Source organism: Dactylosporangium sp. NPDC006015 (genome assembly GCF_040614215.1).
Classification (GTDB): Bacteria; Actinomycetota; Actinomycetes; order Mycobacteriales; family Micromonosporaceae; genus Dactylosporangium; species Dactylosporangium maewongense.
On the sequence record NZ_JBEXUD010000054.1, the window covers coordinates 1 to 57,671 of the forward strand.

Annotated in this window: 53 protein-coding genes and 1 pseudogene (1 of these 54 running past the window's edge); 21 read left to right on the forward strand and 33 right to left on the reverse strand. The window is 72.9% G+C overall.

Translation table 11 applies throughout. The features are described from left to right. Positions 1-218, reverse strand: a 218-nt coding sequence (locus ABZ321_RS49820; RefSeq protein ID WP_354903453.1) for a hypothetical protein, incomplete at its 3' end; no start/stop codon positions are given. Between the two features lie 172 nt (positions 219-390). Here ABZ321_RS49820 and ABZ321_RS49825 point away from each other — a divergent pair. Together ABZ321_RS49825 and ABZ321_RS49830 are read left to right on the forward strand one after the other, a co-directional pair. After that, entirely contained in the window at positions 391-756 is a 366-nt protein-coding gene (locus tag ABZ321_RS49825) for a hypothetical protein (RefSeq protein WP_344506333.1), read from the forward strand. Further along, entirely contained in the window at positions 749-1,147 is a 399-nt protein-coding gene (locus ABZ321_RS49830; protein ID WP_344506332.1) for a hypothetical protein, read from the forward strand. Before ABZ321_RS49825 ends, ABZ321_RS49830 begins: the two co-directional genes overlap by 8 nt. A 4-nt stretch (positions 1,148-1,151) precedes the next feature. On the opposite strand, the gene ABZ321_RS49835 is transcribed toward ABZ321_RS49830, so the two are convergent. The 4 genes and pseudogenes from ABZ321_RS49835 to ABZ321_RS49850 form a co-directional block, all read right to left on the reverse strand. Next, the gene (locus tag ABZ321_RS49835) at positions 1,152-4,475 is read right to left on the reverse strand and encodes an error-prone DNA polymerase (protein ID WP_354903455.1); all 3,324 of its coding nucleotides are present in this window, start codon (positions 4,473-4,475) and stop codon (positions 1,152-1,154) included. Next, the gene (locus tag ABZ321_RS49840; RefSeq protein WP_344506330.1) at positions 4,475-6,013 is read right to left on the reverse strand and encodes a DNA polymerase Y family protein; all 1,539 of its coding nucleotides are present in this window, start codon (positions 6,011-6,013) and stop codon (positions 4,475-4,477) included. The genes ABZ321_RS49835 and ABZ321_RS49840 overlap by 1 nt, the downstream gene beginning before the upstream one ends. 85 nt (positions 6,014-6,098) lie before the next feature. Beyond that, a pseudogene (locus tag ABZ321_RS49845) lies at positions 6,099-6,677 on the reverse strand (hypothetical protein); the annotation flags it as partial. Between the two features lie 1,846 nt (positions 6,678-8,523). Next, positions 8,524-9,057 (reverse strand): SAV_6107 family HEPN domain-containing protein, encoded by a 534-nt coding sequence (locus tag ABZ321_RS49850; RefSeq protein ID WP_344506329.1) that lies wholly within the window; start codon positions 9,055-9,057, stop codon positions 8,524-8,526. Between the two features lie 102 nt (positions 9,058-9,159). Here ABZ321_RS49850 and ABZ321_RS49855 point away from each other — a divergent pair, with 102 nt between their 5' ends. Continuing rightward, positions 9,160-9,288 (forward strand): hypothetical protein, encoded by a 129-nt coding sequence (locus ABZ321_RS49855; protein ID WP_344506328.1) that lies wholly within the window; start codon positions 9,160-9,162, stop codon positions 9,286-9,288. A gap of 175 nt (positions 9,289-9,463) precedes the next feature. Here ABZ321_RS49855 and ABZ321_RS49860 read toward each other — a convergent pair whose 3' ends face one another. Next, positions 9,464-10,024: an XRE family transcriptional regulator gene (locus ABZ321_RS49860; protein WP_344506327.1), complete on the reverse strand. Its 561-nt coding sequence runs from the start codon at positions 10,022-10,024 to the stop codon at positions 9,464-9,466. Positions 10,025-10,071: 47 nt separating this feature from the next. Here ABZ321_RS49860 and ABZ321_RS49865 point away from each other — a divergent pair, with 47 nt between their 5' ends. The 8 genes from ABZ321_RS49865 (at position 10,072) to crtI (ending at position 17,073) form a co-directional block, all read left to right on the forward strand. Beyond that, a complete protein-coding gene (locus tag ABZ321_RS49865) occupies positions 10,072-10,968 on the forward strand; it encodes a class I SAM-dependent methyltransferase (RefSeq protein WP_354903457.1) in 897 nt (298 codons plus the stop codon). A gap of 42 nt (positions 10,969-11,010) precedes the next feature. Next, a complete protein-coding gene (locus tag ABZ321_RS49870) occupies positions 11,011-11,955 on the forward strand; it encodes an EamA family transporter (RefSeq protein WP_344506325.1) in 945 nt (314 codons plus the stop codon). A gap of 10 nt (positions 11,956-11,965) precedes the next feature. Then, positions 11,966-12,454, forward strand: coding sequence for a YbaK/EbsC family protein (locus tag ABZ321_RS49875; protein WP_344506324.1), 489 nt, complete (start codon positions 11,966-11,968; stop codon positions 12,452-12,454). After that, entirely contained in the window at positions 12,451-13,119 is a 669-nt protein-coding gene (locus ABZ321_RS49880; RefSeq protein ID WP_354903460.1) for a monooxygenase, read from the forward strand. Before ABZ321_RS49875 ends, ABZ321_RS49880 begins: the two co-directional genes overlap by 4 nt. Next, positions 13,116-13,652, forward strand: coding sequence for a GNAT family N-acetyltransferase (locus ABZ321_RS49885; protein WP_354903461.1), 537 nt, complete (start codon positions 13,116-13,118; stop codon positions 13,650-13,652). Before ABZ321_RS49880 ends, ABZ321_RS49885 begins: the two co-directional genes overlap by 4 nt. Beyond that, positions 13,649-14,389 (forward strand): carotenoid biosynthesis protein, encoded by a 741-nt coding sequence (locus ABZ321_RS49890; protein WP_344506321.1) that lies wholly within the window; start codon positions 13,649-13,651, stop codon positions 14,387-14,389. The genes ABZ321_RS49885 and ABZ321_RS49890 overlap by 4 nt, the downstream gene beginning before the upstream one ends. Then, positions 14,371-15,519, forward strand: coding sequence for a glycosyltransferase (locus ABZ321_RS49895; protein WP_344506320.1), 1,149 nt, complete (start codon positions 14,371-14,373; stop codon positions 15,517-15,519). Before ABZ321_RS49890 ends, ABZ321_RS49895 begins: the two co-directional genes overlap by 19 nt. Positions 15,520-15,612: 93 nt before the next feature. Then, positions 15,613-17,073, forward strand: coding sequence for a phytoene desaturase family protein (gene crtI, locus ABZ321_RS49900; RefSeq protein WP_354903462.1), 1,461 nt, complete (start codon positions 15,613-15,615; stop codon positions 17,071-17,073). Between the two features lie 217 nt (positions 17,074-17,290). On the opposite strand, the gene ABZ321_RS49905 is transcribed toward crtI, so the two are convergent. Then, positions 17,291-17,980, reverse strand: a complete 690-nt coding sequence (locus tag ABZ321_RS49905) for a CDP-alcohol phosphatidyltransferase family protein (RefSeq protein WP_354903463.1) — start codon at positions 17,978-17,980, stop codon at positions 17,291-17,293. Beyond that, complete coding sequence (metF, locus tag ABZ321_RS49910; RefSeq protein ID WP_344506317.1) at positions 17,961-18,878, reverse strand: methylenetetrahydrofolate reductase [NAD(P)H]; 918 nt, start codon at positions 18,876-18,878, stop codon at positions 17,961-17,963. The genes ABZ321_RS49905 and metF overlap by 20 nt, the downstream gene beginning before the upstream one ends. Positions 18,879-19,063: 185 nt before the next feature. Here metF and ABZ321_RS49915 point away from each other — a divergent pair, with 185 nt between their 5' ends. Continuing rightward, positions 19,064-20,515 (forward strand): helix-turn-helix transcriptional regulator, encoded by a 1,452-nt coding sequence (locus tag ABZ321_RS49915; RefSeq protein WP_354903464.1) that lies wholly within the window; start codon positions 19,064-19,066, stop codon positions 20,513-20,515. 861 nt (positions 20,516-21,376) lie between these two features. Beyond that, entirely contained in the window at positions 21,377-22,441 is a 1,065-nt protein-coding gene (locus ABZ321_RS49920; RefSeq protein ID WP_354903466.1) for a polyprenyl synthetase family protein, read from the forward strand. Here the strand turns inward: ABZ321_RS49920 and ABZ321_RS49925 are convergent. The 4 genes from ABZ321_RS49925 to ABZ321_RS49940 form a co-directional block, all read right to left on the reverse strand. Continuing rightward, on the reverse strand, positions 22,377-22,712 hold the full coding sequence (locus ABZ321_RS49925; protein WP_344506314.1) for a lycopene cyclase domain-containing protein: 336 nt from the start codon (positions 22,710-22,712) through the stop codon (positions 22,377-22,379). The two genes, ABZ321_RS49920 and ABZ321_RS49925, sit on opposite strands and share 65 nt — an antisense overlap. Continuing rightward, entirely contained in the window at positions 22,709-23,041 is a 333-nt protein-coding gene (locus ABZ321_RS49930) for a lycopene cyclase domain-containing protein (protein WP_344506313.1), read from the reverse strand. The genes ABZ321_RS49925 and ABZ321_RS49930 overlap by 4 nt, the downstream gene beginning before the upstream one ends. A 2-nt stretch (positions 23,042-23,043) precedes the next feature. After that, the gene (locus ABZ321_RS49935) at positions 23,044-23,391 is read right to left on the reverse strand and encodes an Rv2175c family DNA-binding protein (RefSeq protein WP_354903467.1); all 348 of its coding nucleotides are present in this window, start codon (positions 23,389-23,391) and stop codon (positions 23,044-23,046) included. Between the two features lie 117 nt (positions 23,392-23,508). Beyond that, complete coding sequence (locus tag ABZ321_RS49940; protein WP_344506311.1) at positions 23,509-23,991, reverse strand: hypothetical protein; 483 nt, start codon at positions 23,989-23,991, stop codon at positions 23,509-23,511. Between the two features lie 89 nt (positions 23,992-24,080). Between ABZ321_RS49940 and ABZ321_RS49945 the strand changes: the two genes are divergently transcribed. After that, positions 24,081-26,066, forward strand: coding sequence for a PASTA domain-containing protein (locus tag ABZ321_RS49945; RefSeq protein WP_354903468.1), 1,986 nt, complete (start codon positions 24,081-24,083; stop codon positions 26,064-26,066). Further along, on the forward strand, positions 26,067-26,945 hold the full coding sequence (locus ABZ321_RS49950) for a deoxyribonuclease IV (protein WP_354903470.1): 879 nt from the start codon (positions 26,067-26,069) through the stop codon (positions 26,943-26,945). Between the two features lie 332 nt (positions 26,946-27,277). Here the strand turns inward: ABZ321_RS49950 and ABZ321_RS49955 are convergent, their stop codons facing one another. From ABZ321_RS49955 to ABZ321_RS49970, 4 genes are all read right to left on the reverse strand, one after another. Further along, positions 27,278-28,309, reverse strand: a complete 1,032-nt coding sequence (locus ABZ321_RS49955) for a GntG family PLP-dependent aldolase (RefSeq protein WP_354903471.1) — start codon at positions 28,307-28,309, stop codon at positions 27,278-27,280. Beyond that, positions 28,302-29,696: a class II 3-deoxy-7-phosphoheptulonate synthase gene (locus tag ABZ321_RS49960; protein WP_344506307.1), complete on the reverse strand. Its 1,395-nt coding sequence runs from the start codon at positions 29,694-29,696 to the stop codon at positions 28,302-28,304. Before ABZ321_RS49960 ends, ABZ321_RS49955 begins: the two co-directional genes overlap by 8 nt. A 213-nt stretch (positions 29,697-29,909) precedes the next feature. After that, a complete protein-coding gene (gene lpdA, locus ABZ321_RS49965; protein ID WP_344506306.1) occupies positions 29,910-31,292 on the reverse strand; it encodes a dihydrolipoyl dehydrogenase in 1,383 nt (460 codons plus the stop codon). After that, positions 31,289-32,254 carry a magnesium transporter CorA family protein gene (locus ABZ321_RS49970; protein ID WP_354903472.1) on the reverse strand — a complete coding sequence of 322 codons (966 nt, stop codon included), beginning with the start codon at positions 32,252-32,254 and terminating at the stop codon, positions 31,289-31,291. Before ABZ321_RS49970 ends, lpdA begins: the two co-directional genes overlap by 4 nt. 28 nt (positions 32,255-32,282) lie before the next feature. On the opposite strand from ABZ321_RS49970, the gene ABZ321_RS49975 reads away from it, so the two are divergent. Further along, the gene (locus ABZ321_RS49975) at positions 32,283-33,071 is read left to right on the forward strand and encodes a thioesterase family protein (RefSeq protein ID WP_354903473.1); all 789 of its coding nucleotides are present in this window, start codon (positions 32,283-32,285) and stop codon (positions 33,069-33,071) included. 89 nt (positions 33,072-33,160) lie between these two features. On the opposite strand, the gene ABZ321_RS49980 is transcribed toward ABZ321_RS49975, so the two are convergent. The 4 genes from ABZ321_RS49980 to ABZ321_RS49995 all read right to left on the reverse strand — a co-directional run bounded on the left by ABZ321_RS49980 (position 33,161) and on the right by ABZ321_RS49995 (position 36,852). Continuing rightward, positions 33,161-33,484 carry a hypothetical protein gene (locus ABZ321_RS49980; RefSeq protein ID WP_344506303.1) on the reverse strand — a complete coding sequence of 108 codons (324 nt, stop codon included), beginning with the start codon at positions 33,482-33,484 and terminating at the stop codon, positions 33,161-33,163. A gap of 53 nt (positions 33,485-33,537) precedes the next feature. Then, complete coding sequence (locus tag ABZ321_RS49985) at positions 33,538-35,451, reverse strand: endonuclease/exonuclease/phosphatase family protein (protein WP_354903474.1); 1,914 nt, start codon at positions 35,449-35,451, stop codon at positions 33,538-33,540. After that, complete coding sequence (locus tag ABZ321_RS49990) at positions 35,414-36,061, reverse strand: winged helix-turn-helix domain-containing protein (RefSeq protein ID WP_344506301.1); 648 nt, start codon at positions 36,059-36,061, stop codon at positions 35,414-35,416. Before ABZ321_RS49990 ends, ABZ321_RS49985 begins: the two co-directional genes overlap by 38 nt. A 374-nt stretch (positions 36,062-36,435) precedes the next feature. Next, positions 36,436-36,852, reverse strand: a complete 417-nt coding sequence (locus ABZ321_RS49995) for a hypothetical protein (protein ID WP_354903496.1) — start codon at positions 36,850-36,852, stop codon at positions 36,436-36,438. A 200-nt stretch (positions 36,853-37,052) separates the two neighbouring features. Here ABZ321_RS49995 and ABZ321_RS50000 point away from each other — a divergent pair, with 200 nt between their 5' ends. After that, the gene (locus ABZ321_RS50000) at positions 37,053-39,053 is read left to right on the forward strand and encodes a GGDEF domain-containing protein (protein ID WP_354903475.1); all 2,001 of its coding nucleotides are present in this window, start codon (positions 37,053-37,055) and stop codon (positions 39,051-39,053) included. Positions 39,054-39,686: 633 nt separating this feature from the next. Here ABZ321_RS50000 and ABZ321_RS50005 read toward each other — a convergent pair. From ABZ321_RS50005 to ABZ321_RS50055, 11 genes are all read right to left on the reverse strand, one after another. Next, the gene (locus ABZ321_RS50005) at positions 39,687-40,976 is read right to left on the reverse strand and encodes an AAA domain-containing protein (RefSeq protein WP_344506299.1); all 1,290 of its coding nucleotides are present in this window, start codon (positions 40,974-40,976) and stop codon (positions 39,687-39,689) included. 31 nt (positions 40,977-41,007) lie between these two features. Continuing rightward, positions 41,008-42,495 carry a hypothetical protein gene (locus tag ABZ321_RS50010; RefSeq protein WP_344506298.1) on the reverse strand — a complete coding sequence of 496 codons (1,488 nt, stop codon included), beginning with the start codon at positions 42,493-42,495 and terminating at the stop codon, positions 41,008-41,010. Between the two features lie 49 nt (positions 42,496-42,544). Then, positions 42,545-43,672 (reverse strand): hypothetical protein, encoded by a 1,128-nt coding sequence (locus ABZ321_RS50015; protein WP_344506297.1) that lies wholly within the window; start codon positions 43,670-43,672, stop codon positions 42,545-42,547. 34 nt (positions 43,673-43,706) lie between these two features. Continuing rightward, a complete protein-coding gene (locus tag ABZ321_RS50020) occupies positions 43,707-44,501 on the reverse strand; it encodes a hypothetical protein (protein WP_354903477.1) in 795 nt (264 codons plus the stop codon). A gap of 101 nt (positions 44,502-44,602) precedes the next feature. Then, entirely contained in the window at positions 44,603-45,649 is a 1,047-nt protein-coding gene (locus ABZ321_RS50025) for an acyltransferase (protein WP_344506295.1), read from the reverse strand. Positions 45,650-45,787: 138 nt separating this feature from the next. Further along, positions 45,788-46,303, reverse strand: coding sequence for a thioredoxin domain-containing protein (locus ABZ321_RS50030; RefSeq protein ID WP_344506294.1), 516 nt, complete (start codon positions 46,301-46,303; stop codon positions 45,788-45,790). A 427-nt stretch (positions 46,304-46,730) separates the two neighbouring features. Then, on the reverse strand, positions 46,731-47,813 hold the full coding sequence (locus ABZ321_RS50035; protein ID WP_344506293.1) for an FHA domain-containing protein: 1,083 nt from the start codon (positions 47,811-47,813) through the stop codon (positions 46,731-46,733). A 210-nt stretch (positions 47,814-48,023) separates the two neighbouring features. Then, positions 48,024-48,539 carry a DUF2199 domain-containing protein gene (locus ABZ321_RS50040; protein WP_354903478.1) on the reverse strand — a complete coding sequence of 172 codons (516 nt, stop codon included), beginning with the start codon at positions 48,537-48,539 and terminating at the stop codon, positions 48,024-48,026. A 127-nt stretch (positions 48,540-48,666) separates the two neighbouring features. Next, positions 48,667-49,473, reverse strand: a complete 807-nt coding sequence (proC, locus tag ABZ321_RS50045) for a pyrroline-5-carboxylate reductase (protein ID WP_344506291.1) — start codon at positions 49,471-49,473, stop codon at positions 48,667-48,669. Positions 49,474-49,600: 127 nt separating this feature from the next. Continuing rightward, a complete protein-coding gene (locus ABZ321_RS50050; protein WP_344506290.1) occupies positions 49,601-50,629 on the reverse strand; it encodes a 6-phosphofructokinase in 1,029 nt (342 codons plus the stop codon). A 156-nt stretch (positions 50,630-50,785) separates the two neighbouring features. Then, positions 50,786-51,436 (reverse strand): MerR family transcriptional regulator, encoded by a 651-nt coding sequence (locus ABZ321_RS50055; protein WP_344506289.1) that lies wholly within the window; start codon positions 51,434-51,436, stop codon positions 50,786-50,788. 96 nt (positions 51,437-51,532) lie between these two features. Here ABZ321_RS50055 and ABZ321_RS50060 point away from each other — a divergent pair, with 96 nt between their 5' ends. Beyond that, positions 51,533-52,498: a hypothetical protein gene (locus ABZ321_RS50060; RefSeq protein ID WP_344506288.1), complete on the forward strand. Its 966-nt coding sequence runs from the start codon at positions 51,533-51,535 to the stop codon at positions 52,496-52,498. Next, positions 52,498-52,977 (forward strand): ABA4-like family protein, encoded by a 480-nt coding sequence (locus ABZ321_RS50065; protein WP_354903480.1) that lies wholly within the window; start codon positions 52,498-52,500, stop codon positions 52,975-52,977. Before ABZ321_RS50060 ends, ABZ321_RS50065 begins: the two co-directional genes overlap by 1 nt. Here ABZ321_RS50065 and ABZ321_RS50070 read toward each other — a convergent pair. Both ABZ321_RS50070 and ABZ321_RS50075 read right to left on the reverse strand, forming a co-directional pair. After that, positions 52,961-53,458, reverse strand: a complete 498-nt coding sequence (locus ABZ321_RS50070) for a polyadenylate-specific 3'-exoribonuclease AS (protein ID WP_344506286.1) — start codon at positions 53,456-53,458, stop codon at positions 52,961-52,963. The genes ABZ321_RS50065 and ABZ321_RS50070 overlap by 17 nt on opposite strands. Before the next feature lie 63 nt (positions 53,459-53,521). Then, a complete protein-coding gene (locus ABZ321_RS50075) occupies positions 53,522-54,256 on the reverse strand; it encodes a serine kinase (RefSeq protein WP_354903482.1) in 735 nt (244 codons plus the stop codon). Between the two features lie 463 nt (positions 54,257-54,719). On the opposite strand from ABZ321_RS50075, the gene ABZ321_RS50080 reads away from it, so the two are divergent. After that, positions 54,720-55,412, forward strand: coding sequence for a Crp/Fnr family transcriptional regulator (locus tag ABZ321_RS50080; RefSeq protein ID WP_344506284.1), 693 nt, complete (start codon positions 54,720-54,722; stop codon positions 55,410-55,412). 67 nt (positions 55,413-55,479) lie between these two features. After that, positions 55,480-57,671, forward strand: partial view of an adenylate/guanylate cyclase domain-containing protein gene (locus ABZ321_RS50085; RefSeq protein WP_354903484.1) — the 5' portion only. Its footprint extends 1,465 nt past the window's final position; 2,192 of the gene's 3,657 nt are visible here — the first part of the coding sequence; it begins with the start codon at positions 55,480-55,482; its stop codon lies beyond the right edge, outside the window.

A 57,671-nucleotide genomic window follows, 5' to 3' on the forward strand; every position in this document is an offset into this window, starting at 1 on the left:
GTGACCGACACGTGGTGACCCTGGTCGAACGACGTCGACTCGGCCGACGCGGAGTCCTGCTCGTACACGCCGAAGTTCGAGTCGTAGTTGTTGTCAGCCGCGTTCACCTCGTGCAGCTGGTTCAGCGACTCGTGGTCCGCACCGGTCTCCACGTGACCGTAGTCGGTGCCGCCGTCGTACCCGTGGTCGCCGCTGTCGCCGCTGTCCCACTCGCTCATGTCAATCCCCCAGCTCGCTGATGTCCGTGTTGCCTTGCTGTCACCCAAGACGTTAGGCGTTCTCGAAAAGCATTGAATCCCCGAAACGTGCCACCGCCCAGCACAGTGCCAGGTAGGCGACAGTCCCAGCCCGGGGCAGGCGCTCCGGGCGCGCCGGATTACGCTGTCGGCCGTGATCGGGCCTCTGGCAGTCGCCGTGTACGTGCTGTCGCTCGCCCTCGCCGCCTGGGCGTTCGTCGAGTTCTTCCGGCACCGCGAGCCGACCCGCCCGCTGTTCCAGGGGCTGGGCGTCGTCGGGCTGCTCGTGCTGGCGCAGGTCGTCGCGCTCGGCATCGGGCTCGCCCGCGGGCAAGGCCCCGAGGAGGGCGGCGAGGTCGTCACCCTCGTCGGGTACATGCTGACGGCGGTGCTCCTGCCGCCCGCCGGCGCCGTCCTCGCCAGGATGGAGCCGACCCGCTGGGGTTCCCTGCTCATCGGCAGCGCCGCCGTCATCGTGCCGGTGCTCATCCTGCGACTCGGACAGATCTGGAATGGCTGAGGACACCATCCACAAGGGGCCCGGCCGGGTCCTCGTCGCGATCTACGGCGTGTTCGCGCTCGCCGCGTCCGCCCGCGCGAGCGTGCAGATCGCGACGAAGTTCGGCGACGCGCCCCTCGCGTACACGCTGTCGGCGCTCGCCGCGGCCGTCTACATCGTCGCGACCGTCGCCCTGGCCCGCGGCGCCCGCCGGGTCGCGCTCGCCGCCTGCGGGTTCGAGCTGCTCGGCGTCCTCACCGTCGGCACGCTCAGCGTGGTGGACGGCGCGGCGTTCCCGGACGCCACCGTCTGGTCCGACTACGGCCAGGGGTACGGCTACGTCCCCCTCGTCCTGCCAATCGTCGGCCTGTGGTGGCTGTTGCGGGCCAAAGCGGGCAAACCAGCCGCGTAAAACGTCACCGGAAGTCGCGGGACGCCGACCGGATCGGCAGGCTCAGCGCCGCCAGGTGGTCGGCCCGCAGGTTGAGCACGCCCTCGACCTTCTCGAGGACGCCGCGGACGACCATGGCGTTCGCGGTCCGGGCGACTCTCCGGTGCCGCTGCCAGAGCCCCGGCGTGCAGGTGACGTTGAGCATCCCCGTCTCGTCCTCCAGGTTGATGAACGTGACCCCGGCCGCGGTCGCGGGGCGTTGGCGGTGCGTGACGATCCCGCCGACGGAGACCCTGCGCCCGTGCTCGACGGTGTGCAGCCGCTCCACGCAGAGCGCGCCGATCCGGTCGAGGTAGTCGCGCGCGAACTGCGCCGGGTGCGCGTCCGGCGCCAGGCCGGTCGCCCACACGTCGGCGATCATGCGTTCCACGGCGTCCATCCCGGGCAGCATCGGCGCCTCGAGGCCGCCGGTCGTGCCGGGCAGCCGCCCTTCCGTCTCCCGCGCGGCCGCGCCCGCCGCCCACAGCGCCTCCCGCCGGCTGAGCCCCAGCCCGGCGAACGCGTCCGCGGTGGCGAGGGCCTCCAGGTGCGGGGTGGTGAGGCCGGCCCGCCGGGCGAGGTCGCTCATCGACGTGAACGGCCCGCCGCCGGTGCGCTCCGCCTCGATCCGCTCGGCGACGGCGGTGCCGAGGGACCGGACCGCGGACAGCCCGAGCCGCACGACCGGCCCGCCCCGCCCCCAGCCTGCGGGCCCGTCCACAGGAACCTCCGACGGCAGGGGCGCCTCCAGGGTGGCCTGGGCGTCGCTGAGGTTGACGTCGGGGCGGCGGACGCTGACGCCGTGCCGGCGGGCGTCGTCGACGAGCGACTGCGGCGAGTAGAACCCCATCGGCTGCGCGTTGAGCAGCGCCGCGCAGAACGCCGCGGGGTGGTAGCGCTTCAGCCAGGCGCTCGCGTACACGAGATAGGCGAAGCTCATCGCGTGGCTTTCCGGGAAACCGTAATTCGCGAATGCCGACAGCTTGTCGAACAGCTCGTCGGCGAGCGGGCCGGCGATCCCGTTGCGGGCCATTCCTTCGTACAGGCGCTGACGGATGCGACGCATGCGCTCCATCGACCGTTTCGACCCCATGGCGCGACGCAGCTCGTCGGATTCGGCGGGGGTGAACCCGGCGACGTCGATCGCCATCTGCATCAGCTGTTCCTGGAAGAGCGGCACGCCGAGGGTCTTGCGCAGCGACGATTCCAGCAGCGGATGCGGATAGGTGACCTGCTCCTGTTTGTTCTTGCGGCGGATGTACGGGTGGACCGAACCGCCCTGGATCGGGCCGGGGCGGATCAGCGCGACCTCGACGACCAGGTCGTAGAACTCGCGGGGTTTGAGCCGTGGCAGGGTCGCCATCTGCGCGCGGCTCTCCACCTGGAACACCCCGACGGAGTCGGCCCGGCACAGCATGTCGTAGACCTCGGGGTCGTCCAGCGGCATGAGGGAGATGTCGAGCTCGCCGCCGATCATCTCGAACGCGTAGCGCAGCGCCGACAGCATGCCGAGGCCGAGCAGGTCGAACTTGACGAGCCCGGCGGCCGCGCAGTCGTCCTTGTCCCATTGCAGGACGGTGCGGCCCTCCATCCTCGCGTGTTCGACGGGGCACACCTCGATGACGGGCCGGTCGCAGATGACCATGCCGCCGGAGTGGATGCCGAGGTGCCGCGGGAAGGTCTGCAGCTCGTTGGCGTAGTCGAGGACCGGCGGCGGGATGTCGTCGACGTCGGCGGTGCTCACGTCGCCCCACCGTTCGACCTGCCGGCTCCACGCGTCCTGCTGCCCCGGCGAGTGCCCGAACGCTTTCGCCATGTCCCGGACCGCGGATTTCGGCCGGTACGAGATGACGTTCGCGACCTGCGCGGTGTAGTGCCGGCCGTACTTCTCGTACACGTGCTGGATGACTTTTTCCCGCTGATCGGACTCGATGTCGATGTCGATGTCGGGTGGCCCGTCGCGTTCCGGGGAAAGGAACCGTTCGAACAGCAGCCCCCATTTGACGGCGTCGACGTTGGTGATGCCGAGCGCGAAACAGACCGCCGAGTTCGCCGCGGATCCGCGGCCCTGGCAGTAGATGTTGTTCTCCTTGCAGAACGTGACGATGTCGTACACGACGAGGAAATAGCCGGGGAAGTTCAGCTCTTCGATCAGGGCCAGCTCGTGCTCCAGCTGCGCGTGCGCTTTCGCGTTGCCGCGGTAGCGGTCGGCGGCTTTCGTCATCGTCAGGTGCCGCAGCCAGTCCATCTCCGACATGCCGGGCCGCGGCACCGGGTAGTCCGGCAGCCGCGGCGCGACGAGCTGCAGGTCGAACGCGAGCTCCCGCCCGTACGCGGCGGCCCTGGCGACGGCGCCGGGCCAGGCCGCGAACCGGGCCGCCATCTCCGCGCCGCCGCGCAGGTGGGCGGTGCCGGCGGCGGGCAGCCAGCCGTCGATGTCGTCGAGGCTGCGCCGGGCGCGGACGGCGGCGAGCGCGGTCGCCAGCCGGCGGCGGCCCGGGGTCGCGTAGTGGACGTTGTTCGTCGCGACCGTCGGCAGGTTCCTCGCGGCGGCGAGGTCGGCGAGGGCGTCGTTGCGTTCGTCGTCGTCCGGTCCGCCGTGCGACGTCAGCTCCACCGCCACCGATTCGGGGCCGAACAGCGTGACGAGCCGGTCCAGTTCCCACGCCGCTTGTTCCGGACCGTGCTCCAGGAGTGCCGCCGGGACATGGCCTTTCCGGCAGCCGGTGAGGACCAGCGCGTGGTCCTTGAGGGTCGCCGCGGTCTCCTCCAGGTCATAGACCGGCCGGCCTTTCTCGCCACCCCGGAAGTGGGCCTCGCTGATGGTGCGGGCGAGCCGCGCGTACCCCTGCGGGCCGCGCGCCAGGACGAGCAGGTGCCGGCCGAGCGGGTCGGGTTCGCCGTTCTGCGGGCCGGGCAGCCCCAGCGACAGCTCCGCGCCGAACACGGTCCGGATGTCGAGCTCCCTGGCCGCCTCCGCGAACCGGACGACGCCGTAGAAGCCGTCGTGGTCGGTGATCGCGACGGCTTCCAGGCCGAGGCGGGCCGCGGTCTCGGCGAGCTCCTCGGGGTGGCTGGCCCCGTCGAGGAAGCTGAAGTTGGTGTGGCAGTGCAGCTCGGCGTACGGGACCGCGTCGGTGGGCCGTTCCAGCGGGGGCGCCGTGTACGCCTCGCGTTTGCGGGTCCACGCCGGCGAGTCACCGCCGTCGCCGTCGTCGGCGGCGAGGACGTCGGGGTGGTAATCACCCTTCCTGCCCGTCAGTCTCCGTTCGAACTCCCGCCAGGGGATGTCGGGGTTGCTGAATCCCATCAGTCGTAGAGTCCTTCCACCCGCCAGGCGCCGTCCTCGAGGACGGCCAGGACCGCCCGCTCGTCGGCGAGCCGGAGCTGGAACCGGACGCGGCGGCTGGCTCCCTCGTCGTCCCACCAGCGTTCGTCGACCGGCCACGGCCCGGCCCACGCGATCACCTGCTGCGGTTCCCCGCCGATCTGGATGTGCGCCGGGGCGCCGCTGAGCTCCAGGCGCCCGCTGACCCGCACCGGCTGCCCGTCCTTGTCGGTGACGGCGGCGGGCGGCGGCTCCCGGTACACGGTCGCCGGCGACGGTGACGGCAGCCGCCCCGGCCACGGCGCGTCGGTGCCCCGCGCGACCCGTTCGTCGCCGAACGCCACGAGCCGGATCCGGCTGCTGTCGGCGCGCCCGCCGTCGAGGACCGCGGTGAGGACCGCGTCGGGGCCGAGGAGCCCCTGGACGCGGGTGAGGGCCCGGTGGGCGCGGTCGCGTTCGTCGCCGGCCTCGCCCCACAGCCCCGGCTGGAGCCCGAGGTGCTCCAGCACCCCTTCGGGGACGAGCCGCAGCCGCGCGATCCCCCCGGTCGGGGTGTGCCTGCTCTTGAGCCAGCCGTCGAGCTGCCAGCGGACCCGGTCGGCGATCGCGTTGACGCTCAGCAGCCCGTCGTGCCGCCACGTGCGCAGCAGCTCCTGTCCCGTGACGGTGACCGCCTCGATCCCGAGCCGCGTGCAGGCGAGCCCGTGCCGCTGGAGCCCTTCGTGCAGCCGCTCGGCGAGGCCCCGGGCCGCGAACGCGGCGGCGTCGACCCGCTCGACCGGCTCGTCGAACGTCTCCGTCACGTCCAGGTCCGGCGGCGGCTGCCGGGGCGCGAGCGGCCGCTCGTCCCGCCCGCCGGCGAGCCGGTGCGCGAGTGCCGCGTCGAACCCGAACCGCGCCAGCACGTCCGGACCCGGCAGCGCCGCGAACTCCTTGAGCGTGTGGATCCCGAGCCGCCGCAGCAGGTCGGCCAGCTGCGGCCGGCCGAGCGCGCTGATGCTCAGGTCCGCGAGGAACCCCGGCGTCTCCCCCGGCGGCACGAGCACCCCGGCCCGCGCGGCCAGCCCCGCCGCGAACGTCCCCTCGGCGACCCCGACCTGCGCCTCCACGTCGCACCGCTGCGCGATCTGCTCCACGAGCCGCTCGGCCGCCTGGGCCTCACCTCCGTAGAACCGCGAAGGTCCCCTGGCCGCGAGCGCGCACGCCCCCGGCCGCAGCGTCTCCACCCCCGGCGCGACCTCCTCGACCGCCGCGAGCACCGGCTCGAACGCCCGCATGTCCCGCCCCGGGTCGTGCTCCAGCACGATCAGGTGCGGGCACCGCCCCTGCGCCTCCCGTTTCCGCAGGCCCCGCCGTACCCCTTCCTCCCGCGCCGCCGGCGACGTGGCCAGGACCCTGTTCGCGTGCAGCACCGCCACCGGCTGCTGCGCCGGGTACCCGTCCACGATCTCCGCCGCCACCACCGGCCAGTCGGGGCACCAGATCACCATTGTCCGCGTCGCCTGCTCCGCCGGCGCCATGTCAGCCGACCCTTCGCAGGCCGGCGGCGGGGGCGGTGCGCGGCATCTTCGCGTCGCGGACGGGCGGCAGCGGCCCTTCCAGCGCCGGCAGCCACAGCGTCACCTCGCGCGCGGCGCTCGCCGCTCCCCGGCCGCGGGCCTGGATCGTCAGCTCCCGGCAGCGCAGCCGCCCCCGCCCTTCGCCGAGCCCGCCCCAGGTCTGCTGGACCGGCGCCACCGTCACGTCCGCGCCGGCCCACACCCCGGCCGGCATGAGCACGCTGCCCCGCTGCCTGGCCCGCGCCGCCAGCCGCCCCGCCACCGCCGGCGCGACCGCCCCCGGCACCGCCGCCACCACGATGTCCACCCCGTCCAGCAACGCGGCGACGATGCTCGCCCACTCGGCTCCCGGGTCCGGCACCAGCGCCAGCCGCTCCAGCACCACCCCCATCTCCGCCGCCGCCACCGGATTCAGCGACGGCATCCCCACCACCGCACACCACGACCCGGCCCGGCTCGCCGCCGCCAGCAACGCCAGCAGCACCGACGACGTCTGCACCGCGATCGTCGCCCCCCGCCGCAGCCCCCCACCCGGCAGCAACGCCCGCAGCCCCGCCAGCACCGGCAGCACCTTCCCGCTCCCGACCCCCGCCCCCGCCGCGTGCTCACTGGCCGGACGCACCACCCCCGCCCCGACCAGCCCGGCCAGCCCCCGCCCGGCTGTGTCTGCGTCGCCTCGTCGCTCCCCGACCACCCGCAGCTGCCCGGCCGACCCGCCACCCCGCGCCTCGCGGACGCCATGGGCACCCTGCGCCTCCGGAGCCACCTCGACCGCGGCGTCGACGTCGGCCGCTTCGACCAGCTCCCGCCCGCTCCCGGTGGCGTGCTCACTGGCAGACCGCGCCACCCCCGTCCCGACCGACCCCCGCCCGCTCCCGGTGGCGTGCTCGCTGGCCGGACGCACCACACCCGCTCTGATCAGCCCGGCCAGCTTCCGCCCGGCTTCCTCGCCGTCGCCTCGCCGCTCTCCGACCACCCGCAGCTGCCCGGCCGACCCGCCGGCGCGCGCCTCGCGGACGCCATGGGCACCCTGCGCCTCCGGAGCTGTCTCGACCGCGGCGTCGGCGTCGAGGGTGGGGACGGACTGCAGCCCCCGCCGGAGGGCAGCGTCGCTCGCGCCCGCAGCCCCGTTCACGACGTCGCCATCGACGCGTGCGTCATAGGACCCGGCGGCCGCCGAAGCCGACGTGCCAGCCACGGCACCTGCTCCCCCACTGTCGAACCGTTCTCCCCCGCCGCACCCGGCCCACCGCTCCGGCGCCCCTGACACGACGCTGTCCCCACTGCCCTGCCAGCCCCTGACCCGAGCCGGTCCCACGACCCGCTGTCCCAGGTCAGTGCACCCGCCGCGCCACAGATGTCACGCGATACATCGCCACCCTTCGGAAGATCGCGGAGCACCACTCCACGCCTCCGCTCAGCACCGACCCGGCACCGCGACCGGCACGACCCGGACAGGCGGCCCGTTCACCTTGTCCACCGCCGCCCAGTCCACCGGTCTCACCATGATCGAAGGCCAGATCCGGCGATGCCGGCAGCCAGATTCCTCCTTCGATCAAGCCGGTCCCGCAACGTTCGTCGTCCGGAGCGTCGTCCCACCCGGTCCGGCATCCGAACCCCCTCGCCGTCCCGACCGGCGGCGCTGCGGCCCGACCGGACGCACACCCCGGCAACCCTCGACCACGCGAGGACGCAGCCCCGAACCCGCCGCCGACCGGCAACCGGCCGCGACCGCGCGGCACGGTGGCGGACCGGACCATGCCAGGCCCGGGCAGCAGGGGTCCCGGGCACCACGACGGCGGACGCGACCGACCCGGCGACCCGGCACCCGTGGCATGAACGCCGAGCGTCGAGACCTGCGGCCCGCGGACCGAACGCCGCAGCTCAAGGGAGTCGTGGTTCAAGGCTTCACCGGGTTCTTCGACGCCGTGCCGAGCCGCCTCCACTTCGGAACCGGCTGGGCGTGGGCGTACCGAGGCCATCCGTGGCCAGTTGCAACGGAAACGACGAAGGCGGGCGATCACCCACCGGAAACCCCACCGACCGAACAGCACAACCATCCCGGCCGATCAGGCCGACCGGTCTGCCTCTTCACTCCGGCCGTTCCTGAGCAACCCGGTCAGCCCAAGTGGTCCAGGCGATCCGGTGGTCCAGGCGATCCGGTGGTCCAGGCGATCCGGTGGTCCAGGCGATCCGGGCGGTCGAAGCGGATCGGCGGGTCCAAGCGGATCGGCGGGTCCAAGCGGTCCGGGTGATCCAGGCGGTCCCGGCGGTCGAAGCGGGTCGACCGGCCTCGGCGGGCTGATCGGTCTCGGCGGAGCGACTGGTCCCGGCGGTCCGGGTGGTCCGGCTGGTCCCGCCGGGCCGGCTGATCCGACCGGACCGGCTGATCCGCCGAGACCGGACAGGCCGGACGGTGGGCCGAGCGGTGGCTGCCTGGTCCGGCGGCGCTGTCCTGGCACGGCCGCGGGTCAGCTGGCGAGGCCCTCGAGCCTGGGCTGATACGAGAAGCCGAGTCCGACCTCGACCACGGCGATGAACTGCTCCGCGGAGCGCATGAGGTCGTCGGCCTCCCGGGCGGTGACCACCCGCGGGATGCCCGCCTCCGCGGCGGAGCGCTTGCTGGCGCCGGCGGCGAAATAGGCCGCCCAGTCGCTCAGCTCGGGCGCGACGAGCACCAGCAGCGACCAGACGCTCGTCACCTTGCTGCGGCGGCCCGGCGCGGCGGGCACGGCCCTGGCGGCGAGGACGGCGGCGGCGGCGCGGAGCGCGGCGAGGTGGGCGGTGGCATAACGCATGCCGTCGGTGCGGATCTCCGCCGCCTCTTCGAGGCCTCGGCGGGCGAGGGTCAACAGCTCCCGCGGCGTGCGGTGGGGAAGCGCGTGCGCGGGAACCGGAAGCTGCTGCCGGGACACACCACCAGCCGCGCCGGTGACCGGAGCGGTGGCCGGAGCGGTCGGGAATCGACTGACGTTGGACGGCTGGGTCGAACGGTTCGCCGGCATGGTCTCTCCCTCTGTGGTGCGTCGGTGGGTCCCGCTCTGGGTCCCTGTGGTGCGTGCGGGCCGCCGCTGGGGGAGTAGCGGTGACACGCGGGTCGTGCGGACGTGACGGTCGAACGGCGCGACCCCGCCGGCCGGGCGTGGAGCTTCCCCACACCACCCCCGACCGGCGGGCCGGCTGGGCCGCTGCCCGCCGCCCGGGGGTCGTGGGCGGCGAGCAGCGACCCCACCTGAGGCCAGACCCGCGAAAATCCGGCCTCCGCGGTGTCGCGGACCGCGCTCGGGAAGAACGCCGCGAATCGTCTTCCCGAAGCAGTTCGAACACTCGTTCGACTGAGATAAGACTACACCCGGGTGCCGGGAAAGTCGCCACGACGCGGGCAGATTTTTCGAACATCCGTTCGCACGGTCACTCGTGCAGGTGACTGCGCTGACCGTCGTGGTCGAAGACGCAGAGGATCTCCGCCGGCCCGTCGTGGGCGCCGAACGCGTGCGGCGTCATGGTGGAGAACGCGGCCGCCTGACCCGGCTCGACCAGGATGGTCCGCTCCCCCAGCCGCAGCACGACGGTCCCCGACAGCACGGTGAACCAGTCCTTGCCCGGATGCACCCGCAGCTCCTCCGGCACCGGCCGGGTGATGCGCATCTTGGCCACGGAGACGCCGTGCGGCCCCGGCTCCCGGGTCATCATCCAGGTGGTCACGCCGTGCGCCTCGTCGCGCCGGGGGCGGATCACCACGTCCTCGTCGTCGACGGACTCCACGAGCTGGTCCAGCGTGGTCCCGAGCGCGCGGGCGATCGGGGCGAGCTGGTCCAGAGCGATCCGCCGGTGACCCGTCTCGATCCGGCTCAGCGTGGAGGGGCTCAGGTAGCAGCGCGAGGCGAGGTCGTCGAGCGACCAGCCCTTGGCCACCCGCAGCCCGCGGATCCGCTTGCGAACGAGGCCGTCGAGCTCACCGTCTTGCGTCATACGCAAGATTGTATGCCGTGACAGCAAAGCGCGGCTATGGTCAAGCCATGCCCCAGAACCACACCCACAGCCACGCGCACGGCCACGCCCACAACCAGGCACACGGCCACGCCCACAACCAGGCACACGCCCACAACCATGCCCATCAGCACGACCACCAGGACCTCGCCGACATCCTGGACCTCGACGCCGAGGTGCTGCACGAGCACCTCACCGAGGTCATGGCCTGGGTCCACGAGCAGACCGGCGACGTCGCGACCGTGCTCGACCTGGGGGCCGGGACCGGCGCCGGCACCCTCGCGCTGGCCCGCCGCTTCCCCGGTGCGACGGTCACCGCCGTCGACGTGTCGCCGCAGATGCTGCAGTACCTGCGGCACAAGGCCCACGCCGCGGGGCTCGCCGACCGGATCCGCACCGTGGAGGCCGACCTCGACGGCGCCGACAGTACGGGCGCTGACGGTACGAAGGCCGCAGATGCCGACCTGGTGTGGGCGGCCAACTCACTGCACCACCTGGCCGACCCCGTCGCCAGCCTGGCCCGCATCCGCGGCGCGATCCGCCCCGGCGGCCACCTCGTGGCGTTCGAGATGGACGCGTTCCCCCGGTTCCTGCCCGGCGACGAGCTCGAGACCCGCTGCCACGAGGCCGTCACCGCGATGCGCGCCGGCGACATGCCGCACCTCGGCGCCGACTGGGGCCCGCTGCTGCGCGCCGCCGGGTTCACCGTCCAGGCGCAGCGCCGCTTCGAGATCGACCTGGAGCCGCCGCTGCCGGAGGCCACCGGCCGCTACGCGCAGACGTCCCTGCGCCGCCTCCGTCAAGGGCTCGAAGGGAAGCTGAGCCCCGAGGACCTGACCGCGCTGGAGGCGCTGGCGGAGGTCGTACCGACGCGGCCGGACCTCACCGTGCAGGCACGGCGAACCGCCTGGATCGCCACGCCGTAAGGGGCGTCATCCCCACCCGCACCTGACCTGTATCTTCTGCGGGTGACCCACCAGCCAAGGCCCGCCACCGGCGCCGCGATGGTCCTCGCCGGCAGCTTCCTGTTCGCCGTCAACGGCACCGTCGCCAAGCTCGCCGCCGGCACCGGCATCGACGCGCCGCAGCTCACGACGCTGCGGGCCGGCGGCGCGGCGCTGGGCCTGTTCGCGCTCGCGCTGGCGTTCCGGCCGTCCCGGCTGCGGATCACCGGACGGGAGGTGCCGATCCTCGTCGCGTACGGGCTGGCCGGCTTCTTCTTCGTCCCCATGCTCTATTTCGTCGGGATCGGCCGTCTTCCGGTCGGCATCAGCCTGCTCTTCGAATACACCGCGCCGGTACTGGTGGCGCTGTGGGCCCGCTTCGTCCAGGGACACCGGGTCCGCCCCCGGCTGTGGGTGGGGCTCGCCGCCAGCCTCGGCGGGCTCGCCTGCGTCGCGGAGATCTGGGGCGAGCTGCGCCTCGACGCGGTCGGGGTCGCCGCCGCACTCGCCGCCGCCGTCCTGCTCGCCGTCTACTACCTGCTCAGCGCCCGCGGCGTCGCCAGCAGGGACACGCTGTCGCTGACCGCGTACGCGTTCGCGGTGTCGGCGCTCGCCGGCTCGGTGGTCCGGCCGTGGTGGGACTTCGACTTCGCCCGCACCACGGTCACCACCCACGGCGTGCCCGTGTGGCTGCTGCTGATCTACATCGTCGTCGGCGGGTCGATCGCGCCGTACCTGCTGCTCGCCGGCGCCATGCGGCACCTGCCGCCGACGAGCGTCGGCATCATCGGCATGTCGGAGCCGGTGATCGCCACCATCGTGGCCTGGCTGGTCCTGCACGAGCACCTGAACGCGGCGCAGATCTGCGGCGGCGTCCTGATCCTCGCCGGGGTCGCGCTCGCCGAGACCGCCCGCGTCCAGACGAAGGCGGAGCAGCGCCGCCCCGAAACTGTCGGTGCCCCGAACTAGAGTCGGTCGCATGCAGCTTCATCCCAACGTGCAGGCCATCCAGGACGCTCTCGACGCCGCCGGCGCCCGCGACGCCGCCGGCGACCCGTGCCAGGTCAGGGTGCTCACCGAGCCGGTCCACACCGCCGCCGCGGCCGCGGCCGCCGTAGGGGTCGAGGTCGCCCAGATCGCCAACTCGTTGATCTTCGAGGCCGGCGGCGACCCGTTACTGGTCCTCACGTCCGGCGCGCATCGCGTCGACACCGCGAAGGTCGCCGCGCTGCTCGGCACCGGCAAGGTCAAGCGCGCCACCGCCGAGTTCGTCCGCGAGCACACCGGCCAGGTCATCGGCGGCGTGTCGCCGCTGGGGCACCCGAAGCCCGTGCGCACCCTCGTCGACGTCGACCTGGCGCGGTTCGGCGAGATCTGGGCCGCCGGCGGCATCCCCCAGGCGGTGTTCCCCATCACGTATGACGAGCTCGTCCGCATCACCGCCGGCACCCCCGCCGAGGTCGCGTGACCGTCCGGTTGCACGTGTGGCGGGTGCGGAAGCGGGCGGTGCCGCTCGCCTTCTGGGGGATGGCCGCCGACCGGCGGGCGCTGCGGCGACGGGCGGAGTTCGTGAAGCTGCTCGGCACCGGGAAGGGCAGCGACTTCGGCGCCGGCAAGGCGGACCTGACCCGCTGGGCGGCGATCGTCGTCGGCGACCCCTCGGTGGCGCCGCCGATGCGTGGCGCCACCGCGAGCTGCGCCGTCACGCTGGAGCCGATCGCGAGCCGCGGCACGTGGGCGGGGCGGGCACCGTTCGACGACGGCGGTGACGCGGCGCCACCCGTACACGCGAACAACGGCATGATCGCGGTGCTGACGCGGGCCAGGTTACGGCCCAGGAAGGCGCCCTCGTTCTGGAAGGCGATCGACCCGGTGTCCCGCGCGCTGCCCGGCGCCGACGGCATGATCTGCGCGTTCGGCGTCGGAGAGGCACCCGTAGGATTCCAGGGCACGATCAGCCTGTGGCGCAGTGCGGCGGATGTCGTGCGTTTCGCGTACCGTCAGCCCGAGCACGCCGCCGTCGTGGACCGCACGGCCCGCGAAGGCTGGTATGCGGAGGAGTTGTTCGCCCGGTTCCGTGTGCTGGACGTCACCGGCGACCGCGAGGTGATCGGTTGGAGGGACCGCCCGTGAGGCTCGTGCGGTGGCGCGGGGAAGACCTCCTCGCGCGACTCGACGACGTCATCGCCGTCTACGGGGAGGCGATGGGCTACTCGGTGCAGCTCCTGCAGACCCGCCGCGGGTATGTGGCCGGCCACACCAGGCGCGAGTCGTTCCAGGCCGTCGCGACCCTCGACGACGAGGACAACCTCCTCGGCTTCGGCTATGGCTACCGTGGCACGTCCGGCCAGTGGTGGCACGACCAGGTGCGCAACGCGCTGCGCCGGGAGCACCGCAAGTTCTGGCTCGGCGACTGCTTCGAGCTCGTCGAGCTGCACGTCCGGCCGCACGCTCAGGGGCACGGCATCGGCGCCCGGCAGCTGCACGACCTGCTCACCCAGGCCCCGCAGCAGACGGCGCTGCTGTCCACCCCCGAGGCGCCGGAGGCGACGTCCCGCGCGTGGCGGCTCTACCGGCGGTTCGGGTTCGTCGACGTCCTGCGCCACTTCAACTTCCCGGGCGACGACCGCCCGTTCGCCGTCCTCGGCCGGCAACTGCCGCTGTGAGAGCGCTCTGGGCGCTGCTCGCGGCGCTCGTCCTCACCGAGATCGCATACCCGCTCGTGCACGGCGGCACCCGGGCCGCGCTCACCGTCGCCACCGTCGTCGCCGGCTACCTGCTGTCCGTCGGCCACGCCTGGCTGTCCCGCGGCCCGCGCGCCGCCGCCGTCCTCGTCCTCGTCACCACCGGCGGCGGGTTCGCGGTCGAGGCGGCCGGCCGGTCCACCGGCTACCCCTTCGGCGACTACGACTACACCGGTTCGCTCGGGCCCAGGCTGCTGGGCGTGCCGCTGACGATCCCCCTCGCCTGGACGTGGATGGCGTGGCCGGCGTGGGTCGCCGCGGCCCGCCTCACCCGGCGGCGATGGGCGCGGGCCGGGATCGCGGGGCTGGGCCTGGCGACCTGGGACCTCTTCCTCGACCCGCAGATGGTCGCCGAGGGCCACTGGCACTGGTCCTCCCCCGGCGCCGCGCTGCCCGGAGTCCCCGGCATCCCGCTCACCAACTATCTCGGTTGGCTGGTGGTCGCGTCGGTACTGGCAGCGGCGCTCACGCTCTGGTTACCCGACGCGCCCGGCACCGACGACCGGCCGATGTATGCGCTGTACCTGTGGACGTACGCCTCGAGTGTCCTCGCGCACGCGGCGTTCCTCGGCATGCCCGCGTCGGCGGCGTGGGGCGCTCTGGGGATGGGGCTGGTCGCGGTCCCCTTGGCGGTGACGCTGTGGCGGGCGCGGTCCTGACCCTGCTGGTGCTGCTCGTGTTCGCGCTGACCGCGCACACCGTGGTCAACGCGCGCCTGCTGCGCTCTCCCCGTGCGGGCTCTCGTCGTGCGCCGGGCGCCGCTGCTGGTGACGCTGCTTCTGTGGCCGGCGCTTCGGGTGCGGGCCGGGTCGCGGTACTGCTGCCGCTGCGGGACGAGGCGGCGCGGGTCGAGCCGTGTCTGCGGGCGTTGCTGGCACTGCGCGGCGCGCCCAGGATCCTGGTCCTCGACGACGGCTCCACCGACGGCACCGCCGACCTCGTCCGGTCCGTCTGCGGCGACCGCGTCACGCTCCTGGCGGGCAGGCCGCTGCCGGCCGGCTGGCTCGGCAAGCCGCACGCGTGCCAGCAGCTCGCCGACGCGGCCGGGCTCGCCGGCGACGCCGACCTGCTGGTGTTCCTCGACGCCGACGTGATCCTGGCCCCCGACGCCGTCGAAGCGGCCGCCACGCTGCTCGGCGACGCGGGGGTGGGGCTGCTCAGCCCGTACCCACGCATCATCGCGGGCAGTCCGGGCGAGCGGCTCGTCCAGCCACTGCTGCAGTGGTCGTGGCTGACGTTCCTGCCGTTGCGCGCGATGGAACGCTCCCCCCGCCCGTCGCTCGCCGCGGCCGGCGGGCAGTTCCTGCTGGTCACCCGGGCCGCCTACGACCGCGCCGGCGGGCACGCCGCGGTCCGCGACAAGGTCCTCGAAGACATCGAGCTGGCCCGCGCGGTGAAGCGCACCGGCGGCCGGATCGCGCTCGCCGACGGCTCCGACCTGGCCACGTGCCGCATGTACACCTCATGGCGCGAGGTCGTCGACGGCTACAGCAAGTCGCTGTGGGCGTCGTTCGGCTCCCCCGCCGGCGCCACGGCCGTCGTGTCGCTGCTGCTCGGCCTGTACGTCCTGCTGCCCCTCACCGTCCTCGCCGGATGCTGGCAGGGGCTCGCCGGCTACCTCCTCGGCGTCGCCGGGCGGGTCGTCAGCGCCCGGACGACCGGCGGCCGCGCCTGGCCCGACGCCCTCGCCCATCCCGTGTCCGTGCTGCTGTTCGCGTGGCTGGTCCTGCGCTCCTACCGCCGCCGCGGCCGCGTCTCCTGGAAGGGCCGCCCGACATGGCAACCGTGACCGTCACCCGCGGCCGCGTCTCCTGGAAGAGTCGCCCGACATGGCAACCGTGACCGTCACCGGCGGCCGCGCCTCTTGGAAAGGTCGCCCGGCATGGCAACCGTGACCGTCATCGGCGCCGGCGTCGGCGGCCTCGCGACAGCGGCCCGGCTCGCCGCGGCCGGCCACAAGGTCACCGTGTTCGAGCAGGCCACCACCGCCGGCGGCAAGCTCGGCCGACACGAACGGGTCACCGCCGCCGGCACCTTCCGCTTCGACACCGGCCCGAGCCTGTTCACCCTGCCGCAGGTCGCGGCGGAGCTGTTCGCGCAGACCGGCGGCCCCGCCCCCGAGCTGGACCTGGTCGCGCTGGATCCGCTGGTACGACACCACTTCCCCGACGGCACGACCCTCGACTCCTGCGCGGGGGCCGGATTCGAGGACCGGATCGCGGCCGCGTTCGGCGCGGACGCCGCCGCCGACTGGCGGCGCCTGTGGCAGCGCGCCGCCCGCGTCTGGGAGACCTCGTGGCGGCACGTCCTCACCGCGCCCGTCGACAGCCCGCTGCAGCTCGCCGGCCTGGCGTGGCGGCTGCGCGACCTGGCCGCGATCGCACCCGGCCAGACGCTGCGCGGCCTGGGCCGCCGGCACCTGCGCGACCCCCGCCTGCGGATGCTGCTGGACCGTTACGCCACGTACACCGGCGCCGACCCCCGCCGCGCACCCGCCGCGCTGCTCGCGATCCCCTACGCGGAGCTGGCGTTCGGCGGCTGGTACCTCCGCGGCGGCCTCGGCGCGCTCGCCGACGCGCTGCTCGCCCGGTGCGCCGCGCTCGGCGTCACCGTCCACCTCGGCACCCCCGTCGAGTCCGTCCTCGTCGAAGGCCCACGAGCCGCCGGCGTCGTCCTCACCGGCGGCGCCACCGTCCGCTCCGACCTCGTCGTCGCCAACGCCGACGCGCTCCACCTCTACCGCGACCTGCTCCCCACCCCACGCCGCGCGGCCCGCCTGACCCGGCGCAGCCTCGGCGGGTTCGTCCTGCTGCTCGGCGTCCGCGGCACGACGCCACAGCTCGCGCACCACACCGTGTTCTTCCCCCGCGACTACGACGCCGAGTTCGACGCGATCTTCGGCTCGCCCGCCCACCCCCCGGCCGACCCCGCCGTCTTCGTCACCTCGGCCGACGACCCCACCGCCCGCCCCACCGGCCACGAGGCGTGGTTCGTCCTGGTCAACGCCCCGCCGCACGGCGAGTTCGACTGGCGCGCCCCCGGCGTCGCCGACGGCTACGCCGACCGCGTCCTGTCGATCCTCGCGTCCCGCGGCGCCGACCCCCGCGACCGCCTCCTCTTCCGCGACGTACTCACCCCCGCCGACCTCGAAGCCTCGACCCGCTCCCCCGGCGGCGCCATCTACGGCACCGCCAGCCACGGCCTCACCGGCCTCCTCCGCCCCCCGACCCGCGGCACCGTCCGCGACCTGTTCCTGGTCGGCGGCTCCGTCCACCCCGGCGGCGGCCTACCCCTGGTCATGCTGTCCGCCAAGATCGTCGCCGACCGCATCGGCCCCGCCTAGCACTCTGTTTTCCGCACCTCCGCGTGGCGCCCGTTTCCGCCCCCGCCTCGCGCCTGTTTCGTGGTCCGCCTGACGCCAACCTTTCGTGGCCCGCGTGACGCCAGCCTTTCGTGGCCCGACTGGCGCGGCGCACCTCGGCCAGCCGCCGAAATCGCCTTCCGACGTCGTCACCGATGGTAATACCTCGCGGTCACGGCCATGGAGCGCCGTCACCGGGTCATGACAGAGCGCGACGGACGGCAATGGCGAGTTGCGTGAAGCCGGCAGAAGTCAGGGCGGCCATCACCACCAGCACCGCGAGGACCGTCGCGGACTCCCAGCGGCCCAGGGCGGACGCGCCCGCGACGGCGAGGAGGCCGAAGATCGTGACGAGGACGCGGGTCGGGCGTTCCGCGACGGTGACGGTGCCGATGTCGGACATGCCGGCGACGGTGGCGCGGGCGCGGACGTACTCGTGCAGCCACATCACGCCGCCACAGGCCACCGCGAGCCAGGCCGGCCCGCCGAGGAGAACCAGCGCCACCAGCCAGCAGGCCTCGGCGACCCGGTCGGCGGCGGAGTCGTAGACCTGGCCGAGGCGGCTCGCCCTGCCGGTGACCACGGCCAGGACGCCGTCGACGGTGTCGGCGACCGCTGACAGCAGCACCAGGACCGCACCGCCGAACGCCCAGCCGCCTCCGCCGATGACGGTCAGCGGCACCGCGACGGACAGCAGCAGGCCCAGGACCGTGACGGCGTTCGGGCTGCGGACACCCGCGCGGACGAGGGCGGCGCCCAGCTCGTACGAGATGCGCAGCCAGCCCCGCACGAGCGGCGGTGCGGACCTCGGGTCGTAGCCGCCGTGTGCCGCCGCCCACCGCTCGGCATAACCGTCCCAGTCGCGGACGTCAGACGCGGGCGCCGACACCGAGCTGCTGCCAGACCTCCCGGGTCGCCGTCGACCGGTTGAGCGTGATGAAGTGGATCCCCGGCACGCCCTCGTCGAGGAGCCGCTGGCACATCTCGCTGGCCAGGTCGATGCCGAGGCGCCGCACCGCCTGCGGGTCGTCGGCGATCTGCTCGAACCGGGCGGCGAGATGCGGTGGGAAGGGCGCGCCGGACAGCTGCTGCGAGCGGGCGATGGTGCCGATGGCCGTGACCGGCATGACACCGGCGACGATCGGGGTGTCGCAGCCGGCGGCCGCGACCCGGTCCCGCAGGCGCAGGTAGTCGTCGGCGTCGAAGAACATCTGGGTGATCGCGAAGTCGGCGCCGGCCCGGCACTTGCGGACGAAGTTGGCCGTGTCGGATTCGATGTCCGTCGACCTCGGGTGCTTGTACGGGAACGCCGCCACCCCGACGCTGAAGTCCCCCGCCTCGCGGACGAGCCGGACGAGCTCCTCCGCGTAGAGGACACCCTCCGGGTGCTGGACCCACTCGCCCATCGGGTCGCCGGGCGGGTCGCCGCGCACCAGCAGGAAGTTGCGGATGCCGGCGCCGGCGAGCTGACCGATGACGTTGCGCAGCTCGGCCACCGAGTGGTTGACCGCCGTCAGGTGCGCCATCGGCAGCAGCGTCGTCTCCGTCGCCACCCGCTCGGTCACGGCGACGGTGGTGTCCCTGGTGGTGCCGCCCGCACCGTACGTGATGGAGACGAACGACGGCCGGAGGGGCTCCAGCTCCCGGATCGCCTGCCACAGCTGGCGCTCGCCCTCGGGGGTCTTCGGCGGGAAGAACTCGAAGGAGAACGTCGGCGCCTCTGCCGCGATCAGGTCACCGATCGCCGCGGGTCCGCCACCCATCACAGAAGGAAGTCCAGAAGCCACGCCCCGACTGTAGTGCCCCCGGCGCCGCGGCCGGGAGGTCGCATCGGCGAATCATGTCGTACCCCTGAGGTAGAAAGACGTCGGACGGTTCGACGGCCGCGGGCATCGCGAAGGCCTGCGGCGCGCCGGGCGTCCTGCTGGACCGCGAGAGGACGGGGGTCGCTGGTGCCAGGAGGTCGTGACCCATGTCCCAGAGGATCGACCCGCCCGCACATCCGGGCGAGACGCTCGGAGTGCTGCTGACCCGCCTGCGCCAGGCACAGGGCAAGTCGCAGGTGCGGCTCGCCGGGCTGCTGTGCGCCGCGTCGGGGCTGCCGACACTGACCCGCCACGAGATCTCCAGGTGGGAGCGGGAGGAGCGCATCCCGAGCCGGGTCTGGCTGTGCTGGCTCGCGCTCGTGCTCGACACCTCGCTGGACGACCTGGAGCGCGCCGCGGCCCACACCCGCCGGCGAAGGGAGCCGACCATGACCGCACCCACGATCTCGACCGTCACGGCGACCATCCGGCCTGCACCGCGTCCGCCCGGCCCTGCTCCGGCCGGCGCCTCCACGGACCGGGTCACGCCGCCCGGCTCCGTCCCGCGCGGGCTGCCGACGCACGGCGCCGGCCCGGGCACGGGCCTGGGCACGGGCACGGCCCGCCCGAGCGAGGTGGATGACGTGGGCGGGCGGATCGCCGGGTTGCGGCGCATGGACGACCTGGTCGCGGGGCCTGAGCTGGTGGCGCTCGTGCTCGCCGGGCTGCGGTCGGCGGTGCGGGCCACCGGCGCGGGGTGCGGGCCACCGGCGGCGGCCGCTGAGCTGGTGCAGCTGCATGCCTGGGTCGCGGCCGACGCGGGGCGGCCCGTCCCTGACGGCGCTGTGCGGGGTGGGGTGCGGGCGGCGGTCGCCGGCGGTGACCGGGCCCTCGCCGGGCACCTGCTCGGCTGTGTCGCGCAGGCCGCCGGGGAGCGTGGTGACGCCCGGGCGGCCGTCCGGGCCGCGGTTGCGGCCGAGCGGGTCGCGGGTGCGTGCGATCCGGCGACGGCGACCGTGCTGGCGCTGCGGGCCGCGTTTGCCGCCGCAGTGGCCGGTGATCGACGGTCGTGCGACGGCGCCCTCGCGGCGGCGGACCGGGCGCATGCCCGCCGAGGCTCCGCGGTCGAGCCGCCGTGGCTGTACTGGCTGGACGACGCCCACGTGGAGGCCCTGGCCGGCCTGTGCCTGACCGCGGCGGGGCGGCCCGCGGCGGCGCTGCCCCGGCTCGGTGCGGCGCTGCGGGGTCCGGGCGTCCGGTTCCGCGCCGCGGGTCTGGTCAGCGCGGCGCTGGCCCGCGCCCACCTGTCCGGCGGCGACCTCGACGCCGCCTGCACCGCGGCCGCCGAGACGCTGCTCACGTGCGCCGAGTCCGGTTCGTTCCGGGTCCTGCGCCAGCTCCGGTCCCTGGAGACCGCGCTGCACGCCGCCGCAGGGCGGGGGCGGCGACCCGCGTCGCTGGTCGTGTACACGGAGCTGGCCGAGTCTGCCGCTGGCTGTCTGCCGGGCGCCGCTCCACCACCGGCGCGTCAGGGGCACGCCCGTACCGGTTCGTTCGCCGCGCCGGCCGTGGCCCGGGCGGGCGGGCCGGACCAGCTCCAGGGAAGGGTGGCCAGCTGACCTTCGCAGACGTCCCGACCACACCGACGAGACCGACCGACCTTGACAACTGAACAGCGAGGGTGCCGAAGGCGGCGGCTGTCGGACGGCCTGCGATTCGCCCCAAAGGCTCCAGGCGCCGGGGTCCGGGCACACCGATGCACCAGGGGCTGTCCACGCGCCGGTCCGCCGCATCGCCCACAACCGGACCGCCGCGAACAGGCCAGCGCGAAAGGGCGAGGTGGACGGGGCGAGGTGGACGGGGCAGAGCGGAAGGCAAGGTGGACAAGATGGGGCGGGGCGGACCAGCTTCAGGGAAGGGCGGCCGGCTGGACCTTGGACTCGCAGGCCGGGGTATCGCCGAGCGCCGTTGCACCGTCGACGCACCAGGCTGTGCACGCGCCGGGTTCACCGCGTCGCCCGTGACCGAGCCAGGGGGCGACGGGCTGGGACGGGCCGAAACGGTCCGCGGCGAGCCCCAGGCCGACGGGTCGGGGGCGGGTCGAGGCCAACGGGCGGGCCGGGGCGAGGTTAACGGGTCGAGGCGGGACCGACGGGACAAGGATGGTCAGACGGGGGACGGGACCGGGCCGAGGCCAACGCGTCAGGGCAGGCCGACGGGTCGAGGCGGGGCTGGTCGAGGCGGGGCCGGTCGAGGCCGACGGATCCGGGGCGGAGCTGATCAAGGTCGACGGGTCGGGGCGGAGCTGGTCGAGGCCGCAGCCAAGTCGAAGTGGGGTGCGGTTCGGGCGCACGGTGGGTGAAGGAGCGGTTTCGCAGGGTGGAGCGGGTCCGTCGGGTGGACCGGGTGGGGGGCGGGGTGGATGACGGGGGTGGGGACCGGAGCGGCGGTTCGCGCGGATTCGGGCTAGCGTCTCTGCCGTGACGCACCCCTTCCTCGACCGGGCCGAGCTTCGCACGCGGGTGCGGCAGGCACTCGACGACTTCCTGCGGCAGCGGCGGAGCAGGCTCGCGGAGATCGAGCTGGAAGCCCTCGCGCCGGTTGCCGACGCGATCGAGGCGCTCGTGGTGCAGGGGGGCAAGAGGCTGCGGCCGGCGTTCGCGTACTGGGGGTACCGGGGCGCGGGCGGGGCCGATGACGACGCGGTGGTGGCGGCGGTCGCGGCGCTGGAGCTGGTGCAGGCGAGTGCCCTGATCCACGACGACGTGATGGACGGGTCGGAGACGCGGCGCGGGGAGCCGGCGGTGCACCGGAGGTTTGCGACGCTGCACACGCGGGCGGGGTGGCGGGGCGATCCGGACGGGTTCGGGACGGCGGCGGCGATCCTGCTCGGGGACCTGTGCCTGGTGTGGTCCGACGAGATGCTGCACTCGAGCGGGCTCGGGGCGGACACGCTCGCCAGGGCGCGGCCGGTGTTCGACGAGATGCGGACCGAGGTGACGATCGGCCAGTACCTCGACGTGCAGACGCAGGCGACCGGGGACACGTCGACGGCGCGGGCGAGCCTGGTGGCGCGGTTCAAGTCGGCGAAGTACACGATCGAGCGGCCGCTGCTGCTGGGGGCGGCGATCGCCGGGGCGCCGGAGGAGCTGAACAAGGCGTACGAGGGATTCGGCCTGCCGCTCGGCGAGGCGTTCCAGCTGCGCGACGACGTGCTGGGCGTGTTCGGCGACCCGGTTGTGACGGGCAAGCCGGCCGGCGACGACCTGCGCGAGGGCAAGCGCACGTACCTGGTCGCCGCCGCCATGGAGGACGGCGGTGCCGACGACGCGTGGAAGCTGCTCGGCGACCCGGAGCTCGACGCCGCGGGAGTCGCGCGGTTGCGGGAGGTCATCGTCGGGAGCGGCGCACTGGACCGTACCGAACGCCGCATCGCAGACCTGACGGCCGAGGCGCTGGGAGCGTTGGACGGGGCGCACCTCACGGCGGAGGCGCGGGAGGTCCTGACGGGTCTGGCCCAGGCGGCGACGCAGCGGACAGTCTGACCCACAGCGACAGGGTCAGCACGATCAACGCGAAGCCGAACAGGAGGTCCTCGACCGGGGCGTACACGAGCCGCAGCCCCAGAATGTCGGCCGGGTTGTACAGGACGACGCCGCGGCCGGTCAGGATCCCGTTGGACAGCAGCTGGAAGCCGAAGATGATCGGGTAGGTGCACCAGAACACCTTGCCGAGCACCACCCGGCTCCGGATCGCGAAGACGTCGATGAGGACGGCGGCGACGACTCCGGTGACGGCGGCCATGGTGTACGTCATGGGCGCCGCCGCGCGGAGAGCCGCAGCAGGGTCTGCCGGGTCGCCTCGAAGCCGAGGATCGCGCAGACGGGCACGACGAGGAAGAACAGCACTTCCTCCAGCGGCAGCCCGCCGGGGAACACGACCCCGACCATCTGCGCCGGGTCGAACGTCCAGTGTCCCGCGCGGATGGCGAGCAGGTCCCAGCCGATGAAGAGGGCGGCGACCGGGGCGATGGTCAGGATGAGCCGCCGCACCTGCCGGAGCACGCCGACCTTCAGCAGCGGCTCGAGCCACAGCGCGCCGAAGAGACAGCCGGCGAGCACCAGCAGGTACGTGAAGCGGAGCACCGCTAGAAGCCCAGGGCCTGCGCGCGGCGCTTGACCTCGGTGGCCCGGTTACCGCGCAGCGCGGCCGCGGGTGTGCCCGGCAGGGTGTCGTCCGGCGTGTACAGCCACCGCAGCGCCTCATCGTCGTTGTACCCAGCGTCGTGCAACACCGTGAGGACGCCGGGCAGGTGCTTCACCACACCGTCGTCGCTGATGAAGTCGGCCGGCACGCGCAGCACACCGTCCTGGCGGACGGCGAGCAGCTTGCGCTCCCGGACGAGCTGGTGCACCCGGTTGACCGGGATGCCGATGCGTTCAGCGACGTCCGGCATGGTCAGCCACTCGGTTGGGCCCACTGGTTGTTCGGTCACAGGGAACACAGTGCCATGTCGCTGGGACGCATACCGACGGAGGGGAACGGCTGTGGGGCTCTGGCTCAAGGTCCACCATGAGGTCACCGGTGCATGGCGTTCCGCGCGCTACGACGTCTACCGGCAGGTGAGCCGCCGGAAGCTGACGCAGCTGCTGACCGCGGAGACGGCGGAGTTCACCGGGTTCGCCCCGCGGCACCGGGCCGTCCCGCGCCGGGAGCGGCCGCGCCGGGTGGCGGCGACGAGCGGGGTGGCACTGCTCGTCGCGGGTGGGGCGGCCGGCACGTACCTCGCGGTCGCCGGCAGCCTGACCGCGCTGCGCACCCCGCCGGCGTCGTCGGTGGCGGCCGCGGCGGCGGAGCCGACGGTCACCGTCCCGGAGACCTCCGGCGGCGCGCCGGAGACCCAGAAGGCGTCGCCGCGGGCGCAGGTGCGGCGGTCCGCGCCGCCGCCGGTCCTGGCGATCCCCGCCGTGCCGCCGCCGGCGGTGGTGCCGACGACGAAGACGGTGGAGGGCACGCCGTCGTCGTCGACGAGCCCCAGCCCGAGCGTGACGGCCAGTCCGTCACCGTCCGTATCGACGCCGTCGCCAACCCGCACGACCTCAAAGACCCCGAAACAGGGACAAACCAATGGTGGTATGGCAGGAGGCTGAGGAATCCGGTTCACCAGCCGTACACTCGCAGCCAATGGATACCACGGTCGCCGATCCCCTTCTCGGTGCGCTTGTAGACGGGCGCTACCGCGTTCGCTCCCGTGTCGCCAAGGGCGGCATGGCGACGGTCTACACCGCACTCGACGAGCGGTTAGAGCGCACCGTCGCCTTGAAGATCATCCACCCTGGACAGTCGCACGATCCGAAGTTCGTCAACCGGTTCACCGACGAGGCGAAGACGATCGCGCGGCTCACCCATCCCAACGTCGTCGCGGTGTACGACCAGGGCACCCACCACGGGCTGCCGTATCTGGTCATGGAGTTCGTGCGGGGCCACACGCTGCGCGAGGTGCTCGCCGAGCGCCGCCGCCTGCAGCCGCAGGAGGCCCTCGCGATCATGGAGCAGATGCTCGCCGCGATCGCCGCCGCGCACCGCGCCGGTCTCGTCCACCGCGACGTCAAGCCGGAGAACGTGCTGGTCGCGGAGGCCCCTGGCGACTCGCACAACATCATCGACGGCGTCGTCAAGGTCGCCGACTTCGGCCTGGCCCGCGCGGTCGAGGCCAGCGCCGACGAGACCGGCTCGCACCTCATGGCCACGGTCGCCTACGTCGCGCCGGAGCTCGTCACCGACGGGCACGCCGACCCGCGCACTGACGTGTACTCCGCCGGCATCGTGCTCTTCGAGATGCTGACCGGCCGGGTGCCCTACGAGGCGGACCGCCCGGTCGAGGTCGCGTGGCAGCACGTCGACCGCGACGTGCCGTTCCCCTCGCGGTACGTGCCGGGACTCCCGCCGGCCATCGACGACCTGGTGACCCGCGCGACCCGCCGCGACCCCGGCGCCCGCCCCACCGACGCGGGCGCGATGCTCGCCGAGGTGCAGGCCGTCCGCGAGAGCATCGGCATGGAGATCGCCACCCGGTCGCGCCCGCTCGCGCAGCCGACGGTGATCGTGCCGCAGATCGAGTCGGTGCCGCAGACGCAGAACGTGTACCGCACCGGCGCGATGGAGCCGGCCCGGCCGTCGTGGGCGAAGCTGCCCAGCCCCTCCCCCGCGCAGCCGCCCGCCCGCCGGCGCCGCGCCGCCGAGCCCGAGCCGGTCGGGCCCGCCGCCCGGCTGGCGGAGCTGCTCGCCCAGATCAACGCCAACCCGCGGACCCGTCTCGCGGTGATCGCCTCGATGCTGACGCTGGGCCTGCTGGTGGCGATCGGCGGGTACTGGATCGGCGTCGGCCGTTACACGGACGCGCCCGACCTGACGACGATGTCCAGCGACATGGCCGGCCAGCAGGCCAGGGCCGCCGGGTTCAAGGTGAAGTTCGGCCCGCCGAGGTTCGACGCGAAGATCGCCAAGGACAAGGTCCTCGCCCAGGACCCGGGCGCGCACGCGCGGATCCTGGACGGCGGCACGATCACGCTCACGCTGTCGCTCGGCCCCGAGATCCACAAGGTGCCCGACATCGCCGGCAAGGAGTACGACCTCGCCCTCGTCGACATCCAGGCGACCGGGCTGCAGGCGACCCGCGCCGAGAAGTACGACGACGCGGTCCCCGCCGGCTACGTGGTCGAGACCGAGCCGAAGATCGGCACCGAGGTCAAGCCCGGCCAGACGATCAAGATCTTCGTCAGCAAGGGCCCCAACCCGGTGAAGGTGCCGCTCGTCATCGGCAAGAACGTCGAGGAGGCCAAGCAGGCCCTCACCAAGGTGAAGATCGCCATCGGCAAGATCGAGCCGGTCGACAGCGACAAGCCCAAGGACGAGGTCGTCTCGCAGAGCATCGGCGACGGCAACAGCGTCACCGACGGCATGGTCATCGACCTGCAGATCTCCAAGGGCCCGGCGCTCGTCACGGTGCCCGAGGTCCGCGGCCAGCAGCTCGACCAGGCCCGCCAGCAGTTGGAGTCGATGGGGCTCAACGTCGACGTGCAGGGCTTCGGCACGGTCCGGCAGATGGACCCGCAGCCCGGCACGCAGGTGCCGCCGGGCACACGCATCCGTCTGCTCGCGTACTTCTAAGTGGCGGCCTCGGTACAGGGGACGGCTGAGACACCGGTCGGCGGGCACGCGCTCGTCGCCGGTGGCCTGGCCAAGGCGTCGCAGCGCTACGTCGAGCAGACCGGCGCGACCGCCGTGCAGATCTACGTGTCCAACCCGCGCGGCTGGGCGCTCGCCGAGGGCGACCCGGCCCAGGACGCCGCGTTCCTCGCCGGCTGCGGCGACTGGGGCGTGTCCGCGTACATCCACGCCGCGCTGCTGGTCAACCTCGGCTCCCCGACGGAGGCGACCGTCGAGCGCTCCGTCGCCACCCTCGAGCACGCCCTGCGCCGCGGCAAGGCGATCGGCGCGCGGGGCGTGGTGTTCCACGCCGGATCGGCCGTCGACGCCGTCCACGCGGAGAAGGCTTTGGATGTCGTACGAGAGGTGCTCCGGCCACTCCTCGACCGCGCCGCACTGGAGGGCTGGCCGCCGCTGCTGGTCGAGCCGAGCGCCGGAGGTGGCCGGTCGCTGGCGTCCAGGGTCGAGCACCTGGAGGCGTACCTGACCGCCGTGGACCACCACCCGCAGCTCGGCGTCTGCTTCGACACCTGCCACGCCTGGGCCGCGGGCCACGACCTGGCCTCCCCGGGTGGCATGACCGCCACGCTCGACACCCTGGTCAAGGCGGCCGGCCCGGGCCGGCTGCGCCTGATCCACGCCAACGACTCCAAGGACGCCTGCGGCTCCACCCGCGACCGCCACGAGTCACTGGGCAAGGGCACGATCGGCCCGGCGGCGTTCGCGGAGCTGGTCCGCCACCCCGCCGCGGCCGGCGTCCCCCTCATCGTCGAGACCCCCAGCGGCGACCTGTCCGCCGACCACGCCGCCGACATCGCCCTGCTCCGCGCCGCCTTCTGACCCTGCCGCCACAGCAGGCAAAATTACGGAGGGCGACCGCGCAACTCCGCGCTTGAAGGTCAATTAGTAGGCGTGATGTAGGGTGCAATAGACCGGCACGCACCGCCGACCGGGTCCGCCATCCGACGCCGTGCCCGCCATGCGAGTCGCCGCTGCGGCCCGCAGACCGGAAGCCTCCAGCCCGCCTCCCACGCGCGCCCGCGCGCACGGAACCCGCCTCGGCGGCAGGCCCACGGACTGCACGAGTGCGATCAGCATGGCGTCGTCAGCGGGCACGACCGACGGCTGGGAATCTCCGGCAAAGGCTGCGCGGGAAAGGCTGAGCGGAGAGGTCAGGTCAGGAGCTTCGTCAGGACCGCGGCGGCGGTGGAGACGGCGTCGTCGGTGAGGTCGAGGTGGGTGGTGAGGCGGACCGTCCGCGGGCCGAACGGTGACACCAGCACGCCCTGCTCGGCGGCCGCCGCCGTCAGCTGCGCCGCGTCCAGCGGCGCCGCGCGCAGGTCCAGCATGACCAGGTTGGTCTCGACGCGGGCGGGGTCGGCGGCGCCGGTCGGGGCGAGCGCCGCCGCCAGGTGCCGCGCCTTGGCGTGGTCGTCGGCGAGGCGGTCGATGTGGTGGCGGAGGGCGTACAGGCCGCCGGCGGCGAGGATGCCGGCCTGCCGCATGCCGCCGCCGAGGCGCTTACGGATCAGGCGGGCCTCGGCGATGCGGGCGGCGGAGCCGATCACCAGGGAGCCGACGGGCGCGCCGAGGCCCTTGGAGAGGCAGACGGAGAGGGTGTCGAAGAGCTGCCCGTACGTCGCCAGGGGGACGCCGGCGGCGACGTGCGCGTGCCAGATGCGGGCGCCGTCGCAGTGCAGCAGCAGGCCCGCGTCGTCGCAGGCGGTGCGCAGCGCCTGCAGGGTCTCCAGCGGGATGATGGTGCCGCCGCCGCGGTTGTGGGTCTGCTCGACGGCGATCGCGCTGGTGGCGACGGTGTAGCCGCCGGCCGGGCGGATCATTCCGGCGACCGTGGCCACGTCGAGAGCACCGCCGGCGAAGGGCCATGTGCGGGTGGAGATGCCGCCGTACGCGGCGGCGGCGCCCATCTCGTAGGTGACGACGTGCGCGTCGGCGTCGCAGAGCAGCTCGCCGGCGCGCGGGACGACGAGCTGCAGGGCGATCTGGTTGGCCATGCAGCCGGACGGCGTGAAGAGGGCCGCCTCGTGGCCGAAGAGGGACGCGGCGTAGGACTGCAGCTCGTGCAGCGTCGGGTCCTCGTCGAACACGTCGTCCCCGACCGGCGCCTCGGCCATCGCAAGACGCATGGCCGGCGTCGGCCGGGTGACGGTGTCCGAACGAAGATCCGCCAACACATCAGCCACGCAGCATCTCCGCGACGAGGAACGCCAGCTCCAGGGACTGCTGCGTGTTGAGGCGCGGGTCGCAGGCGGTCTCGTACCGGCCGGGGAGGTCCTCGTCGACGATCGCCTGGGCGCCGCCGAGGCACTCGGTGACGTCCTCGCCGGTCAGCTCGACGTGCAGGCCGCCCGGGTGGGTCTCCAGCTCGCGGTGGACCTCGAAGTAGCCGAGGACCTCGTCGACGATGCGGTCGAAGTGCCGGGTCTTGTACCCGTTGGACGACTCGTGGGTGTTGCCGTGCATGGGGTCGCACTGCCAGACGACGCGGCAGCCGGCCGCGGTGACCTTCTCCACGATCGGCGGGAGCGCGTCGCGGACCTTGTTGCTGCCCATGCGGGCGACGAACGTGAGCCGGCCCGGGATGTTGTCGGGGTTGAGCTTCTCGAACAGTTCGAGGGCCTGCTCGGGGGCGGTGGTGGGGCCGAGCTTGACGCCGATCGGGTTGGCGATGCGCGACATGAAGTCGACGTGGGCGCCGTCGATCTGGCGGGTGCGCTCGCCGATCCACAGGAAGTGCCCGGACAGCCCGTACGGCCGGCCGCCGGCGATCCGGGCGAGCGGCCGCTCGTATTCCAGGGCGAGGGCCTCGTGCGAGCAGTACAGGGTGACGGTGCGCAGCGCCTCGTCGTCGTTGACGCCGCAGGCCTGCATGAAGCGCAGCGCGCGGTCGATCTCGCGGGCGATCGCCTCGTAGCGCTGGCCGGCGGGCGAGGTGACGACGAAGCCCTTGTTCCAGTCGTGGACGGCGTGCAGGTCGCCCATGCCGCCGCCGAGGTACGCCCGGAGCATGTTCATGGCGCTGGACGAGTTGGCGTAGGCGCGGATCATCCGCTGCGGGTCGGCGATGCGGGCCTCAGGGTCCTGGTCCAACGAGTTGATCATGTCGCCGCGGTACGCCGGAAGCCCCAGCGAATCGAGGGCCGCGGAGCGCGGCTTGGTGAATTGGCCGGCGACCCGGCCGAGCTTGATCACGGGCAGGGACGCGCCGTAGGTGAGCACGACCGCCATCTGCAGCAGGGTGCGGGCGTTGCCCAGGACGTGCGCCTCGGTGTTGTCGGCGAACGTCTCGGCGCAGTCGCCGCCCTGCAGCATGAACGCCTTGCCGTCGGCGACGAGGGCGAGCCGCTCGCGGAGCTGGTCGACCTCGTAGGGCGCGACGATCGGCGGCACCGACGCCAGCAGCTGGCCGACCTCGTCGACCGCCGCCTGGTCGGGCCACGGCGGGGTCTGCGCACGGGGCAGGGCGCGCCAGTGGTCGAGACCGAACTCGTCGTCCTCGGAGTTGCCCGCGACGGCCACTCGGGAGATCTCGGGACCGGGGTATGTGAAGTGGTGCCACTCCTGCCGCATACGCAAAAGCCTACCGACCCCTCGGCCCGGGCGGGTGTCGCCATCCCGCCCGGTCCCGGAGTACGGAACACCCGGACCCGGACCACGGAACACGCGGACCCAGCACACGGAACGCGCGGGCCGGGCGCACGGAACACGTGGACCCGGCGCACGGAGCGCGTGCGCCTGGTCCGCGGGAACTGAGACGCAGCCCACGGTGCCGGAGCCCGCGAGCTACATGTTGATCATGTGGCCGGCCAGGCCGTGGATCGCTTCCTTGACGGCCTCGCCGAGGGTCGGGTGGGCGTGGACGTTGCGGGCGACCTCGTGCACCGTCAGGTCCCACTGCTGCGCCAGGGTCAGCTCCGGCAGCAGCTCGGTGACCTCCGGCCCGATGAGGTGCGCGCCGAGCAGCTCGCCGTACTTGCCATCGCTGATGATCTTCACGAAGCCGGTCGCGTCGCCGAGGCCGTGCGCCTTGCCGTTGGCGGTGTACGGGAACTTGACGACCTTCACGTCGAAGCCCTTCTCGCGGGCCTGCGCCTCGGTCCAGCCGAAGCTGGCGATCTGCGGCTGGCAGTACGTCGCGCGGGGGATCATGACGTAGTCGAGCTCCATCGTCTCCGCGCCGGCGATCGTCTCCGCGGCGATGATGCCCATCGACTCGGCGGCGTGCGCGAGCATCAGCTTCGCGGTGACGTCGCCGATGGCGTAGATGTGCGGCACGTTGGTGCGCAGCCGCCCGTCGACGGCAATCGCCCCGCGCTCGGTGAGCGCCACGCCGGTCTTCTCCAGCCCGTACCCCTCGACGCGGGGCTGGAAGCCGATCGCCTGCAGCAGCTTGTCCGCCTCGAGCACCTGCGCGGCGCCGTCCTTGCCGATGACCTCGACGCTCACGCCGTCGGCGGTCTCGGCGACGGCGGAGACCCGCGTCGAGGTCAGCACCTGGATGCCGAGGCGCTTGTACCGCTTCGCCAGCTCGGCGGACACCTCGACGTCCTCCAGCGGGACGAGCCGGTCGAGGAACTCGACGACGGTGACCTTGACCCCGTAGTTGTGCAGCACGTAGGCGAACTCGACCCCGATCGCGCCGGCCCCGGCGATGATGATCGACGACGGCAGCTCCTCGGAGAGGATCTGCTCCTCGTACGTGACGACCTTGTCGGACAGCGACGTGCCGGGCAGCAGCCGGGTGGTCGCACCGGTGGCGATGATCGCGTTGGCGAACGTCACCGTGTCGTCGCCGACCTGCAGGGTGTGGTCGTCGAGGAAGACGCCGCGGCCGTGGTACTGGCGGATCTCGTTCTTCTTCATGAGGTAGTGCACGCCCTTGACCCGGCCGTCGGCGACCTTGCGGCTGCGCTGGAACGCCGCGCCGTAGTCGAAGGTCACCGAGCCCTGGATGCCGAACGTCTTGGCCTCGGCGGTGAAGATGTGCGCCAGCTCCGCGTTGCGCAGCAGCGCCTTGCTGGGGATGCAGCCGACGTTGAGGCAGACGCCGCCCCAGTACTTGTCCTCGACGATCGCGGTGCGCAGGCCGAGCTGCGCGGCGCGCACGGCGGCGGTGTAGCCACCGGGGCCCGCGCCGAGGACTACAACATCGAAGTTGTCGCTCATAACCAGTCCTTGCGTTTGAAGGTGACGTACAGCCCCACGGACAGCACCACGATCAGCACGGCGGAGGTCACGAACCCGGCGTGGTGCTCGTATCCCGGAAAAGGCAGATTCTGCCCGTAGTAACCCGTAACAGCCGTGGGTACCGCGATGATGGCCGCCCAGCTGGTGACCTTCTTCATGATGTTGTTCATCCGGTTGCCCTGGACCGCGAGGTTCGACTCCAGGATGGTCGCGACGAAGTCGCGCAGCCCCTCCGTCCACTCCGTGACCCTCAGCACATGGTCGTACAGGTCCTGGTAGTAGGGGGCGATCTCCTCGTCGACGAGCTTGGCGCGGGTCAGGCCGTTGACCACCTCGCGCATCGGCAGCACGACCTTGCGCAGGTGGCTGAGGCTGCGCCGGAGCCGGAAGCTGCGCTGCTGCACCTGCCGGACCGCCTGCGGGGTCTCCTCGAAGAGCGTGTCCTCGAGGGCCTCCAGGGCGTCGTCGAGCGCCTGCACCGCGTCGAAGTGCCCGTCGACGACGACGTCGAGCAGCCCGTGCAGGAGGTACGCCACGCCGTGCCGGGCCAGCTCGGACGTCGCGTCCCAGCGGCGTACCACGGCGTCCATGTCGAACCCGTCGCCGTGCACGGTGATCAACGCCCGGCCGGTGATGAACGCCGACACCGGGCACACGGTCAGCTCGCCGCCGTCGCCCTCGAAGCTCGCCTGGTACGCGCTGAGGAACAGGTGCCCGTGGTAGTGGCTCAGCTTCGGCCGTTCCCGGGGCGACGACGCGTCCTCGATCGCCAGCTGATGCAGGCCGAACTCCTCCTGCACCCGCTCGTACACCTGCGGCGACGGCGACACGAGATCCAGCCATACCACCGTGTCCTCGGCGGCGAGGTGCTCCGAGATATCGTCGAGCGGGAAATCCTCGGCCACCAGGTCACCGTTGCGGTAGAGCCGCGTTCGCGCCATGCCGTCATCCAACCAGAAGGAGGCAGGCGTGGCAGCGTTCATCGAGGCGACGCAGGTCCGGCCCGCCGGCGACGGCTTCGACGCCGAGCTCGATCCACTGTGGACCGTCGGCGGCAAGCCCAACGGCGGCTACCTCCTGGCGATCCTGGCCCGCGCCGCGATCGAGGCCGCCGGCACGCACCCCGACCCGCTGTCGGCGAGCGCGGTCTACCTGTCGCCGCCGGACCCCGGCCCGGCCACCGTCACCGTCGAGGTGCTGCGCACCGGCCGCACCGCGAGCCAGGTCCGGTCGCGGCTGTGGCAGAAGGACCGCGCGTGCGTCGAGGCGCTGTTCACCCTCGGCACCCTGGCGGCGGCCGGCGAGCCGCGCTGGGTCGACGCGCAGCCGCCACCGGTCGCCGCCGAGCAGGGCCTGTTCCCGACGCCGTCGGAGGCGCCGGGCACGGGGCTGCGCATCGACATGCTGGACCAGTTCGAGCAGCGCATCGACTGGCAGGCGGTCGGTGACCCGCCCGGCGAGCTGCGCGGCTGGCTGCGGCTGCCGGACGACGCGGCGTGGGACCCGGTGTCGCTGCTGTTCGCCGCGGACGCGTTCCCGCCGGCGACGTTCACCCTCGGCAGCCACGGCTGGACCCCGACGCTGGAGCTCACCGTGTACGTGCGGGCGGTCCCCTCCCCCGGTCCGCTGCGGGTCCGCCAGCGGGCCCGGCTGCTCACCGAGAGCCTCGTCGACCAGGTCTGCGAGATCTGGGACGCGCGGGACCGGGTCGTCGCGCAGGCGACCCAGCTCGCCGCGTACCGGATGCCGGCAGCATGAACGTCATGCCGGCACCGTGAACGTCGCGCCGGCACCATGACGTCGCGCCCCGCACCGGACGGTGCGGGGCGCGACTGTGGGAGAGGAGGTTACCGCTTGACCCGTTTCCGCACGCTCTTGCTGGTGCTCCGCCACGCGTTGGTCGCAGCCTTCATGGCCCGCTGACGCGGGGTCTGCTTCCGGCGGCTCCGCATGACCGTGACCACCGCGACGACCACGGTGGCGACCCCGGCCGCGGCGGCGGTCACCAGTGGAACGGGCCGACGGCGTGCCACGTCCTTGCCCTGCTCGGCCAGCTCGGCCGCGCGCTGCTTGGTCTTGGCGGACATCGTGTCGACCGTGTTGCCAAGGTCGTCGCGAGTATCGATGGCGGGGCCACCGATCTTGCTCCCGTTCGCATGTGTGACGCTCATCGCTGCCCCTTTCTCTCTCTGAGAGCAGGTTGCCCATCCACCGCGGTGCTCAATCACCGCAATGTCGTGACGATCGGCGCATGGTCGGACGTCACTGCCGTGCCGACGCTGACCTCGGCGCAGGTCAGCCCCCTGACCAGGACGTGGTCGATCTGCTTCACGGGCTTGTCGGCGGGGAACGTGCGCACCGGCCGGAACGCCGCGAACCCGTCCGCGTAGCCGGCGTCGGCGAACGCGCGCATCGCCGCGTCACCGGGCTCGATGTTGAGGTCACCGGCGATGAACGTCGGCCGGTCGCCGCCGAACCGGGTCGCGAACGCGGCGATCTCGCCGACCTGGACGAGGGGTTCGGCGTCCGGCGGCGGCTGGATGTGCGTCGACACGACCGCGATCTCCCGGCCGCCGAACCGCACGACGACGCCGAGGGCCTGAGCGCCCGTCGGCGCGCCGACCGCCGACAGCCGCACCGTCTCGGCCGCGGCGACCGGCAGGTTCGTCAGCACCGCGTCGCCCCAGACGGCGTCGGCGGCCGGGGCGAACCAGTACCGCATCCCCAGCCGCGTCGCGAGGGTCCGCAGGTCGTCGTGGCCGCCGTTGAGCACCCACGCCCGGTCCACCTCGGACAGGACCACGACGTCAGGGTCCGACGCGGCGATCGCGCGGGCCGCCGCCGCCGGCCGGAAGGTGCCGTCGAGCCCGAAGCCCATGCGGATGTTGTACGCCACCAGCCGCAGCCCCCGATCCGCGCCGGCCGCGCCGGTCGCGTCAGACCGCTCGACCGGCGGGGTCGTGGTGGCCCCGAGCAGCGGCACGAGCAGGCACACCGCGCCGGCCGCGAGACCCGTCCGCCACGGCACGCCGGTCGCGGGCGCGCCGGTGCCGGAGCGCAGCAGGATCCAGGCGGGGGCGAGCGCGACCGCGACCGGCACCCACTGGTTGGGGTAGCCGAGGTCGTAGGCGGCGTAGTAGGCGACGGCGGCGACCGCGAACACGAGCATCCCGGCGAGGGCGGCGTACCCGGACCGCGCGTTCCGGCCGGCGTCGGGCTCGGGTGGCGTGTCGGCGGCCGCGGCGCGGAACGCCCAGCCGAGCGCGCCGCAGCCGAGCAGCAGGGCGACGAACAGCCCGCCCGGGCCGTGCGACAGGCCGAAGATGACCGCCGCCGCGACGATCGTCAGCGCGGCCGCGACCCGCTCGAAGCGTCCCCTGAGCGGGCCGGTCGCCCCGGCGAGGAAACCCACCACGGCCAGGCCGAGCAGCAGCTCCGGCACGGCGGGCGGGGGTGTGGTGGCGACCGGGTCGAAGCGGTAGGACAGGGCGACGGTCGCGATCGCCGGTGACAGCGCGAACATGCCGGCGAGGAGCATCGCCGGCCCCACGAGGAACCAGGCGGCGGCGGACGTCCTACCGGGTGCCGTGCGCCGCTGGTACCAGATGAACACCAGGCACTCGGCGGCGACGAGCGGCGCGGCCCACCACCGTGACTGCCACGTCAGGTCGACGGTGCGCAACGCCGCGTGCTGCAGCGCGCCGGCGGCGAGCCCGACCGGGACACCGACGGCCGCCGGTCCGCCCCGCACGGCGGTCGCCGCGAGCCACGACAGCCCGGCGAGCAGGCCGATCGAGGCGACGTACAGCTGTGCCTGTCCACCGTGGACGAACAGCAGCGCGAACCGGGCGGCGGCGAGCCCGGCGCCCCCGGCGAGCGCGACCTTCGCCGCGTGCCTCCCGGCGCCCCACCGGGCGGCGAAGGGCACCACCGCGAACGGGACCAGGAACCACAGCAGCGCGAACGCGCCCATGAGCTCGGCCGGTGTCGAGGCGGCCTGCCCGAAGATCGTGATGATCGACGGGAGCCAGACCCGGAGCAGGTCGACCAGGAGCAGGGTCCCCGCCGCGGTGCTCACCAGCGGGGCGGGAACGCGGTGGTCAGTCCTCGCGAACGACAACCTGGACGGCGGCGTCATCGTCGAGACGATAGCCGACGCCGCGCACGGTGGCGATGATCCGTGCGGCCTCACCGAGCTTGACCCGCAGGCGCCGCACGTGGACGTCGACGGTGCGCTCGGTGCCGACCATGTCGTAGCCCCAGACCTGGCGCAGCAGCTGCGCCCGGCTGAACACGCGACGCGGGTGCTCGCACAGGAACAGGAACAGGTCGTATTCGCGGCGGGTCAGCGGCACGGGCGCGCCGTCGCGCAGGACGAGCCGGGACCCGGTGCACAGGAAGAGCGACGGGGCGTCGGGTGCGGCCGCGCCGATCCGCTTGACCTTCGCGGCGTCGACGCCGCCGATGACGGTGTCGGGGGTCTCGACCAGCCGCAGGTTGCGGCCGGTGTGCTGGGACGGCCCGTGCTGCAGGGTGTGCGCCGGCGCGGCGGCGCGCTGCAACGGGGGCTGGGGCTGCTGGGTGCGCTGGATCTGCTGCTTGGCCTGGCTGGCGGCGAGCGCCTCGAGGTCGCTGATCAGGCGGGACGCCTCCGGTGGGAGCTCGTCACCGCCGTTGAGGGTGATGTGCACGGTGATGGTGACCACCGAGGGCGCCACCTCTGGCGCGCCGACGACCGAAATGGCCATTTTCAATTCCTCTCGAAAAGCCTTTGCAATGACGCCGAATCAACGAACCGTCACTCGACAAAGGCCGTCGAAATGGTGTGCACGTCGCGAGACCCACGCCGGGTCAACGTGTACCTCAAGGCACATGGGACCGACCTTACCAGCATCATCACCCATAGCGACAGAGCTGTAACCTGCCGCACAGAATTGATCGATGACAATTCGTCTGATGTTTTCGGCCGACATTCACCGGCCATTCACGACACGTCTACGAGTCCAGCCTGGTCACCGTACGGCGACGGGTCAATCCCTTCCCGCATATTGAGACCGCCCGGTCGTCGCCGATCACCGGAACCATGCCGAAGTGCGCACATGTTGACGACAAATCCTATCCACTAGATAGAATCTCGTCGTCCACCATATGGGATCGAGGCGCGCAACTCGCCAGGGCTGACAATACTCGCACCGAGCTCGCGCACCCGTTCGCGGAGCTCCCGGTCGGCGGTGACCACCACGACCGGCCGGTGACCGACATTGTCGGCGACGAGCGCGACGATGTGGTCGTCACCGGATCGCGGCGCGTCTTCCACGTGCACGCCCGCGACCGGCGGCACGCCGCGGGCGGCGCCCTCCACCACCAGGGTCACCGCGCCGAGCAGCGGCGGGGGCAGCGCGGCGGCGTCCCGCGCGGCCAGGGCGTCCCGGAGCCGGGTGGCCGCCCCACGCCGGTCCCGCCACCAGCCGTCGGGCACGGATCCGACGACGTTGGCGCCGTCAACCACGATCAGCGGCTCGTCCCGCCCGCCGTCCACGTCCTCCACCCGCCCACCATGCACGTTCGCCGGCCGCTCGTTACGCTCGTTCGCCGGCCGCTCGTCACCCACGTTCGTCGGCCGTTCATTACGCTCGTTCGCCGGCCGCTCGCCATCCATGTGAGCAGTCTTACCCAGTCCTCGCGGGGGAACGCCTCAGCCGCACCCGCACCGCGCCGATGTCGAGCACCGGAGGCGCCATGGAACAGATCCGCGAGACGGCCGGTGTCACCCTGCGCACCATCATCCGGTACGTGCGCGCCAGGGGCGGCGACACCGCGGTCACGCACGTGCTCAACCTCGCCGGCGAACACGAGCCGCCCGAGGCGTACGACGACGCCCGCCGCTGGTGGTCCTACGAGACGAAGATCAACGTCTTCGCGGCGGCCGCGCAGGCCCTCGGCGACGAGTCCGTCGGGCTGCGCGTGGGGCAGAGCATCCTGTCGTACTCCGTCAACACCCCGCTGCGGCTCGGCCTGCTGCTGCTCGGCGGCCCCACCCAGCTCATCCGGCTCATCGCGACCACCAGCGCCAAGTTCAACGCCGCCGCCGACATGTCCACGCTCTCCACCGGGCACGGCACGGCCAGCGTCCGGTACCGGCTGCGCAACGGCTACCAGCCCAGCCGCTACGACTGCGACTACACCCGCGGGCTGCTCACCCAGCTGCCGGCGCTCTTCGGCCTGCCCGCCGCCACCGTCACCCACGACGTGTGCCAGGTCCGCGGCGCCGAGGCATGCGTCTACACCGTCCGCTGGCGGCAGCGCCGACTGTTCTCCTGGCTGTGGCGGGGCCGCCACCGCGACGACGCCGCCGACGACATCCTCGCCGGCAGGATGGAGCTGCTGCAGCGCACGGTCGCCGAGCTGGTCGCCGCCGAGCAGCCGGAGCGGGCCCTCGCGCTCGTCGCCGACCGGGCCGGCTACGCGGTGAACGCCCAGGCGTTCCTGCTGGTCGCCTCCCCCGCGCCGGACCAGCCGCGGCAGGTGCACGGCTACGGGCTCACCGACGCCGAGATCGCCGTGCTCACCGACGCGCCGCCGACCAGCTTCGCCGGCACGATCGTCGCCGACATCGCCTCACCGAACCGCTACTACGGGTACCTCGTCGCGTACTGCGAGGACTTCTTCGACGCCGAGCGCCGCATGCTCGACGCCTACGCGAACCTCGCGGCCGTCGCCCTCGACGCGCTGTCGGCGCTGGAGACGGCGGCCGAGCGGCAGCGGACCGCGGAGAGCCTCCTGGCGCTCGCCCGCCAGCTCACCCTGGCCCGGACCTCGACCGAGGTCGCCGAGTTCACCGCCGACGCCGTCAAGTCCGTCATGGGTGCCGACTCCGCCACGGTACTGCTGCACCAGCGCGGCAAGCTCCGCATGGTCGCCAACGCGGGCGCCGGCGACGGCCGGCTCCGCAAGGCACGCAACCTCACCGTGTCCCCGCAGGACACCGCCCTCTTCGACCGCTTCCGCGACGGCACCGGCCAGCCCCGCGTCTACGACAGCACCAGCGACGAGCCGTTCATCCGCGCGATGCTCGACACCTTCGGCCACGACATGATGATCATCGTGGACATCGCGCTGCCGGACCACCCGTACGGCATCCTCGTCGCCGCCTACGACACCCCGCAGTGCACCGCCCGGGCCCGCGAGATCACCAACCGGATGGCCGGCGTCGCCGACCAGGCCGCCACGGTCCTGCGCACCTGCGAGCTGCTCGACGAGACCTGGCGCCTGGCCCACGTCGACGCCCTCACCGGCCTGGCGAACCGCCGCGCGTTCATGTCCGCGCTCGACGCCGCCCTCAGCGCCGGCGAGGGCGCCGTGCTCTTCATCGACCTCGACGGCTTCAAGTCCGTCAACGACACCCTCGGCCACGCCGCCGGCGACGAGCTGCTCACCGCCGTAGCCGGCCGCCTGGGCGCCTGCGTCCGCACCGGCGACCTGGTGGCCCGCCTCGGCGGCGACGAGTTCGTCGTGCTCACCCACGGCACGCTGGGCGCCTCCGGCGTACCGGACCTGGCGGAGCGGATCCGGGCCGCCTTCACCGAACCGATCGCCGTGCGCGGCTCCTCGTCGGTCACCGCCCGCGCCAGCGTCGGCGGCACCCGCTTCCACCTCGCCGAGGAACCCCAACACGTCCTGCACCGCGCCGACACCGCCATGTACGAGGCAAAACGCCTGCTCACCACCGTCTACAACTGACCCCGACCCATTCCGTCACCGACACTTCACGGCGAGCAACATCGCCCAGATCAATTAGATCACCCGTGCTACGGTGCAGAAGCGGTCCAGCACCACCGGCCGTGCCCCCACTTCCGCCACCACGCCGACCCGACCGGACTCCGAACCCCGGTGACACCACATCTCGCGGACGCCGCAACAGGTTCGTGGTCACGTCGACGGGCGGTGTCCGCGCGACCCCGGTGACACCACATCTCGCGGACGCAGTAACAGGTTCGTGGTCAGGTCGACGGGCAGCGTCCGCGCGGTCGTCGCCGGCGTGTCAAGCGGCGATCGCAGCGCGGACCTGGGGCAGGCGGGTCGCCTCGCGCAGATGCCGCACGTCGGCGCACAGATGTTGGTCAATGCCCTACTTTGCCCCCTTTGCGCGATAGACAGTGCGCGATCCACCCACAGTTCGATCTTTGTTTTGGGGGTGGATCGCGCAACGTCTATCCCGAAGAAGGGGCAATTCGGGGCATTGATCAATGTCTGTGAAAAGGGTGGTGCTCCGGACCGGGGACGCGCTGCGGATGCTCGAGTGGCGGGGACCCGCACGGAATCCGTCGCGAAAGAGAATCCAGCAACCGCCGGTTCACGGACCGCAAGCCGTCGTCAGTGGCTGTCCTGCAGGTGGGCGAGCATGGCCTGGTTGGCCTCCCAGCCGTCGGGGAAGCGGACCGGGACGTTCAGGTGGACGGGTTCGGCGGACGGGTGGGTGTCGAGGAGCTCGGCGATGCCGGCCCGGGCGACGACGACGCAGGCGTGGCGGTGGCGGGAGGCGAGCACGCACAGGCGGCCGGCCTCCAGGTGGAAGGCGCTCGCGTCGCGGCGGCCGGAGAGGGGGTGCAGGATGACGGTGACGTCGTACTCGCGGCCCTGGAGGCGGTTCGCGGTGTCGACCGTGACGTCGGTGGCGGCGGTGCCGGCCAGGGCCTGGCGGATCGCGGCGACCTGGTCGCGGTGGGCGGCGCCGACGGCGATCCGGTCGACGGTGACGGGGCGGCCGTCCGGGGCGTGCTCGGAGTAGGCGACGGGGCCGCGCTGCAGCAGCCGGTTCACCAGGGCGGCGATCGCGGCGACCGCCTCCCGGTCGGTGCGCACCGTGTGCCGGGCCGGGAGTTCGTGCAGCGCCCAGCCGGTCCGGCGGGCGGTCTCCAGGGTCGCATCGAGACCGTGGTCGCCGCCGAGGGCACGGGCGGCGAACTCCAGGCGGCGGTCCAGCGGTTTCGTGCCGGCCTCGAACGGCGTGAACGGGTAGAACGCCGAGGACACCACCGACGCGGCCGACGGCGGGAGGCGCCACGACACGGGCAGGCGGTGGACGGGCAGTTCGGGGTTGTGCCGCAGCAGGACCGCGACCGCACTCTGCATCGGGTCCCAGGACAGGCCCGCCCAGCGTTCCACGGCGACGACGGAGAAGGGGTCCAGCTGGCCGGGGTCGCCGACGAAGAGCGCGCGGGAGAAGCGGCCGGCGACGCGTAACAGCATGTCGGAGCGCATCTGGTACGCCTCGTCGACGATCGCCCGCTCCCAGCTGCCGTCGGTGACCGTGGCCCACTTCGCGGCGGTGCCGATGGTGACGGCGCTGGCGTTCATGTCGCTGACGGCGCCGCTGACGGTGACGGTGCCGTGCCTGATGACGCGCTGGGCGGGGACGTAGGTCGACGCGGACAGCCGGCCGATGGCGAGGGTCGGCGCGACGGTGGCGAGCCGGTCGATGAGGTCGTCGACCTGCTCGTTGGTCTGGGCGACCACCATCAGCCGTTCGCCGGATTCCGCCAATGTACGAGCGGCGCGCACCACCAGCGTCGACTTCCCGGCACCGGGCGGGGAGTCGACCACGACGCCACGCCCGGCGGCCGAACCGAAGTCACGCAGGATGTCCTCGATGACGCCGGTCACGACCGACCCTCCACAACGTCGGGCAGAAACCTCATGACCAGTCCTCCACGGCGTCGTTCTCGCTGGGGCCGTACTCGACCGCCGGCGGCGGGCCGCCGTGCGTCCACGGGGTGTCGTCGCGGCTCGGGAAGCGGCCCGGCGGCTGGTACGCGTCGGTGACCGGCCCGTACGTGACGCGCTCCCCCACTGCCGGCACCGACCCCGGCGCCGGCTGCTTCGTGGAGCGGCCCATGCCCTTCGACAGCTCCAGGGTGACGTCCACGCTGGACACCTCCACGACCATCGCCTGCTGGGCGAGGCGCGCCGGGGAGACCAGCAGCGCGCCCGGCTCGAGCCGCACCGGGTCGTCCGTCTGGACGGTGATGTGCGGGCGCAGCGCCGCCTTCTTGCCCGACGTGTCGACCCGGTTCGGTGACGCGGCGACGACGGTACCGGTGAAGGCCTCCCCGGACAGCCGGAACTCGGCCATGACGAGCGGGTCGTCGAGGGCCCGCTGCGCGTCGAACCGGGCCTGCTCGCGTTCGAGCCGGTCGAGGCGGCCGGCGGCGGCGACCGCGCTGTCCCGCCGGGGCTGCGGCAGCGCGGTCCCGTCGGCGAGGCCCATGTGGTACATGGTGAAGACGTCGCGGTCCATGGCCCAGCGGGTCTCGACGGACGCGCCGGCGGACCGGGCCCGCAGGAGCCGGACGGCCTGCCAGGTGAGGTCCCACGTGGGCTGCATCTGGTCGGCGACGGCCGCGGTCAGCGCCGCGAGGGCCCGCTCCCGGGCGAAGTCGTCGCCGTCGGACCGGGCGACGGCGGCGAGCGCCGGCGCGAGGATCTCGTTGTCGAACGTCGGGTCGGTGCTCGGCCCGGCCGGCGGTGAGCGCAGCGGGTCCTCGGCGAGCGCGGCGGCGGCGGCGCCGTCCAGGCCGCCGGGCGGGTCGATCCAGCCGAGCAGGGCGGCGAGGTTGGCGTCCTCCAGGCCGCTCTGCCCGGTCGCCCAGTGGTTGCCGAGGACCTCGGTCATGGCCAGGAGCATCGACGAGCCGGGGTGGTCGGCGCGTTCCCGCAGGAACGTCAGCCACTGCCCGAGGATCGGCACGGTCCGGTGTACGGGGTACGGCCCGAACGGCCGGCGGAACCTGGTCGAGCGGCCCAGCAGGCGCACGAACTCGATCCCGCCCCGGTTGGGGACGATGACCTGCGGGGCCTCGGCGTACCGCAGCTTCGTGCCGGACGCGGCCGAGTCGACGCTGCGCGCGCAGCCGTCCACGTAGGACAGCACGACGCGGGCGAGCTCGGCGACGAAGTCGAAGCGCTGGGTGCGGTCGCGGGGGTTGGCGACGACGAGCACCCGCGGCTCGGCCGGGTCGGTGCCGACGATCGCGGCGAGGGGCGCGGCCGCCTCACCGGCGAGGCTGAGCGGCACGAGGACGAGGGGGTTCGCGGCGATGTGCGTGTGCCGGACCGTGGTCAGTGGCTGCGCCTTGCCGGACTCGACCGCCTCCGCCCTGGCGAGGGCCGTAAGGATGCTCACGTCGCCGGCTCACACAGCTCGCGCAGCTCGGGAAGGTTGCTCACGGGGGTCAGCCGATGCCGTCGAGGCACTCGGTGCGCAGCTTGTGCGCGAAGCGCAGCAGGCCGGCGATCTCCTCCTGGCCGGCGCCCGGCGTCAGCGTCCCGCGGGCCAGGCCGAGGACCGTGCCGATGCTCTCCACCCCGCCGAGGTCGTCGCGTACCGAGCGGCCCAGCGCGGACGTCGACCCGGCCGACTCGTCGCGGCAGAAGAACGCCATCTCGCACGTGCCGAGGCAGTCCGGGCTGTACCGGGCGTCGATCGTGCTGACGGCCTTGCGCAGCTCGTCGGCGGGGCGGGTGGCCTGCTGCTCGCTGTCGTAGGCGAGGTCGAAGGTGAGCCCGGCCGGCAGCGCGTCGAGGATCGCTTCCAGGCGGGTCAGCCGGGACAGCTGCCGCCGCAGCACGGTCAGCTGCTTGCGCACGTCGACGAGGGTGGCGGTCGGCCGGTTCGCGAAGTTCTCCGGGCAGACGAGGACGACGTTGTGCGACACCGTGTCCTCCGGGTGGCCGAGCTCGGCGAGCAGCTCGCGCATGGCCATCACGTACACCGCGGACTGGGTCGCCGCGGCGGCGGTCTTCCCCGGGTCGGCCTGGCCGTCGATGACCGCGAACGACTTGATCTCGACCACGTGGAACTTCCCGCCGGCCCGGAACGCGATGAGGTCCGGTTCGAGGTACGCGTAGTAGCCGGCGATCTCCAGCCGCAGCATCGGGTGGTCGAACAGCGTCCCGGCGTCGTCGCGGTCGGCGGCGGCCCGCGCGAGCAGCGCCTTCGTCCGCGCGTACCGCACCTCGCGGCTGGCGTTGCCGCCGACGTTGGACAGGTCGTCGTAGGCGACCTCGGGGATCGCCAGGCCGAGCCGCTCGCGGAGCAGCTGCAGCAGCTCGGCGGCGCCGTCGGCCTTCACCTGCGCCTCGAACGCGTTGCCGCGGGCGATCGCGAACCTGGACTGGCCGAAGCCGGCGGGGAAGCCGAGCTGCCCGGCGACGGCGCCCTTGTTGACCCCGGCGGCGTCCATCAGTCCACGGCGGCCGCACCCCGGGTTGCTGGTGAGCGCCGCGATGGTCCGCGCGTTGTGGTTGCGCGGCGCCACCGTGCCACGGATGCGGTCCAACCGGTCGACCAGTGGGTCCATGAGCGGTCTTCTTTCGGGGAAGCAGTTCGCGGTTTCATGCTTTGCTCGCGGTACGACGGAGGCGCTGCAACCGGGCGCCGAAGAGCGCCTCGGATCCGTCCAGGCGTTCCTGTGCTCGTATGGCCGCCGCGGCGCGGTCCGCGGTGTCGGCGTCCAGGTGCACGTCCAGCTCGGCCTGGGCCAGTTCGGCGACTGACTCAGGGGTGATCCCGGCGCCACCCGCGCCGGGGATGCTGGCGGCGAACCGCCACAGCAGCCGGCGGGCGTCGTGAGCGTCCTCGGGCAGCTGCGCCACCCGCTGGGCGACCTTGATCGCGCCGATGAGGAAGTCGACGCGGGCGCTGAGCGGCCCGACCACCCGGGTCTCGAGGGGCCAGGTGGACAGCGCGAGGAGCCCGCGCGCCGGTGACAGCAGGTCCGCGGTCAGCGCCGGGCAGAGGTAGTACGGCCGGCCGAACGGCTGGACGCGGAACGAGCGTTCCTCGTCGCGCCGCAGGCTGGTGAGGCGCGCCGCGACGAGTTCGCCCGGGAAGAAGGCGTCGTGGACGGCGATGATGAGCTTCGGCGCCGCCGGCACCGTGAGCAGGGTCAGCGCGTGATGCACCTGTTCCCGGATCGACAGCATCGGCTTGTGTACCGGCTGCGGCGCCGGCCTGGCCTGGTCCTCCAGGTCGGCGAGGGCGTCGTCCCAGGCGTGCTCCGCCTGGCGCAGCTCGGCCCGCAGGGCACGGGCCTGCATCCGGTCACCGGTGGTGGCGGCCCTTCGCAGCTCGCCACGCAACCGGTCGATCTGCCGCTCGAGCATCTCGATGGTGATCGGTTCGGACACGAACGGCACGGTAGCTGGTTCCAGCAAGTTCCAGCAAAGACCAGTGTCGGCGTGTCGCCTTGCAATTTCTGGTTCGTCCGGTTCGCCACCCGGCGGGCGGCCTACGCCGGCACCGGTTGCCGCTGGTCCTCCAGCCGGCCGGCCGGAGCCCGGCTGGGCAGTGGGATGAGCTTCGGCTTGCGCCTGGCGGCGAGGTCCTCGACCCAGCCGAGCCCCAGGACCACGAGCGTGACCAGGGCGAACACGAGCACGATCTGGAGCAGTCCGCCGTACGGGCCGAGCAGCGACACGCCGGCGGCGACCGCCGCGAGCCGGACGGCGGTGATGACCGCCTCGTGCCACAGGTAGATGGTCAGCGCCCGCCGGTTGATCGCCTCGACGGCCGGCTCGGCGGCGCCCAGGCTCAGCGCGGCCGGTGCGGCGTTCAGCATCACCAGCAGGAACGCGGTCGACCACAGCACGTCGGCGACCGGGAGGTCGTTCATGTCGTACCCGCGCGGGCCGGGGTTGGTGTAGAGCATGAACAGGCCGATGCCGCCCATGACCAGGCACGCCGGCCAGAGGATCTTCTTCGAGATCCGCTGGAGGGTGCCGTCGTGGTGGGCGAACCCGAGCATCCACATCGGCGCGTACATGAAGAAGTCGCGGACCATTCCGCCGCTGCCGTGCCCGGTCTCCCACAGCGCGACCAGGACGCCGAACGGCACGAGCACCGCCGGGATGGGCGCCTTGCGGTACAGCCACAGCAGTACCGGCGACGCGATGATGAACCAGAGGTAGGACCGGACGTACCAGATCTGGCTGAACCAGACGCCGCCCTTCTCCGACGTGGGCGGATCGTCGAGGGGCACGAACCACAGCACCAGGCGCCACGTGTGTTCGAGCCCGCCCATGAACGACATGAGGACGACTGCGAACGCGCCGAGCACCCAGAACGGCACGACGATGCGGCGCATGCGGCGCCCGATCGCCTTCAGCCCGAAGCCTTCGGATCGGTCGAGGGAGGCGGCCATGAGGGAGCCGCCGAGCGCGAACATCAGGCCCATGGCCGGGAACGCGACGGTCAGCCACGCGAAGCCGAGTGTGTGATAGGTCACCACCCGGACGATCGCGACGGCTCGCAGGAGGTCTACGTACCGGTTCCGCATCCCCTACAGGTTGCCCTGACGGTCTTAGCGGCAACCTTGGTTCAGCTCAAAATTGGCTGTGTTTATTCTCAAAGATCCTAGGGAGGACAACCCGTTACTCTTCCGGCAATCGACGCTGTTCACCCGGATCTCACCCGTTTACCCCTTCTCGACGGCCTTTTCGGTCGCCTGTACGGCCGCCTGCTCGATCGCCGTGACCAGCGAACCGAAGTCGAACCCGCCCTCGTGCGGGACACCGTTGACGAAGAACGCCGGCGTCCGGGTCACCCCCGCGGCGCGCCCGGCGGCCAGGTCGGCGTCGACGCGTTCGTAGTGCACGCGGGTGCCGCCGGTGCCGGGGAGGCCGAACTGCTCCGCGTACCGGGACAGGTCGGGGTCCTCGAGGCTGTTCTGGTGCGACAGGAGCAGCGCGTGCATGCCCCAGAACGACCCGGCGTCGGCGGCCGCCTCCGCGAGCAGCGCCGCCGGCATCGCCCGCGGGTGCTGGTCGACCATCGGGAAGTGCCGGAACACGAAGCGCAACCGCTCGGCGAAGTGCAGCTGGAGGCGCTCCACGACGCCGAACGCCCGGCCCGTGGACGGGCACTGGTAGTCCCCGTACTCGAGCAGGGTGAGCGGTGCGTCGGCCGGGCCCTGCGCGTGGTCGTTGTCCATGCCGACGCACCTGCCCACCGCGGCATGCTCTAGTCGACCCGATCCGCTCCCAACCCCGGCGCCGCGGCCGCTTCACACCGCCCGCTCACATCTCCCGAACGGCGCCCGTCTCCCCCGCCCACGCCCGCATCTGCCGCCCGCGCGGCTCCCCCGAGCGACACGCCCGTGCACCTCGGCGTCGTTGACCACGTCTCCCGCCCGCGCGGCTCCCGGCACCTCGGCGTTGTTGACCATCTCTTGCCCGCGCGGCGCCCCACTCCACCCGACAAATCCGAAATGTCGGATAAGTCCAGGCGCTTGCGCCTGGACTTATCCGGGCAGCGGCCGTCCGGGGTCGCGTCAGGACTTCGGGCAGCGGCCGTCCGGATGTCTGCGGCCAGGACTTCTGGCAGCTGTCGTCCGGGTGCTTGCGGCAGTTCCGGGGTGGCTACTGCTTGGGCAGGCGGAGGGCGATGGTGGGGGCGTCGGCCATGACCGAGTTGGGTGCGCCGCCCTTGGCGACGGAGGCCGGCGGGCGGTCGGCGCGACCGACGGTGACCTCCGGGTACAGCTCGACCTCGTCCCACTCCCCCATCGCCTTGGGCTCGCCGCGGTGGAGGTCGACCTCGCGGGGCGGGACCGAGGAGCCGGTGCGGGCGAGCAGGCCGGCGCCGTTGGTGCTGACGTCGGTGACGAGGACCATGCCGTCGCGGAGCTCCAGGCGGACGTGGTTGCGGCTGACGCGGCGGGTGGACTCGTCGGTGAGCCAGTTGCCGATGGTGATGCCGCCGGGCTCGTCGGGGGCGCGGCCGACGACGACGGGGCGGGCGGAGGTAAGGGGGAAGCGGGCGCGGACGGTGCCGTCGATGCGGACCGCCATGGTCATGGCGACGGGGCGGGGGCCCGCGTCGATGAGGCGCTCGCCGTGGCGCGGGCAGACGGGGGCGCCGCTCGGCAGGGCCGGGGGTGGCTGGCCGGCGCCGGCCGCGGGCTGGCGGCCGAAGGTCGGGCAGTCGGTGGCGCCGCAGCGCCAGTACCGGCTGAGCACGGGATGCGGCCGCGGCGACGACCCCGTGGACGGGGCGAGGGTGAGCTCCATCCCGCCGGACGCGCCGGTGGTGAGGTACACCGGGCCGGGGTGGCCGGGCAGGGGCGTGCGGCTGATCAGCGGCAGGCCGGTCAGCGCGGCGACCTCCCGCGCCCTGGCGGCCGGCCGGGCGCCCGGCGGCAGCATCTCGATCAGCCCGTCGTCGGACCAGCGGCGCAGGACCATGCGCTCGTTGGACGTGAAGTCAGTGTCGGACATGGCGCCGCGTTCGGCCACGGCGTACAGGCCGACGCCGCCGTCGCCGAGCTGCCGGCTCAGGGCGTCGACGAACAAGCCGAGGCGCAGCAGGGCGGCCGGCCGGCCGCCGTCGAGGTCGACGCTGCGGGCCGCCTCCACCAGGTCGATGACCCCGCCGGCTGCGAGGGGGTCGACGCTCAGTCTCCGCTCGACCGCGTCGAGCGCGCGGCTGGTTTCGAATCGCACCCGGTTATCATGCCGCAAAGCCGCCGTCGACCACCTCTGCGGCCGACGGCGAGCTTCACGCCGCGCTCGTCGGCTGGGGAAGTGCACCGAGCGCGGGGCGCGCGACCGGAGGGGGGCCACCCGGTCGCGGCATACATCAGCTTCACTGCATGTAACGGTACGGGCACGGGATCGCCCCTGATACGGGTGAATGCCTGAATGAACGAACTGTCAGCCGCCGCAGGCGGCCGCGACCGCCGGCAGCTCGTGCGCGGGGATGCCGTCGCGCTGCCACACCGCGAGGGGGTGGTCGTGGGCGCGGATCTCGACGAGGGGCCGCAGGCCGGGCGGGCGGGTGTGGACCCGCACCCGCAGCCGGAGCGTCTCGGGGTGGCCGGGGATACGGTTGGCGAGCTGGCCGAAGAACGGCGGCTCGGCGGCGCGGCCGGGGTCCTCCCACTGCTCGACGGCGCGGGCGAAGCCGGCCGGGCTGAGGCTGACCCAGACGCTGTACGTGAGCGCGCCCGGCTCCGACGGGGAGCTGCCGCCGCGGACCGGGACCTCGATCAGTGCCCGGAGGAAGAAGTGCTGCTCATCGAGGTCGGGCAGCTCCACGAAGCAGAGCTCCTCCTCCAGGAACGACGCTCCCCCGACGCCCGGGACGCCCCAGGTGTCGGGGGCGGAGAACGACCACATGCTCGGCACGTCGCCGAGCTCCGTGCCGCAGCACGTACAGGTGACGGTCACCGGCAGATTCAACCACTCCGCGCGGCGATCTCCCGGGCGGGCTTTCAACCACTCCGCGCGGCGATCTCCCGGGCGGGCTTTCAACCGCTCTGCGCGGCGAGCTCCCGGGCGCGGTCGCGGGCGGCTTTCAACCGCTCTGCGCGGCGAGCTCGCGGGCGCGGTCGCGGGCGGCTTCGAGGGCGGCGAGGAACGCTGCCCGCACGCCATGATTCTCCAGCTCGCGGATGGCGTTGATGGTGGTGCCGGCCGGGGAGGTCACGGCCTCGCGGAGCTTGACGGGGTGCTCGCCCGACTCGCGCAGCATCACCGCCGAGCCGATCGCGGTCTGCACGATGAGGTCGTGCGCGACCTGGCGCGGCAGGCCGAGGAGGATGCCGGCGTCGGTCATCGCCTCGACGAGGAAGTAGAAGTACGCGGGGCCGGAGCCGGACAGGGCGGTGACGGCGTCCTGCTGCGACTCGGGGACGCGGATGGTGCGGCCGAGGGGGCGGAACATCTCCTCGGTGAGCGCGAGGTGCTCGGCGGTGGCGTGCGGGCCGGCCGAGATCGCGGTCATCGCCTCGTCGACGAGGGCGGGCGTGTTGGTCATCACGCGGACGACCGGGGTGCCGTCGGGCAGGTGCCTGGCGAAGAACGAGGTGGGCAGGCCGGCGCAGAGCGACACGACGAGCTTGCCCGGGGGCAGCTTGGGGCCGAGCTCCGCCAGCAGCGCGCCGGCGTCCTGCGGCTTCACCGCGACGGTGAGCACGTCGGCGGTCTGCAGCGCGGTGACGCTGTCCACGACCTGGATGCCGTAGCGCTCCTGCAGCTCCTTGGCCCGTTCGGGCCGGCGGGCGGTGGCCAGGAGCCGGTCGGCGGGCCAGCCGGCCCGCAGCAACCCGGACAGCAGCACCTCACCGAGCTTGCCCGCACCGAGAACGGCGATGGTCCGCACGTACCCCACTCCTCAGTTCGACGAAAGTCCGACGAGAGTTCGACGAGAGTTCGACGAGTGTTCTCGCCGAACGTTCGAAGACGGACATGGCGCGGGCCCGGTCATGACGACCGGGCCCGCGACGGGCTCAGGAGCCGAAGAAGACCTCGGCCTCGGTGTAGCGCTCGACCGGGACGGTCTTGAGCTCACGGGTCGCGTCGGCGAGGGGCACGCGGACGATGTCGGTGGACTGCAGCGCCACCATCTTGCCGAAGTCGCCCTCGTGGACGGCGTCGATCGCGCCCAGGCCGAAGCGGGTGGCGAGGACCCGGTCGAACGCGGTCGGCGTGCCGCCGCGCTGGATGTGGCCGAGCACGACGGTGCGGGCCTCCTTGCCGGTCTTCGCCTCCAGCTGCTCGGCGAGCCACTGGCCGATGCCGCCGAGGCGGACGTGGCCGAACGAGTCGAGCTCCTGGTTGTGCAGCACCATCTGGCCGTCGAGCGGCTGGGCGCCCTCGGCGACGACGACGATCGGCGAGTACTGCGTCTGGAAGCGCTTCTCGACGTAACCGGCGACCTGGTCGACGTCGAACTGCCGCTCCGGCAGGAGGATGACGTTGGCGCCACCGGCGAGGCCGGCGTGCAGCGCGATCCAGCCGGCGTGGCGGCCCATGACCTCGACGACGAGGGTGCGGTGGTGCGACTCGGCGGTGGTGTGCAGCCGGTCGATCGCCTCCATCGCGATGTTGACCGCGGTGTCGAAGCCGAACGTGTAGTCGGTCGCGCCGAGGTCGTTGTCGATCGTCTTCGGCACGCCGACGACGTTGACGCCCAGGTCGGTCAGCTTCGCCGCGACGCCGAGGGTGTCCTCGCCGCCGATCGCGACGAGCGCGTCGATGCCGAGGTCGGCCAGGTTCGACTTGATCTTCTCAACGCCGCCGTCGATCTTGAACGGGTTGGTCCGGGAGGAGCCGAGGATGGTGCCGCCGCGCGGCAGGATGCCACGGACCTGAGCGATGCCCAGCTCACGGGTGTTGCCCTCAAGGGGGCCACGCCAGCCGTCGCGGAAGCCCACGAACTCGTGACCGTAGGTGGCGATGCCCTTGCGGACCACGGCCCGGATGACCGCGTTGAGGCCGGGGCAGTCGCCGCCCCCGGTCAGTACGCCGATACGCATGCTAGATCTTGCCTTCCTGGTTGCGGTGCTGCTCGACCGCCCTGACGGGCACGACCGAGCCGGAGGGTCCCACTCGTTGGCGACGCTGCCGATTCACAGCGCACTGTAGTCGCTCCTCCTGAACGCGCCGACGTCGCACCAGTCGGCACATCCGTCCTAACAGCTGTCGTCACAGCTCTCATCTCGGATGCCGAACATCTTGGCCGACTCGTGCTCCTGCGCCATCCGCCGCAGGGCGGCGAGCAGAGAATCCCCGAGGATCGAGCCGACGACGGCGGCGTGCAGCTTGCCCTCGTTGCCCTCCGCCCGGGCGACGAAGCGCAGGTCGTGCACGGCGATCCGCTCGGCGAGGTCCGCGTACTGCTCCAGCAGGTGCTCGACATCGGCGCCGACCTGCTGAAACGCGGCGACGACCTCGGCCGCGGCCTGCCGGGTGCGGGCGTTGTCCGACAGCAGCCAGCCGCGCTCCTTGATCAAGGTTCCCACCCGTTCGTGCGCCGCGGCGAGCATCGCCGGATCACTGGTCTCACGGGTGCCGACGGAGGCCGGCAGGGCCCGGCCGAGCACCTCGTGCACGTCGGGGTCGGGCTGGTCGAGCTCGGTGAGCAGGTCGCGGATGGTGGCGATCGGCAACCGTCCGATGTCGAGCAGGACCCGCACCAGCCGCAGCCGCTGAACGTGTCGATCGTCATACCTGGCCTGGTTGGGGCTGGTCAGCTCGCCGGACGGGAGCAGCCCCTCCCGTAGGTAGTACTTGATCGTCGGCACGGGCACGCCGGTCTTCTGGCTCAGCTCAGCGATGCGCATCAGGGTCCTCTCAGGGTTGACACGGATAGTGTAACTCTCCAATAGTGGAAAGCGACGCTATCGATAGTTCGACTATCCATTTGCTGGGAGCTTCTGATGCGACTCGCACAGCTGCACCGCCCCCTCGTCGTCAGCGCCGCGGCGCTGACCGTCCTCGCGGTCCTGACCGGCGCGGGCGTCTTCCTCGACGACCGCGAGCTGGTCGGCGCGCCGCTCTGGCTGAAGCCGTTCAAGTTCTCGGTCTCCATCGCCGTCTACTCCGTCACCATCGCCTGGATGCTGTCGCTGCTGGACCGGCGGCAGCGGCTCGGCTGGTGGCTGGGCACCGTGTCCGTCGCCGCCCTCACCACCGAGATCGTGATCATCGTCGGGCAGGCGGCGCGGGGCCGGCAGAGCCACTTCAACAACCAGACGCCGTTCGACTCGACGCTGTACAGCGTCATGGGCGCCACGATCGCGATCGCCTGGGTGTGCACGCTGATCCTCGCGGTCCTGCTGCTGATCCAGCGGCTGCCGGACCGGGCGGACGCCCTGGCGGTCCGCTTCGGACTGATCGTCGGCCTCGCCGGCATGATGGTCGGCTTCCTCATGACCATGCCGACCAAGGCGCAGCTCGACCTGCCGGCGGGCGAGTCGCCCACGATCGTCGGCGCGCACAGCGTCGGCGTGGCCGACGGCGGCCCCGGCCTGCCCCTGGTCGGCTGGAGCACCACCGGCGGCGACCTGCGCGCCGGGCACTTCATCGGCATGCACGCCCTGCAGGCGCTGCCGCTGCTCGGGTTCCTGCTGGCGCTCGCCTCGCGGCGCTTCGCGCGTCTGCGCCCCGACCGGGTCCGGGCCCGCCTCGTGACGGTCGCCGGCCTCGCGTACGCCGCCCTCACCGGCCTGATCGTCTGGCAGGCGCTGCGCGGCCAGTCGATCGTGGACCCCGACGCGCTGACCCTCGCCGCCGCGGGCGTCGTACTTCTGGCCACCGTCGCGGGCACGATGTGGGCGCTTGGCGGCCCCCGTACCGTGGAGCCCACCGCCGCCGAGGCACGGATGCTGAGCGAGGTCCACTGATGGCTGACACCCTGTTCCAGCTCGCGTTCCTGGTCGTCGCGCCGTTCTGGGTGCTGATGATCTTCGCGCCGGGGTGGCGCTGGTCGGGGCGGATCGCCGGGTCGGTGTTCATCGCCCTGCCGGCGCTGGTCGTGTGGGCGTTCGCGATCGCGCCGGTGCTGCCGGAGTTCGCCGCGGAGATGCTCAACCCCGACCTGGCCGGCGTGCGGTCGCTGTTCGCCGACGACGACGTGGTCGCCGCCGTGTGGGCACAGGTCCTCGCCTGGGACCTGCTCGTCGGCCGCTGGATCTACCTGGACAGCCGGGAGCGGCGGGTCCACCCGCTGATCATGGCGCCGCTGCTGGTGCTGACGATCCTGCTCTCGCCGATCGGCCTGCCCCTGTATCTCGCGTTACGGATCCCGCTGACGAGGCGGCCCGTCACGCCGGGCGCAGGACCCGCCCGGCGTGACGAGGACGTGCTTACGCGGGGTGCATGACCTGCCACCTGGCGAGGTTGTGCTTGGCGTCGACGAGCGCGTCGTGCCGTCCCTCCGCCGCCGGCAGGGGCGGCCGGCCCGTCTCGTCCCACAGCTGGCGCAGGTCCTTGGTGAAGCGGGGGATCTCCCGGGGCAGCGTCGGCATCGGACCCCACAGCTGGGCGAGGGCGACGTGGTCGTAGGCGGCGTACCAGGCCCACAGCTCCAGCTCGTCGGCCTCGCCGGCGCGCAGCGGCTCGACGAGGAACTCGAGCAGCTCCTCGCGGATCCGCTCGCGGGAGCGCCACGCCTTGTCGGCCGGCGACGGCAGCTTGTCCAGGACGTTGCGACGCACCCACGGCACGGCCCGCGACCCGTCGAACTCCGTGGAGACCGCGTAGTACTCGCGGCCGTGCTCGTCCACCACCCCGATGGAGACCAGGTCGATCAGGCGACCGTCCTCGATGAACTCACAGTCGTAGAAGTAGCGATATGCCGACACCGCTCCCATCCTGCCCCGTCGCCGCCCGGGGGTGCGGCGGCAGGGTAGGGCCGCAAGGTCGGCTCACAGCAGCAGCGCGGCCATCCTGGTCAGCTCGGCGTGGTCGCGGGGTGTGCCGCCGCCGGTGTGGATCCTCTCGGCGACGGCGGAGGCGTGGGCGGCGGTGCGCAGCGCGAGCATCGCGGGCAGGACCGCGGCGCACTCGTCGGCCGGGACCGGCCCCGCCCGGACGTACGCCTCGACCAGGGCCTCCGCCTCGGTGCCGCCCGCGCAGAGGACGGCGTGGGCGAGGTCGTACAGCAGCGGACCGGTGCCGGCGGCGGCCCAGCCGACCAGTCCGACCCGCCCGGTGCTGGAGTCGAGGCGGAAGCGGGCGGCGTCCGGCGCGCCGTGCCGGACCCCGTAGGTGAGCTGGTCGGTGACCATGATGCGGCGCACCACGGCGGCGGTCTCGGTCACGGCCGGGCCGAGCCACGGCTCCATCGCCAGGTGGGGCGCCGCCGCCGGCACCGCCGCGACCTGGAACCTCGCCAGGTCGGGGTGCACGAACCGGCGCAGGCTGCGGTGCGCGGCGCCGAGCGCGCCACCCCACCACGACTGGTCGAGCGGGTCGTCGGCGTGCAGCGGGCGGCCGGGGACCAGGCACATCAGGGCGATGACGCCGTCACCCGCGCGCGTGGGGAGCGCGGTGGTGAGCGCGCCGTCGGCGGCCCGGACCGGGCGCCCGGCGCCGACGCCCGACGCGTCGAGGTGCTCGGCGGCGCACAGGCCGGCCTCGAAGCCACGCCGCGTGGCCACCGGAGCCCATTTCACCACGAACTGGGCCGCATCACGCGGATCCGGTTCGAATTGGCCGTTGTCGATCTCGACCCGCCAGGCGTCTTCACCGAGAGGAATGCACGGGCCGGGGTCGCACTGCCAACTCCTGCGCAGTGTCGTGTGCACCTGGTCGGCAGCGGGGGCCACGCTGCGCATTATGCGCCAACAACGGCGTCCATGCCCGGTGAACAGGCAGATGCCCGGGAAGCGGTGCTCGCACCACCGGCCCCCCGGGCATCTGACACCAACCCCGCCCCCCAGCGGTTCGCGTGCTGGCACTAGCCTGCCTGCGGGCTCATGCGCGGGCTGTCGGTGAGCCGATGCGGGGGATGTACAGACTCCGACACGCGCGTCATGATCTGGTAGAAGTTCCGTACTGTGCTCGTGATCACCTACGGTGATCATGGGACCGATCAACGTTTGCACCGGGAGGGGTTTGACCGTGGAGGGTCGGCTGCCAGATCCCGGCGACGCACTGACCGGCGTGGATATGTTCAGCGGCTTGGATCCCGATGTGCGTCAGCGGGTCATCCAGGCGGCGGTGCCACGGACATACCGCAAGGGCCAGCTGCTGTTCGTCGAAAACGATCCGGGCGAGTCACTCATCGTGCTCAAGCGCGGTGCCGTGATGGTGTTCCGGACCGCGCCGACCGGCGAGCGCGCGGTCCTGTCGGTCGTCCGCCCGCCCGACACGCTCGGCGAGGTGTCGCTGCTGGACGGCGCGGCCCGGTCCGCGTCCGCTGAGGCGATCGAGGACTGCCAGGCCCTGGCGCTGTCCCGGCACGCGTTCATCGAGCTCGTCCACGCCAACCCGCGAATCCTGGACGCGGTCATGCGCTCGCTCGGCGCGCTCATCCGGCGCCTCACCGAGCAGAACGCCGACCACGTCTTCCTCGACCTGCCCGGGCGCGTCGCCAAGACCCTCGTCCGGCTCGCCGGCGAGACCAACGCGCCGATGGTGACCATCGAGCTCAACCAGAGCCAGCTGGCGGAGATGGCCGGTGGCTCGCGGCAGAGCGTCAACCAGGCCATCGGGTCGTTCGCCAGCCGTGGCTGGCTGCGCACCGAGGGCCGGCGGATCGTCGTGACCGACCTCAGCGCCCTGCGCCGCCGCGCCGGGATGACCGACCGCTGACCTGCCTGTCGCACCACCGCGTTGCGTGCCGCAACGCGGTGGTCGATCGGGTCCCCGGCGTGTGAGGATGTGCGGGGATCCAAATCAGGGAGTGTCGGCGATTTCCAGTCAGTGCGCACGCTGCGGCCGCCAGTCAGGCGATGGTGACCGGTTCTGCGGTGGATGCGGCGCCGAGCTGAGTCCTGCCTGCGCGACATGCGGCCGATCGCTGAGCCCGGACGCGTCGTTCTGCACCGGCTGCGGCACCCCACGCGCCGCCACCGGCGCTGGCGGCGGCACGGCGAGCCGCGCCGACCGTGGCGGTGGCCACATCGGCCGGGCCACGGTGTCGATCCCCGCCACCCGCAGCGAGGACCGCCGGCGGATCAGCGTCCTGTTCGTCGACCTGATCGACTTCACGCCCTATGTCGAACGCGCCGACCCCGAGCTGGTCCGCGAGCTGCAGAAGGGCTTCTTCTCCACCGCCCGCGAGGTCATCGGTCAGTACGGCGGGGTCGTCGAGAAGTACATCGGCGATGCCGTCATGGCGCTCTTCGGCGCGCCCGTGGCCACCGAGACCGACGCCGTGCGCTGCGTGCGCGCCGGCCTGGAGCTGCAGCGGGTGCTCGCGCGGTATGCCAGCACCGGCGACGGCGAGCGGGCGCTGCGCTTCCGCGTCGGGGTCGCGACCGGCGAGGCCCTCGTCGACGTGGCCGCGGCCCGCGACGGTGGCCAGGCGATCGTCGCCGGCGACGTCGTCAACACCGCCTCCCGGCTGCAGTCCCTCGCCCCGCCCGGCGGGGTCCTCGTCTGCGGCAGCACGTATGCGCTGACCAAGTCCTCGATCCGCTACGAGGCGCAGCCTCCCGCCACGCTGCGTGGCCGCTCCACCCCGACCGAGGTGTGGCTGGCCCTCGCGCCGCTGCGGCGCAACCACCCCGACCGGGAGGCCGGTTCCACGCCCCTGGTCAACCGCACCCACGAGCTCAGCCTGCTGGTCAACGCCCTGCACCGGGGCCTGCGCGAGCGCACCCCGCAGCTGGTCACCGTCATCGGGCACGCCGGGATCGGCAAGAGCCGGCTCGTGCACGAGCTGTTCCTGCACGCGGAGCGGCTCTTCGACGCGCCCGTCGCGTGGCGCACCGGCCGCTGCCCCCCGTTCGGGGAGAACGTGACCTACGCCGCGCTCGCCGACATCGTCAAGGCGCAGGCCGGCATCCTCGACACCGACAGCGCCGAGACCGCCCGCGAGCGGCTCGACACGGCGCTCAGCGTGATCGTCACCCCGTCGGAGGCCGAGCGGCTCGCCGACGCGCTCAGCCCGCTCGTCGGCCTGCCCGGGCCGAAGCTCGCCCCCGACGAGACCGAGTCCGCCTGGCGGCGTTTCGTGGTCGCGCTGGCCGCGCACCGGCCGACGGTCCTGGTGTTCGAGGACCTGCACTGGGCCGACGAGTCGATGGTGCGGTTCGTGGAGCGTCTGGGCGCGTCGGTACGGGACGTGCCCCTGCTCCTGCTGTCGACGGCCCGGCCGGAGTTCCTGGAGCGCAACGCCAGCTGGGCCGGTGCCATCGCCGGCTCGGTCACCATCACGCTGCCACCGCTGCGCGACGCCGAGATCGCCACCATGTACGCGCACCTGCTCGGGCAGGCCGCGTTCCCCGGCCACTCGCTCAACTCGCTCGTCGAGCTCGCCGACGGCAACCCGCTGTACGCGCTCGAGTACACCCGCATGCTCGCCGAGCAGGGCAACGTCCGCACCTCCGACACCCTCAGCCGGGTGCTGCCGATGCCCGACAGCGTCCACGCGGTCATCGCCAACCGGGTCGACCTCCTCGAGGCCGCCGACCGGGCGGTGCTGCAGGCCGCCGCGGTCGTCGGCATGAACTTCTGGCCCGGCGCGGTCGCCGCCGCGATGAGCCGCCCCGCCGACGGCATCGAACGCTCCCTGCGCCGCCTCGAGCAGCGCGACCTCATCCACGAGCAGGCCGCCTCGACGATGGAGGGGCAGACGGAGTACCGCTTCGGCCACGTCCTCGTCCGCGACGTCTGCTACCAGCGGCTCCCCCGCACCGAGCGGGTCGCCCGGCACGAGCTGACCGCCGCCTGGCTCGACAGCGTCGCCGCCGACCGCGACACCGACCTCGCCGAGGTCGTCGCCAACCACCGGTACACCGCCTACGAGATCGCCGGTTCGCTCGGCCTCGACGCGCCCCGGTACAGCGTGCCGGCACGGGACGCGCTGCACCGGGCGGCCCGCCGCGCGTACGCGCTGCACGCCCT

Bases quoted from the DNA above. Each gene is read 5' to 3' on its own strand.
- ABZ321_RS49830 (WP_344506332.1), top strand. From the start codon at position 749: ATGGCTGAGGACACCATCCACAAGGGGCCCGGCCGGGTCCTCGTCGCG.
- ABZ321_RS49835 (WP_354903455.1), bottom strand. From the start codon at position 4,475: ATGGGATTCAGCAACCCCGACATCCCCTGGCGGGAGTTCGAACGGAGA.
- ABZ321_RS49840 (WP_344506330.1), bottom strand. From the start codon at position 6,013: ATGGCGCCGGCGGAGCAGGCGACGCGGACAATGGTGATCTGGTGCCCC.
- ABZ321_RS49850 (WP_344506329.1), bottom strand. From the start codon at position 9,057: ATGCCGGCGAACCGTTCGACCCAGCCGTCCAACGTCAGTCGATTCCCG.
- ABZ321_RS49860 (WP_344506327.1), bottom strand. From the start codon at position 10,024: ATGACGCAAGACGGTGAGCTCGACGGCCTCGTTCGCAAGCGGATCCGC.
- ABZ321_RS49865 (WP_354903457.1), top strand. From the start codon at position 10,072: ATGCCCCAGAACCACACCCACAGCCACGCGCACGGCCACGCCCACAAC.
- ABZ321_RS49875 (WP_344506324.1), top strand. From the start codon at position 11,966: ATGCAGCTTCATCCCAACGTGCAGGCCATCCAGGACGCTCTCGACGCC.
- crtI (WP_354903462.1), top strand. From the start codon at position 15,613: ATGGCAACCGTGACCGTCATCGGCGCCGGCGTCGGCGGCCTCGCGACA.
- ABZ321_RS49915 (WP_354903464.1), top strand. From the start codon at position 19,064: ATGTCCCAGAGGATCGACCCGCCCGCACATCCGGGCGAGACGCTCGGA.
- ABZ321_RS49925 (WP_344506314.1), bottom strand. From the start codon at position 22,712: ATGACGTACACCATGGCCGCCGTCACCGGAGTCGTCGCCGCCGTCCTC.
- ABZ321_RS49945 (WP_354903468.1), top strand. From the start codon at position 24,081: ATGGATACCACGGTCGCCGATCCCCTTCTCGGTGCGCTTGTAGACGGG.
- ABZ321_RS49960 (WP_344506307.1), bottom strand. From the start codon at position 29,696: ATGCGGCAGGAGTGGCACCACTTCACATACCCCGGTCCCGAGATCTCC.
- lpdA (WP_344506306.1), bottom strand. From the start codon at position 31,292: ATGAGCGACAACTTCGATGTTGTAGTCCTCGGCGCGGGCCCCGGTGGC.
- ABZ321_RS49970 (WP_354903472.1), bottom strand. From the start codon at position 32,254: ATGGCGCGAACGCGGCTCTACCGCAACGGTGACCTGGTGGCCGAGGAT.
- ABZ321_RS49980 (WP_344506303.1), bottom strand. From the start codon at position 33,484: ATGAGCGTCACACATGCGAACGGGAGCAAGATCGGTGGCCCCGCCATC.
- ABZ321_RS49985 (WP_354903474.1), bottom strand. From the start codon at position 35,451: ATGACGCCGCCGTCCAGGTTGTCGTTCGCGAGGACTGACCACCGCGTT.
- ABZ321_RS49990 (WP_344506301.1), bottom strand. From the start codon at position 36,061: ATGGCCATTTCGGTCGTCGGCGCGCCAGAGGTGGCGCCCTCGGTGGTC.
- ABZ321_RS50000 (WP_354903475.1), top strand. From the start codon at position 37,053: ATGGAACAGATCCGCGAGACGGCCGGTGTCACCCTGCGCACCATCATC.
- ABZ321_RS50015 (WP_344506297.1), bottom strand. From the start codon at position 43,672: ATGGACCCACTGGTCGACCGGTTGGACCGCATCCGTGGCACGGTGGCG.
- ABZ321_RS50025 (WP_344506295.1), bottom strand. From the start codon at position 45,649: ATGCGGAACCGGTACGTAGACCTCCTGCGAGCCGTCGCGATCGTCCGG.
- ABZ321_RS50030 (WP_344506294.1), bottom strand. From the start codon at position 46,303: ATGGACAACGACCACGCGCAGGGCCCGGCCGACGCACCGCTCACCCTG.
- ABZ321_RS50050 (WP_344506290.1), bottom strand. From the start codon at position 50,629: ATGCGTATCGGCGTACTGACCGGGGGCGGCGACTGCCCCGGCCTCAAC.
- ABZ321_RS50055 (WP_344506289.1), bottom strand. From the start codon at position 51,436: ATGCGCATCGCTGAGCTGAGCCAGAAGACCGGCGTGCCCGTGCCGACG.
- ABZ321_RS50060 (WP_344506288.1), top strand. From the start codon at position 51,533: ATGCGACTCGCACAGCTGCACCGCCCCCTCGTCGTCAGCGCCGCGGCG.
- ABZ321_RS50065 (WP_354903480.1), top strand. From the start codon at position 52,498: ATGGCTGACACCCTGTTCCAGCTCGCGTTCCTGGTCGTCGCGCCGTTC.